The following is a 48,941-nucleotide window of genomic DNA, read 5'->3' on the forward strand; positions in this document are numbered from 1 at the left end:
TTCTCTTGAATCAGCGTTTATCGCCTTCTCAGTTGGCTGGCGAGAAGGGTTATCAGTTGTGGAAGTCCTATATGAAGACCTGGGCTGATCTTGGATTGGATCATGTTCAGTTTAACATGGTTGATGACGCCACACTCAGGGCAGCGCAGCAGGATCCTGAGCAGTATCAGGAGGTAATTGTACGTGTGGCTGGATACAGTGCTCACTTTGTGGATATCAGCCGCAAGACACAGGATAATATTATACAGAGAACTATTCAAGGATTAGGGTAGTATTTACTACAGATTGCAAGGGTTACATCGATTATTATTGAACCTACTTTAGTAGATGTTCGTAAATGATTACAGATTTGAAATATTCGAGACTGATTATGCTCTTGAAGCAGTAACATCATTATTTAAAAAAATCAATATAGATGCTAATGAGATAAGATAATGATGTGAGTCATATCAATTTCACTATTCTTCATTTTTATTGATGGATCTGTGAGATTGATATTATTAATCCAGATACTCTGAGGGATTATTATACGATTATTAATCATCATAATTAGGATGATATGGTAAAGGGTGAAGCAGTAAATAGGATACAGCTTTATCTAGGGATGGCAAAAAGATTCAAGCGATTTAAAGGGAAAAAGCTATGAACTCAAAGGAGGTGAAATATTGAAGCTTTATGTTTAAATTATTTTCTTTTTGTCTGAATGTCTACAATAATAAACTACAATTTAGGAGGTATTAAAGATGTCCCAAGGGATAGAGAAGGTTAGCGATGCTTCGCAAAAGAAGAGTATTGAAGAACTTGAAAAGGATAGAGAGTGGTGGTGGGTAGCTGAAAAAAATAGATCAAAGAGACTGGATTATTTGAGGAAGTCAGTCTGGAAAAAGGGCAGAAAGGGTGGCATGTATGAGCCAGGGCTTAAGGTCGATCTTGAAAGACCTTTATTATTTACTGAGTCTTGGAAAGAGAATGAGAATGATCCCTTAATGATGAGAAGAGCCAAGGCTTTGTCTCATGTTTTAGAGAACATTACTATTTATATTACAGATTATGCTCAGATTGTTGGCTATTTGGGGAGTTTGCCCAATACATTTATGTGGTATCCTGATGTGGCGAGTTTCATGAATGAAGAGATATACAATGATCCAATGGTGATACCTGAGCCTGAAGATGAGTCCTTGAAAACAATGGCTGAGTTAAATAATTATTGGGGCACAAGGGATAATTTAGGGAAGGTGCTCAGGGAGTTCTCCAGTGAAGAGGCAGTAAAAGCTATGAGTACTGTTATCATGTGGGGACTACCAGTCGGAGGAAGCTTTGGCTATTCGGGCAAGGATTATGAGTACTGCATGACAGGTGAGAGAGGGTTTGATGATATAATAAATGAGATACAGGAAAGGATAGATGATGCTGAAGAGAGAATAGATGGCGATCCTGGACCGGATATTCTTCCCTTATATGATAAGCTATCGAATTGGGAGGCTATGCAGATAATTCTTGAAGCCTGTATCAATAGTGCTAAGAGATATGCAAGGTTGGCAAAAATAATAGCTGAGAATTTTGAATCAGATCCTAAGCGAAAGGAAGAGTTATTACGTGTTGCAGAGGTCTGTGAGCAAGTGCCTGGCAAACCTCCTAGAAGCTTTCATGAGACATTACAGTATGATCATTTTATTCAAATATGGTCAAGATTTGAAGATTTAGAGGGGGCATGGGCATTGCGTCCTGATTACTATCATTGGCCATACTATGAAAGGGATGTAAATATTGAAAAGAATATTACAAAAGAGGAAGCAATTGATCTCATAGGCGAGTACATGATTCGAGCTTATGAGGTTGGTCATTATCTCCCTAGAGCTGGGGCTGAGGCAGTGCAGGGAATACAGGCAAGTTGGGTATGGACAATAGGTGGAGTCAACAAGGATGGTTCTGATGCATGCAATGATCTGACGGTTGCCTTTCTTCAAGCAGCAAGGCAAGTGCGAGTAGCCAATCCCACTTTCGGATTCAGGTGGCATCCTAAGGTAACGGATGAGGTTTGGCGAGAGGTGTTTGAATGTATTAGACATGGACTAGGGTATCCGAGCATAAGGAATGATCCTATATTGATTGCTAATGAGATGAATTGGTATGGCCATCCCTTAGAGGAAGCGAGGACATGGGTTCATCAGGCCTGTATGTCTCCCTGTCCAACGACAAAGCATGGCTTTCAACCATGTCGAATGGCATCAGCCACTATGAATACCTCTAAGATGGTTGAGTACGCCCTGCATAATGGTTTTGATCATATCATAAAATTACAGATGGGTCCTAAGACAGGAGATGCGAGGAATTTTCAAAATTTTGAAGAGCTTTTCCAGGCATGGGTAAAACAGATGGAGTGGCTGATGAATTTTGGAGTTAGGATAATGAATCGCGGAAGAGTGAAAAGTCCGGATTATTTTGGTCGACCATTCTTATCAGCTATATCAGAGAGGTCAGTTGAGAGTGGTCTTGATGTTCTTGAGCCTGAAGGAGAGCGTGGCAATGCATGGATTACCTTCTTTACATGGGTAGAGAATGCTGACAGCCTTGCAGCGGTGAAAAAATTGGTCTTTGACGAGAAGAAATATACTATATCGGAACTGATAGATGCCTTGGAGTCCAATTGGGATGGCAAGGAGGAGATGAGGCTCGATTTTGTGAGGAATGGTCCAAAGTGGGGCAATGATGATGATTATGTAGATGAGATAATGGTCCGTTGTGTTAAAGAGGTTGCAAGACACTCAAGAGAGATAAGGTGCCCATCCGGGAATCCATGGCCGTCATTACCGGAGAATGTGAGCGGTAACATACATTTTTCGGGTATGGTACATGCCTTACCTAATGGGAGAAGACTAGGTGATGCTTTATATGACGGAGGGATATCTCCAGGTCCTGGCCTTGACAAAAAGGGGCCGACTGCAGTGTTGAAGTCATGCGGAAAAATAGATCACATAAGCGATGGCAAGGCATTCTTATTGAACCAGAGACTATCTCCTACTCAGCTTTCCGGTGAGAAGGGTTATCAGTTGTGGAAGTCCTACATGAAGACCTGGGCCGATCTTGGGCTAGATCATGTGCAGTTCAACATGATTGATGATGCTACACTACGTGCAGCGCAGAAAGATCCTGAGCAATATCAGGAGGTGATTGTACGGGTTGCTGGATACAGCGCTCACTTTGTGGATATCAGCCGTAAGACACAGGACAATATCATACAGAGGACAATCCAAGGTATAGGTTAATAAAAAATTGGAACCCCTGAAATATGGGGTTCCAGTAAAAAAGGGGGTGATGGAATAGTCTAATATATAGTTTATTTATCATTAAAATATAATATAAATAAATAGAGGGAGGTATTTCATCATGGCACAAGAAGCAGAAAAGGTTAGCAGCGCAGTTCAGAAAAAGAGTATTGAGGAGCTTGAGGAGGGTAGGGAATGGTGGTGGGTAGCTGAAAAAAAGAGATCCTCAAGGTTGGATTATTTACGAAAGGCTGTCTGGAAGAAGGGGAAAAAGGGCGGCATGTATGAGCCTGGTATTAAAATGGATCTTGAGAGGCCGATGCTATTCACAGAGTCATGGAAGGAGAATGAGAATGATCCTATTATGATGAGAAGGGCAAAGGCTGTTTCGCATGTACTTGATAACATTACAATTCACATTACAGATCAGGCTCAGCTTGTAGGATATCTGGGAAGTCTACCCAACACGCTTTTATGGTATCCAGACATAGCGAGTTTCATCAATGAGGAGATTTACAACGATCCAGTTGTAATACCTGAACCCCAGGAAGAATCCCTTAAGGTTATGGCTGATATCAATAATTACTGGGGGCCAAGGGATAATTTAGGCAAGGTCTTCCGTGAGTTCTCCAGTGAGGAGGCCGTAAAGCTCATGAGTACTGTTCTGATGTGGGGCCTTCCTGTTGGTGGCAGCTTTGGGTATGCAGGGAAGGATTATGAATACTTGATGACTGGTAAGAGGGGGTTTGAGGATATCATTGATGAAATTCAGGAGAAGATAGATGACGCAGAAGATAGAATTGATGGAAATCCTGGGCCTGAGATTCTGCCATTATATGATAAGCTATCAAATTGGGAGGCTATGCAGATTGTATTGGAGGCATGCCTAGGAATAGCAAGGAGGTATACTAGATTAGCTAAGATAATAGCCGAAAATTACGAATCAGATCCCAAGCGTAAAGAAGAACTTTTACGTATTGCGGAGACTTGTGAGAGAGTGCCGGCGAAGCCGCCAAGAAGCCTTCGGGAATCATTTCAGTATGATCACTTCATACAAATTTTTACTAGATTTGAGGATGGTGAGGGTGCATGGCCTTCACGCCCTGATTACTATCATTGGCCCTACTACAATAAGGATGTAAATATTGAAAAGAATATTACAGAAGAGGAAGCGCTTGATCTTGTTGGGGAGTTTATGATTCGCTGTAATGAGGTTGGGATGTATGCCCCGAGATTTGGATCTGATGGAGTACAGGGAATATCAGGCACCTGGGTATGGACTATTGGGGGTGTTAATCCTGATGGCACTGATGCATGCAATGATCTTACGATGGCCCTGTTAAAGGTATCAAGGCTTGTAAGAGTATCCAATCCAACCTTCGGATTCAGATGGCATCCTCAGGTAAAGGATGAGGTGATGAGGGAGGTGTTTGAGTGTATACGTCATGGACTGGGGTATCCAAGTATACGGAATGATCCGATTTTGATTGCGAATGGGATGAACTGGCATGGACATCCACTGGAGGAGATGAGAACCTGGGTGCATCAGGCCTGTATGTCGCCATGTCCTGCCACAAAGCATGGTTCACAGCCAGCGCGAATGGCTTCGGCTACTCTTAATACATCCAAGATGGTTGAGTATGCGTTACATGATGGGTATGACCATTGTATCAAGTTGCAGATGGGACCAAAAACAGGTAACGCGAGGGGATTTACTGATTTTGAGCAATTATTTAAGGCCTGGGTTAAGCAGATGGAATGGCTTATGAATTTTGGAACCCGTATAGTAAATCGAGGTAGAATGAAGAGTCCTGAATTTTATGGTCGTCCCTTCCTGTCCGCCATTTCTGAAAAATCGGTAGAGAGTGGCCTTGATGCGCTTGAACCATCGATAGAGCGGGGAAATGCATGGGTAACATTCTTTACTTGGGTGGAGAATGCAGACAGCCTAGCGGCAATAAAAAAAATAATCTTTGATGATAAGAAATACACAATGAAAGAGCTCATTGATGCCTTGGAGTCCAACTGGGAAGGGGCGGAGGAGATGAGGCTTGACTTTGTGAAGAATGCTCCCAAATGGGGTAATGATGTTGATTATGTTGATGAGATAATGGTTCGCTGTATGAGGGAAGTAGCTCGACATTCAAAGGAGATCAGATGCCCTTCAGGAAACACATGGCCTGCTCTACCTGAAAACGTAAGCGGGAACATACACTTTTCAACAATGGTGCATGCTCTCCCTAATGGCAGAAAATTGGGAGATGCTCTATACGATGGCGGCATTTCTCCTGGACCAGGACTGGACAAGAAGGGGCCTACAGCAGTATTAAAGTCATGCGGGAAGATAAACCACATAAGCGATGGAAGGGCTTTTCTGTTGAATCAGCGGTTATCGCCAACCCAACTTTCTGGAGAGAAGGGTTATCAATTATGGAAGGCATATTTGAAGACCTGGGCTGATTTGGGATTGGATCACGTTCAGTTTAATATGGTGGATGACGCTACGCTTAGGGCAGCGCAAAAGGATCCTGAGCAGTATCAGGAGGTGATTGTTCGTGTTGCTGGATATAGTGCTCACTTTGTTGATATCAGCCGTAAGACACAGGACAATATCATACAGCGGACGATACAGGGTTTAGGATAGTAGCATGAGATATGGGAGTCGTAAATTATTTGATTCTTAATGATCAATTATAGATGGAAGTGGGATTATATATTTAATTTTCATAGCTATCACCACCGCTCTTGGCGGTGGTGATAGCCTCTAAAATGATTTAATTTAGTTGGTGCTACATAATAATGACATATTTAGGAGGTGAAGTATTATGCCTAGGAGGAAGGGAGGTGAATGGGATAGGGTAAGGGGCGCCATGTTGGGCATTATTGAGAAGGGTGGAAGCATGGAGGAGCAGGATATGCCTGAGAAGGCCTGTGGAAGATGCAGGAATTACATTCAGGGAGGATGCGGTTTAGGGGCTGTAAGCGGAATGTGTAATGTTCTTAAGGAAGGTTCTGATATAACACTTCATGAACCACTCTTCCAGACAAAAGGCGACTCTTGTTATCTCGTTATCTCCAATATGGATGCAAGTAGGTGTAAATATTATTCATAAGATATTTGTAGATTTTACTGGTTATAATTTTTGACTAAGGGGGTGATAAAAAAAAGAGAATGTTGTTTTTGGTTTTGATATATTAAACATGAAAGGAGGATTAAAATGACACCAGAATTACATAAAAATACAGAGCTTTCGCAAAAGAAGAGTATGAAAGAACTTGAAGAGAGTAGAGAGTGGTGGTGGGTTGCCGAGAAGAAGAGGTCAAAGCGACTGGATTATCTTAGGAAGGCTGTCTGGAAAAAGGGCAGAAAGGGAGGAATGTATGAACCAGGCCTTAAGGTAGATATTGAAAGACCACTATTATTCACAGAGGGTTGGAAGGATAACGAGAATGAACACATAATAATGAGAAGAGCCAAGGCCTTAGCCTATGTGTTTGACAACATTCCGATCTTTATTACAGACCAAGCACAGCTTGTGGGATATTTGGGGAGTCAACCAAATACCCTCTTCTGGTATTGTGAATTAGCTAGTTTCGGAAATGATGAGATATACAATGATCCAGTTGTAGTCCCTGAACCTCAGGAGGATTCTCTCAAGGTTATGGCGGATATCAACAATTATTGGAGTACAAGGGATTGTATGGGGAAGATGTTGAGGGACCTCTCAGGTGAGGAAGTTGTAAAAATGATGACTTTTGTACTCTTGTGGAGTTTCCCTGTTGGCGGCAGCTTCGGTTATGCGGGTAAGGATTACGAGTACTTTATGACTGGCGAGAAAGCATTTGAAGATATTATTGATGAGATACAGATGAAGATAGATGAGGCAGAGGATAAAATTGATGGCAATCCAGGCCCTGATATTCTGCCACTATATGATAAGCTAACCAATTGGGAGGCAATGCAGATTGTTCTAGAGGCTTGTATAAGAAATGCCAAGAGGTATTCAAGGTTGGCGCGTATAATAGCGGAGAATTTTGAATCGGATCCCAAGAGAAAGGAAGAGCTACTAAGGATTGCAGAGACATGTGAAAGAGTGCCCGGGAAGACACCGAGGAATCTGCAGGAATCACTTCAATATGATCACTTCATTCAAGTGTGGACTAGATTTGAGGATATTGAGGGTGCATGGCCAGCTCGTCCGGATTATTATCATTGGCCATATTATGAAAAAGATGTCATTGTAGATAAGAGTATTACGAGAGAGGAAGCGATTGATCTTCTTGGAGAGTATATGATTCGTGCCAATGAGACCGGTTATTATCTAGCAAGGGTTGGCGCTGAAGGAATTCAGGGTATAACAGGTACATGGGTATGGACTTTAGGCGGAGTCAACAAAGACGGCACTGATGCGTGCAATGATTTGACTATAGCCCTTTTGCAGGCAGCAAGGCTAGTGCGGGTCTCAAATCCTACATTTGGATTCAGGTGGCATCCACAAGTATCGGATGAGGTGATGCGGGAGGTATTCGAGTGTATACGACATGGTTTAGGTTATCCCAGCATTCGAAATGATCCGATTTTAATTGCAAATGGTATGAATTGGCATGGACATCCTTTGGAAGAGATGCGGACATGGGTTCACCAGGCATGCATGTCGCCTTGCCCAACAACTAAGCACGGCGCACAACCAGCAAGAATGGCAGCAACCCTGAATTGTTCGAAAATGGTAGAGTATGCGCTACATAATGGATTTGATCATATAGTCAATATGCAGATGGGTCCGGAAACAGGGGATGCTACTAAGTTTACTGACTTTGAACAGCTTTTCCAGGCTTGGGTTGCGCAGATGGAATGGTTGATGAACTTTGGAACTCGGATAATGAACCGTGGCAGACAGAAGAGCCCAGAAAATCATGGGCGTCCCTTTTTATCATCTATATCAGAGAAGTGTGTAGAGAGTGGTTTAGATGCTCTTGATCCCACGATAGAGCGTGGAAATTGTTGGGTTACATTTTTTACCTGGGCTGAGAATGCTGATAGTTTGGCTGCTGTGAAAAAACTAATTTTTGATGAAAAGAAATACTCTATGGAAGAATTAGTTGAGGCGTTAAGGTGCAACTGGGAGGGTAGAGAGGAGATGAGATTGGATTTTGTGAAGAATGCGCCTAAATGGGGAAATGACAATGATTATGTTGATGAGATAATGGTTCGCTGTTTGAGAGAGGTTGCAAGGCATTCACGGGAGATAAAGTGTCCGTCTGGGAATAATTGGCCTGCTTTGCCTGAGAATGTGAGTGGAAATATTCTATTTTCGAGTCTAGTTCATGCATTGCCAAATGGTAGGAAATTGGGGGATGCCCTTTATGATGGCGGAATTTCGCCAGGCCCGGGATTAGATAAGAAGGGACCTACGGCAGTGTTGAAATCATGTGGGAAGATAAATCATATAAGCGATGGCAGAGCCTTTCTGCTTAATCAGCGCCTTTCTCCTACACAATTATCAGGTGAAAAGGGATATCAGTTATGGAAATCCTATATGAAGACCTGGGCTGATTTGGGGTTAGATCATGTGCAGTTTAATATGGTTGATGACGCTACACTTCGTGCTGCTCAGAGTGATCCTGAGCAGTATCAGGAGGTGATTGTTCGTGTGGCAGGATACAGCGCTCACTTTGTGGATATCAGCCGCAAGACGCAGGATAATATTATACAGCGGACGATACAGGGTTTAGGATAGTAGCATGAGATATGGGAGTCGTAAATTATTTGATTCTTAATGATCAATTATAGATGGAAGTGGGATTATATATTTAATTTTCATAGCTATCACCACCGCTCTTGGCGGTGGTGTTTGCCTTTAAAATATTTAATAAAGTTGGTGCTACATAATAATGATTTATTTAGGAGGTAAAGTATTATGCCTAGTGAGGAAGGGAAGTGAATGGGATAGAGTAAGGGGCGCCATGTTGGGCATTACAAAAGAATCTGGATCGTTCGTTGATCAACTGCCTATTCCAACAGGGCTGCCCCAAAAGTCAATGACTCTTTGAACAACCCTGTGAATAAACTATTACGCTTTTCCTAAATAACTAACGCTCGTAGTGGTATCCCATGTCTACCGTACCAGCGTCATATAAACCGTTAGTGAGTGTAGTCTTATCGTTCAGGCCAAGAAATAGCGCGGTGTCGCTTCCAATGTCAAAGCATGGGCTAACAGTATAAGGTTGATGGGGATGGAGAGACAGATAGTAACCGCCTCTGGAACCAGTGCAAAACTCCGGATCGCTGTTTATGTTGCCTTCTCCAGGGTAACCGCCATCTATGTCCGAGTAGGTGACAGTTGGATCACTTGATGCATTCCAGTTATATATCTCATCTCCGCTTCCTGCATCATCATTCCACATTATGCAATCTGTGATAGTAGGCGAGCTGCTGTTTATGTTGAATATCCCGCCGCCAGCGTAGACTGCGCTGTTCTCGCTGAAAGTACTGTTTAACACTTTTGGCGAACTATTATTGTTATACACTCCACCACCTTGTGATGCGGCAGAGTTATTTATAAGGAGGCAATTCTTTATGGTTACAATATTCGAGTTGTCTTCACAATAGATACCCCCGCCATTAGTGCTCGTATTGGAATCAAAGGTGCAATTTTCAATAGTTATAGAAGATAAACCGATGTACATACCGCCACCCCAGTATGCATTGTTTTCCTCAAATTTGCAGTTAGCAATTGTAATATCAACCTTCAAGCTGCTGAAAATGCCACCACCCCGGATATTTGAATCTCCGCCTGTTGCATTACCTCCGGTTATAGTAAATCCGTCGAGGCGCGCATTATGACTGCCAACCACAACATGATAGACCTCATCATGCCCATTCAGTATGGTCTCATTATCCTCTGGATAATCTCGATCATTGAGGCTTTCCTCAGTTCCGTCAAATCCTCCGTAAATATCCACATTACTTTTCATGGTGAGCAGTACAGTGTCGGTGCCTGATCTTCGCCAGTATGTGCCCTCTGCAATCCATATCTGATCGTCATCAGAGGCAACGTCAATGGCATCCTGTGGATGATCAAAGGCATTAGCCCAGGAGCTTCCATCCTCACTTCCTGCGCCACCTACAACTACGTATAGGATATCAGCCACTTCCTCTATATCAATGTTCACCGTGGCTGTATTGCTATTCTCAATTCCATCATCCACATAGAAGGTAAAGCTATCATCACCACTGTAGTTGGGATCAGGAGTATATGTCAGATTTGGCGTGGTCCCGCTGAGGTCGCCGTGTTGAGGATTGCCGTAATGCCATCCAAGCGGATCATTATTGGCGTCGCTTGCTGTAAGGGTAATCTCAACTGAGGTGTCCTCGGAGGTAGTCACAGACTGCGAGTCAGCAACCGGAGGTACATTCTCCCAGACAAGGGGGGTAGGATCAACGCTGTCGGACCTGCTGTCGCGGTCTGTATCCCAGTTGTTGGGGTCGGTTAAGGCGCTAATCTCATCAGGATCAAGCAGACTATCGTCATCTATATCCGCGCTTAATGGATTAGAATAGACCGCATAGGCATGCTCTTCATCATCTTTCCCGGTATATGAAACCCCCCAGCTTTCATATATTTCCTGAAAATCTGTTAAACCATCATCGTCAGTATCCTCATCATCATCCCTTGTTCCTAGGGCATGCTCTACTATGTCCATCACTCCATCGCTGTCTTCGTCCTTGCCGTAAACAAGATATATCTTGTCCTTATACTCAAGAACAATATCATCAAAATTGCCGTCATCAACCATCTCTGCTCTGCCATCTCTTTCCGAGTCAAGTATAACAACCCAAAAACCCTCTTCCATGTTTTTCGCTTCAACATTGCCGATTCTATACAATACGTCATTTCCAAGTTCCCGGGTCTCATAATCCTTTTGCAGAGCATTCTCCATAACCTCTTTCATGGTTATGCCCATCGGTTTTCCATTGGCATTACGGCGAACATTCGTAGCCACTAAATATCGCTCAGGGACCATTCCTGAAACATGCCCATAATTGATCTCCACTAACGCAGTTTTAACAACAGTCTCTTCATTTATAAACACAAAGTCCCTGTCATCTTCATCCACAAGATCAAAATTGCTAAGCTCAACAAATAGACCATTAGGATTAGCCATAAGTGATTCAATCTCAGTGACAGAAACGTCGTTATTCTCAATCACATAAGGTCCCTTTGTGCCGCCATTCGGCTCCATGCCCATCCCATCCTGATCTATCCCATCTATCTTAAGTGTTGTGATGACCTTATATTGAGAGGGATTTTCAGCGTCACGCTTTCCAATTGTAATATATGGATTTTTTAGCGTAAATGCTTTATCACCAGGATTAGTTACCATTAAACCAAGTTTGATGAATCCTGATATAGTTTCCACCTCGCGGCTCTGGTAGTATTTCCGCGCCTCGCTGTATTCGTGTTGAGAATGTTGATATGATGATTTATCAACCACTAATGTATGCCCCTTTGACATTGTATTATGTGTGGAGTATCCCGTCTTTACAGTAAGCGAGGCGGATGGGAATAACCCCCATGTGCCTGTTGACGCCTTTAGCTTTGTGTCAATATAGAAATTATTTTCTGAAAATCGATGCGTGACAGTTGTGTCGCTTGTTGAATAAGTGCTAGATTCTTCTGTCAATTCTGACTCAAATGTCTCTGTCTCTCCGCCGGTTTCATCTGTTACTTTTATATTGAGTCCAATATTGGGGACGCCCCATATTGAAAGCTCAACCTGCGGGATTTCCGCAATAAGAGGATTATATCCGCCTGTTGATATCTCATCAGAGTCGCTCATGCCATCGCCGTCAGTATCAGCCATTGCCGGCGATGTATGATGGATTACCACCTCATCACCGTCATTTACGCCGTCTTCGTCAGTGTCGGTCTTTTCAGGATCGCTTGAATACTCCATGCACTCGCAGTAGTCTGTAAGACCGTCGCCGTCGGTATCGGTTGTGTCTGAAGGATCTGGGTCTTCAAATATTAGCGCACAAATTGCTGAACTGTCGCTGTTATCGCCACTATCAGGGATGAAGGGGAAGTCGCTGCCACCATCATCTCCGCAATTAATCACAACACCAAATGCAGCAATTAATGCAATAACCAAGAGTTTTTTTAATAAACCATGCTTCCTCATTTTTTGTTCCTCCTTAATTTTTTTTACTTCAAAAGATCTAATAATTTGAAATAGACGTAAGCTTTTCATAACCATGCCTCCTGAATATATTTAGTGTTAAATTTGCAAACAATGATATAACCCAATCTATCCTGTTTGCTATAGATAAGCGATCTTTCAGCCCGATTCGTCACAAAAAAAATATAAAAAAGTTGTTTATTATTTCTTGTGAGGCAAATAGGTTGTAATGTCTCGCATCAATGAAATGTGTCTTGCTTCCACATTCAAAGACTCGGGTGGGATTACTTCCATCTTTTCCTGTTAAGCTTATATCTGTGATTGTGGTTATAGATAAGGATGATCTCTATCATTCCAATCGAATGATGAATATCCGCCATATGGATATGCATTCTTTTATATTCCCTTGCTATCTATGGGATAGAGGAACAATTATTACACCAATTGAGACAAAATTAGGGTCGTTGGAAGATAGAGACAATATGTTAATAGAATTATTGTGACATCTTTCACGGGACGATAGGAAATTAGCAAAATTTTTGAGCAGTTTTGGACTGCTGTTATTATGGGATATTCTGGCCCTTCAGCATTCATTATCAATGAGTGCATACAAATTATACTCGGTGCTGTGAATTTGGACTTATTAGTACCTTAACCATAATGTCTTTGTTTCCCTACGGCTTCGCTAAGGATATATTTTTGGCAAGACTTTTTAAGAATTAGAAGGATAACAGGATAAACCGCAGACTTGGTTGTCGAAGATGTTCTTATGGTAGGATTGAAATCGGTAAAACGAATAGTTAGGGCTCATGAAATGCAGTTGGTGAATTATCTCACATCAATAGGAAAACCTGTTGGGTTGATTATAAATTGTGGAGAGCTAATTGGTTGACGCTGAATTATGGCCCATAGTCCAATATATTGTTCTCCCACACGACTATCTCGCCGTTATCGGATGCTGTGGCGATTATATCCATATCGCCGTCATCATCAATATCCGTAATAAATACCGATGACGCGCCATCAAAATCGGCTGCAATGGTGTGTTCAATCCATTCAGTGTTATTGCCAATCATAGGATTCTTCCACCATGCTATTTTATCTCCATCTCTGGCCGTTGCCGCTATATCCATATCGCCATCGCCATCAAGATCAGCGGCATATACCGAAGATGCTCCATCGAATGAAGAGCTGACTGTCTGCCTACTTCCAAACGTGCCGTCACCATTATTTTCCCACCATGCAATCTCGTCAATATCGCCACCTGCGGCGCCCAATACATCTATGTCTCCATCTTTGTCCATATCCAAGGCATAGGCATAATAAGATGGGAAGAAGCTATCATCGATGGTATGAAGTGAACCTACAGGGTATTCAACACCTCCATTAGGGAAACTGCCACAGCCATCCATGTTTTCCCACCACCTTATACCACCATTAGCGCTAAGGACATCCATATCATCATCCCCATCAATATCAGCAGCCATAACCGAACGAGGTCCTCCCCAAGACATTGGTGATATGTTATGGTAGTCCCATTGTGTGCCATCGTCAGGCAAAGTGCCGTCGTTCTCCCACCAGATTATCCATGCTGAGCCCCACATAGATTCAATCACGTCCAGATCGCCGTCATTATCCATATCCGCGGCATACACAGATTCATCGCCCCCACCAACGTATCCCATTTCATGCCTATCCCAATAAAGACCGTTGCCCTCTGTATTTTCCCACCATATCACACCGTCTCCGTCTCCTGCGCCAATCACATCTATGTCTCCATCTAAATCCATATCTAATGCATAACATGAACAGGCGCCTGTGAAATTGGTGTCAATAGGATGGCTGATTGTTACAAAGCTTTCATTATCAATGTTCTCCCACCATGTAATGGAGCCTAAAGAGCCGCTAGCTGTATTTAGTATATCCATATCGCCATCACCGTCTATATCAGCCGAATTGACCGAATTAGCTCCGTTGAGGGTTTCACTAATTGTGTGCCTGTACCAGCCATCCAATCTAATATTATACCAGGATATGCTATCCCCTGCGGCAAGCACATCCATATCACCATTACCATCCATATCTGCTGCATAAACTGAGCAAGCATCTAATAATTGATAGTTGATGATTTTTTTGGTGAAGCCTTCATTGCCATTGTTATTCCACATTGCGATCAAAGAATCGCCGGTTCCCAAAACATCGGTTTTTCCATCTCCATCAATATCGGTTGTAAATAGTGAGGAGGGCCGTGAATAATCGCTGTCGAGGGTAATTCTTGGCCCAAAGGTACCATTGCCGTCTGTGTTCTCCCACCAGATTATTTCGTAGATATCTTTTGGCTCACCAAAGTTGACTATCCCCAATCCAAGCGTATCTAAATCGTTATCATCATCTATATCTATTGTTGTTAAGGATGTACAGTTGTGGAAACTATCGTCAAATATATGCTTTGTCCAGGATGTGCCATCTCCACTGGTGTTTTCGTGCCATTGTAATCTGCCTGGAGAACCTGAGGTGGAAGCCAACACATCCAGATCATTATCATTGTCAATATCAGTCAGATAAGCATATCCTAAATACCAATCGTCAATTATTATGCCATCGCCGGTGAAGTTTCCGCTTCCATCGTTTGCCCACCAAGCGCTATTGCGGCCTACCGCCAAAACGTCGAGGCCATTAACTCCATCAATATCGGCTGCGCATACCATGCGCGCATAAGGGAAACTGACGATGCTCTGCTTTTCACCAAATGTGTCATCGCCGTTGTTCCTCCACCAAGCTATCTCGGCAATATAATAGGGTGACTTCCCACCTGATGCGGCCAGCACATCAATATTTTCATCGTCATCTAAATCTACCGCAACAACATGGTTGTAATATGAGTTATCGAGGATGCTGGCTATGATTTGCTTATCTCCAAATGAACCGTTTCCATTGTTCTTCCACCAGGCTATCTCGCCAATATAATCGGGTGACTTCCCACCTGATGCGGCCAGCACATCCATCTCACCATCGCCATTTAAATCTGCCGCAACAACATTACGGATATTATCGACATTACTATCGATTGAATGTTCAATTGGCATAATAACAGTGATATAATTATCTCTTATCTTGTAGTGAGAACCGCCCGGTCCTGACAGGGTTAGCATAACAGAGTAGGAGCCAGGGCTGTTATATGTATAGCTTGGATTCTGCTCATTTGAATCGATAACACCATCTCCATTGAAATCCCATTCCCATAATGTAATATCACCAAGAGATTTATCCTCAAAATCTACAGTAAGTGAGATGATGCCCTTCCTTAACCTTGTGTTAAAATCGCAAACAGGATTTGTATTCCCTGAAACCGTAAATGTATATAGGCCTTCATCGAGGTCATTATTCATAATGGATATTGTTGCCGAGTTATTGCCTGGTAATTCAGGATTGTATGTTACAGAAAAAGTTACATTTCTGCCTGCAGGAATAATGGAGGATGAGGGCTGCTCGATTTGAAAAATATCATCGCTTTCACAGTCTGCACAGCTAATTGTTATAATTGGCTCACCTGTCAGCATCAAATCGGCTAATCCGAGGTTTTCAATTAAAAATGTAATATTCGGACTTGAATCATTTACCTTAACTCCAACAATATCGTATCTGCCGCTGGGGGATAGAATATTATCAGCTCCCTGTTTCACATTGATCTCCGGGATTCGTGGATCTTTTGTGGAGTCTATTCCCTCCTGGATCATATTGCTGCAATAAAGAAGTGATAGAGATAGCAGAATATTCAAAATTGCTATTGCATTTTTCATAAGATCGCCTTCTTCGAATAATATAGAATAAAAAATGCTAATAAAACATCTTTACACCGGCATCAGCGCCCAAAATTTGACCGGTATTGCTTTTTTCAAAAAAATATGTATAGTTTGGCGAAAGAAAGATGTGCAGATTTAAAGACATAATGTATTCCAGATCACACCTTGCTGAGGCAACGGGATCATAAAAATTCTCTCTCGAATATTCATAATCACCAAATTGATCCACACCGTCTTTGTCGTAGGTCATCATATTTATAAAATATCCACAACCCAAATAGGGGACTATTCTTATTTTTCTCGATAGTTTGTAGATGTAACCAAGATTAAGCATTATCGGCGCTGTTATAATTGACTCAATGGAATCATCGGCCCCATCAAAGGAATAAATGCCCGTTGATATGGTTAAAACAGCGTTTTTATAGATAAAATTGTTGACATTGAGATTTAGATTGAAGCCGTATCCATCGTCACCAACCTTTGAGTAATCTCCAATTGCATATTGAAAACCAAATGAAATGGAATAGCTCAAATAGGTTTCTGTCTTAAAATCGTATTCCAACATCTCAACAATCTCAATGCACGCCTCTTCCAGACGGGACTCTTCATCCGCCTTCACCTTGTAGTTGCCTTCCACTTTGCCGATTGCGACATTTACGATCCTCAGGAGAATATAGTATGTATCAATCTTATGAATCGCTCCTATTATAATCTTGTTTGCGGAGAGTAGCCTCCCGACCTTAACAGCGCATTCAGAATCTGTACACCAACTCTTCTGCAGTTCCATCTCTTCGAATACCTTATCAATCTGATTTCTCTCCACTATGGTAAAGATATGAGTCTCAAATATCCTTGCGCTAACTATGTCAGTTACAGCTTTAGCTATGGACTGGGGGCAATTATGCGCCTTAAAATCCAAAATCGCTGCCCTTTCTTTATCATTATCATTTTTATTCTTCATGGAATATGCTTGAGTAACCATAAGAAGTGATAAAACAATGGCTAAAATAGGCCATCTTTGAGTTATTATGACGCATATATATATTAATTTCATATAATTACATTCTTGTAATTGTATAAAATTCCAATGCCGTAAGAATAACAAACCAAGTCTTTTGTTCATTATACACCTCACTCATAAATTACAAAAAAAATGATAAATGTCCAAACCCAGAGTACATTAAAGCAGTACAGCAATAAATAGTATATATCTAACAGATTAATATGATTGTATCAGCGCTTATTACTCGCTTCTATTCCATATATCGCTGACACTAATAATCTGTTCAGCAATCTGTTCTAACTTGCTATCCAAGTTATCCACTTGCTTATAATTTATTGTCTTACCAAATAACTGCTTTCCGCTCTCCCCATCTACAACCCTAACAGCAAGTATATATGAGTCTCTAAGTCTGCTGACTCTTCCAACCAACTGCCTGTTTACGCTTTTCTCAATCCCTTCAATTCTCTTATATACTACAAGGTTTCTACCCTTCAGCAAGCGAAGCTTTTGATATAATTTATCGGTTATATCAGATGCAATCCTTTTATCAACTCCGCTTGCTTCAAATCTGTTTATCCCAAGCCTTGCGTTTATGGCTATAGGTTTTTTCCCTTTTAATCTTTCGAATGTTTGCGCGTTTCTCTTTTTTATTCCAACTGATTCTCTTGGCTGCTTCCATTTCTCGTTTAACTTTTTGATGATCGATTTTTCAGGCATAATATTATCTTTGTATAATTCGATTACTTCTTTGTTATCTAAGAATTCAGATTTGGTTTCCTTTAGGAAATCCGCCACTATTACAACTCCTGTAGATAATGAGGCTCCTAATAATAATGATATTATACCTAAAACAATTTTACTCTGAACGACTGAAATGGTTAATCCAAGCTTTCCGGAAAGAAAGTATATTCTGAGAACAAGATCGTATACTAAATTGTATTCACCAACCGCCCTTAAAGTTTCCAAAAGGGCCCGCGCTCTATTATCGAGAATGTATTCCTTTACATCCTGAGGGATGGATTGCCTAAGCTTAAGTTTATCCAGTGCCCTCTCGAATATATTGAATCTATCGTTCATAGAAGGTCCTCAATGTCCTTTATGCCCTTCTTATTCAAATAATCGATTATTCGATCAACTATACGTCTATATCTATATTCTGCTTTTCTTTTAGTTAATCCCATTTGTTTTGCGGCTTCGCTGTAACTGTAATTATACACTGCAATAAGATCAAAGAGGGTCTTTTCCCCTTCATCTCCAAAATTGTCCATATTATCAATGGCCTCGCTTATGATTACTCTGCTGTCTTTAAATCCATTCACAAATGTAAGGCCTACATCTCCAAATACATCATCAATATTGACTTCTTCAGCCCTTGTCCTTCTAAAAAACTCCAGAATGGCAATCCGTAATGCTCCATAAAGCCATTTTCTGCTGTTTTGTATCTCCTCATATTTTTCAAAGAATTTGATAAATATTTCCTGACAGATGTCACTTGCATCATCAATATTGCCTATTTTTGTATAAACTGTGCTGAATACAACAGGATAATATCTTTTATGATCTTCAGTAAATTTATCCTTCTTTGTGGCCATCTATTGTGATGCCTTCTATAATTATAAGCGTTTTTTTGTGAGCAAACGTCACAAAAAATAATTGAAACGATATGTTAAATGTTATTATATATAGATTTAGTGCAAAAACTACTTCTAACCGAATTTTATGTTCCATATTTGGCGATAATCGCTTGTAATTGATTGTGATCAGTATCAGTATTAGAGAAATCGACTTTTTGCAGGAGCGCCATTTATATATTATGAAAGAGTTAAAATATTCGTCCTGAAGAAAAATATGCTACAGGAGGAAAAATAAATGAGTTTGATCAAGTTACAACCTGTAGTCTGGGATTGCAAGTATCATATTGAAATAATCCCCAAATATCGTTACAAGGTTTTTAATAGAGAGATAAGGGAAGCGGTAATAGATGAAATATGAAAAGTTTGTTTATGGATGAGTGTAGAGATTATTGAAGGGAACGAATGCAAAGATCATATTCATATGTGTATAGCAATACCGTCGAAGTATTCTAATTCAGAAATAATTGGAAAGTTGAAAGGTAAGACAGCGATAAGGATGTTTAATAAGTTTCCTGAATTAAGGCAGCATCCCGTTTTATGAATACATTATCAGTAACACCTGAAAAGTTACTATCGAATTTATTGATTATAATTTGAAAGAAATAAGGGGTAGTTGTTGACTATTAAAATATCGTCCCTCTTTTGTAGAGAGGGACGATATTTAAGAGATTCATGCATGATAATGAGGGTTGTTGCCTAAAGAAGTGGCAACAACCTCTAACTGTTCAAAATTTTCTTGGCAAATTCATCCTGAACATCAGTTATGAAAGGAATACAAGTCTCCTTCTCTGTCTCCCTGTTTGCAGAGTAGATTTCGTTTCTTGTAATCTCGTTAATTGAAAATTTTCTGGCTCCGGACATCAATTGTTGTAATCCAGCAGCTAACTTATCAGCAAGAGTCCATACTGCAATTGCGCCATAGGGGATATTTTTCATCTCATCTGCACCGACCTTCTTCTGTACATCAAAATACCCTGCAAATATATCCTCAGCCTTAGCGCCATTATCAAGTACAGATTTTGGCAATTTATCCCAATTTCCGTTTAATCTCTCTTTTCTATCCGGATATAATACACCTTCAATGTTCGAACCAAGGTATCCAGGGATCATTAGGCTTCTTCCCATACAGACAAGTTTGCTATAAGGCGCGCCCAGGGCAAGGGCCTTAAAGATATGATCCTCCCTAACTAGCCCGCCAGCAAATGATAAATCTACAACATCTTTGCCTCTCGCTGCAAGGATGGATGCATACTCATATGCCTTGGAATGCAGTAGAATTGACGGAACCCCCCAGGTCTCCATCATATTCCATGGGCTCATGCCTGTTCCGCCGCCGGATCCATCAATAGTAAGAAGATCCATCTCAGCATCTGTTGCCAATTTAATTGAATGTGCCAGGGCTTCCATACCATAGGAGCCTGTCTTAAGGGTAAGTCGTTTATATCCCAATCCCCTTAGATGTTTTACAGCATTCATGAATTCTTCAGTAACTTCATCCGTGTTGTAGAGATTTGTATATCCCAAGCGGCTATGCCTTGCGAAGGACTTAATTGCGCCATTTTTATAGCCTTCCTGTACCTCCGGTTTTGTTGGATCAGGATCTACTATGTAACCCCTGTTCTTCAGGAATAGGGCATAATCCAGATCAGTAACCTGAATCTCACCGCCAATAACCTTGGCCCCCTGTCCCCATTTTAATTCTATAATCACCTTATCGCCATATTTATCAATAATATACTCTGCTACGCGATTTCTGGTGTCCTCAACGTTCGTCTGAACTATGATTGCTCCATATCCATCAAAGTACTTAAGATAGGTGTTTATTCTTCTCTCCAGTTCTGGAGCCTTTTCAATTTTTCCATTCTTGAGAATTGATAGTTTATCCACACCAACAACATTCTCTCCAACTACAATTGGATAACCTACCAATGCAGCACCAATGGAAAAGGAATCCCAATATTTTGCCGCTATAAAGGTTGATCCTAAAGCTCCTGTCATTATGGGAACTCGATATTTGGTCTTTTCTTTTTTTCCAAATTCTCCATCTAAAGTAACATTAGGGAAGACACAGTCATCAGGATCATTTGAAAGACCCTTGGCTAATCCATGAGAACCATAGACGTAGCCATTAATCCTTATTGAATTATACGACACGCCAACATGACATGTATTGGCGCTTCCTGATGTTATTGCTCCAAAATCTCTTGGATAGAGTAATTTCCTACCCTGCATACATGACAACCATGTCTCACATCTACCCTGGCAATCAGCCCTGCATAATGTGCATAAGCCTGATTCGGCAGGATTTCCACGGTTTACTGTACCTAACGCATCATTATTTTTTGGCCACTGAATCATGATTTATTTTCTCCTTATATATTTTAATATTATAGCATTATGCTCAATCCTTTGTCATTGCAGGGTGTATACCTCATCTCAACATTGAAAAGATGATGTCTTTAAAATAATTTTAACTAAGTATTGTTGTTACAGTTATCAGATACACCCTATCATTAGTGGATGATGTATGTTTGTATTTTGAGTTACAAGGCTCCGGTTGTTAATAAATATGTGGCAACTAATTGCCAAAAATATATTTCAGAAATGTAAAATCAAGCCTTTTTTATAAGAATTTTTATTCAGGAGGGTTGACATTGAATATTTTATGGCAATAATTGCCATAAAATGCTTGATTATATTAAGTAATATTCACTAGTGTATTCTCTAATACTTAACCGCCTATATTATTTGATTTTTTATTGAAATTGTGCATTACAGTGAACACTATAATTGATCATGAGCAAGTCTTCCGAACAAAAAATCATAAATATACTTAAAATTCTGCAGAATAATAACAAGCCTGCATGTAGCATTATTATATCTCGGCAAATGCTGGAATTGGGCTTTGATCTCAGTGAGCGTACAATACGTTACTATCTTCAAAAAATGGATTATCAGGGTCTCACAGAGAATCTTGGCAAAAGGGGTAGGATAATTACCCCAAAAGGAATCAATGAACTAAAATCTGCCTTTGTTTTTGAAAAAGTTGGTTTTATTGCATCAAAAATTGATTTTCTGACATACCAGATGGATTTTTCTTTGCAGAAACTGAAAGGAACAATTATCATCAACCTTACAACGTTTAATAAGCAATTCTTTAACAAAGCATTTAAACAGATAGAGTCAGTTTTTCAAGCGGGTCTGGGGATGGGTAAATTTTTAACAATTAGTCACCCAGGCGACACTATAGGTAATATTATAATTGATGAAGATAGGGTTGCGATTGGCACAGTATGTAGTGTTACTATCAACGGAATTTTTTTAAAAGAGGGCATTAATATTTCTTCTAGATTTGGCGGTGTGCTTGAGATATCAAAGGGACATCCTCTGAGATTCACGGACATTATCAATTATAATGGCACTTCCATAGACCCTCTTGAAATATTTATTAAAGGTGGAATGACAAGCATTAGAGAGATCATTTCCACTGGCAGTGGAAAAATAGGTGCCAGCTTTCGCGAATTTCCATCCATTGCTATGCCTAAGGTAGAGAAGATAAAGAAGAGATTGGATGACATTGGATTGGGTGGGATATTATTGATTGGGAAACCCGGACAGCCATTATTGGATATTCCTGTTCCAGATGGTAGAGTCGGGATGATTGTTGCAGGTGGATTGAATCCCATTGCGGCTGTAGAGGAGTCTGGCATTCCAACTGAGAATGAAGCCTTGAAAACAATATATGATTTTAATGAGATGAAGTTATACACAAAGGTCGATTTATTTAACACCCCCTTTAGAATGATCAGACGTGATTGAGCTGTAATCACATTGAATAGTAGTGACATGGAAATATAGAATATGGAGAGGGATGATGAAATACCGGAAATTTGGAAAGCTTGATTGGAATGCGTCAGTGTTGGGATTCGGCGCTATGAGGTTGCCTATTATCGATAATCAACCATCGAAAATAGATGTGCCTGAAGCAGAGAGGATGATACGGTATGCAATTGATCAGGGAGTCAATTATATTGACACAGCCTATCCTTATCATGAGGGTCAGAGTGAGCGCTGTGTTGGACGTATTCTTGGTGATGGGTATCGTGAACGGGTAAGGATTGCTACCAAACAGCCCACCTGGTTTATAAGTAGTTCAAGTGATTTTGACCGTTATCTCGATGAACAACTTAAGCATCTACAGACAGACTACATAGATTTTTACCTATTGCATGGATTGAATAAAGAGTATTGGACTAAATTGCATAATATGGGAGTGCTACCTTGGGCAGAGGGCGCGATTGCCGATGGTCGCATTCAACATCTTGGATTTTCATTTCATGACAATTATGAGGCATTCATTGAGATAGTTGATTCTTATGATAACTGGACATTCTGTCAGATCCAATACAACTTTATGGATATAAATTATCAGGCTGGGACAAAGGGGTTGGAATATGCTGCTCAAAAGGGTTTGGCAATTGTAATTATGGAGCCCTTGCGAGGGGGACAATTGACCAAAAAACCACCAGAGGTGATAACTAAACTGTGGGCTAACGATCCAAATCCACACACTCAAGCCGATATAGCCCTGCAATGGGTGTGGAACCATTCTGAAGTGTCTGTGGTGCTTAGCGGCATGACCACAATGCAGCAGGTAGAGGAAAATATTATTAGCGCGGATCGCTCCGGACCGGATACACTCACAAAAGGGGAATTGATGCTTATTGATAAGATGCGTGATGCATATCTGGATCTTTGTCCCATTCCCTGCACGAATTGCAGATATTGTATGCCATGTCCAAATTCTGTAAATATACCTAGAATATTTGAAATCTATAACGAAGCAGTAATGTACAATGATCCTAGAACTGGACGCTTCTTTTATCGGGGTGCAATGGGGCTGAGTGAAGGGGAGCGGGCGAATAATTGCGTTGAGTGTGGGGAATGTGAAGAGAAATGTCCTCAAGATATTCCCATCATGGAGTGGCTTGTAAAAGCGCACGCTCTCTTAGGCCCTAAGAAAAAGGAATAAATTTATGTTGATATGAAATCCTGCTCAAAGTGAAAAAATGAGGATAGAATATCATAATTCCTCATAAATTTCTTTTTTATCTAAGAATGGATCAATTACATAGCGTAATGTGCATTTTTCTTTCATCTTTTTCAGTAATTTCGGTAGTTGTTCAGAATTGATATCATATATGCGCATATAGGCATTTCGAAATCCTATTGGCGCTCTGGCATCAGAATGCAGCACATAACCGATACGACCACCATAATTGCTTACCAATTCAATGATTTCACCAATGAGACCAGGTATATACTTCACCAGAAAAGCGATCTGATAACCGGGTTTATCAACACCAGTGATTGACATATAGGTTTTCAAAATATCGCTTCTTGTAATAATTCCTACAATTCGTCTTTCTTCATCTACTACAGGTAACCCTGATATATCATTATTTACTATAATGCTGGCGGCTTCATCTATAGTAGAATCAGGTGAAATTGTAAAAACATAAGGGGTCATGACCTGATGTATCTTAATTTTTGAGGTAATGTACATAGCCTCACTTATGTCTAATGGTATAGACTCTGGAAGAGAGGCTTTTTTCAAATCCCTGTCCGTCACGATACCTACAAGTTTACCATCATCAATTACCGGTAAAATTTTCACATTGCCTTCTTTTTGAAGCTTTAGGGCATGTTGTACGGAATCACTTGCTCTGATAGACATAACACCTGTACTCATCCAATTCTTGACTAACATTATTTAATCTCCTTTAGGTAAGTAATTATTTATGTAGCTGGAATAATAAATTCCAGAACATGAATCCTATAAAGTCATTATATAATAGTCTAAAGAATATAATTATTAGTTAAATGAACTTATCAAGATAACTTATTTTAGTGATCAATATACAACTTACCATTTAATTTATTGTGTTATTGAATTAAAATGATTAAGTTTATCATTTATTTATCTTTAATCATCGAACTCGCCCTTTGGCCCTTTGTCCGAATCGATCTTAGAAGCCTTTTCCTTTATTTTATTATCTGTCCATTCATCCGGATTTTCTAAGCGGCTTGACTTGGGCCCAAGATTATATGAGTCGGCCTGAAGAATGGCATCAATAGCAAGCGGCGCAGTATCTTTAGCATTGAAAACTTCAGTTAGAAGATTGTAAACAAAATCCTCAACCCCCTTTGCCATTCTCAATCGAATATCTTTGGGGAGTCCAAGAAGTTTGTTCTCGAAGGGGAGATTAAGCTTTTTATAATTACCACCCTTGATTTCTTTAGATTTCGCATATTCTACCATTTCAGTCCACATATTATCGCTAACACCATCTTCATTGACCTTAATGAATTCGCCATTGTCATCCAGAATGGCATTCCCATAATCGTTGACCTGAACCCCCCAGGAGATCATTTGTAGTGCAGTGGCCACATTGGCCTTTGTCGTATTGGTATTGTTGGCTATATTTCGAAGTCTCTCAGAACTGTTCCCTGAGGTTCCATGCTGAGCGCCGGAAATATTATACCTGGACAGCGCATTATGAATTGTTGCCGTAAGTTCCACTTGAATTCCCTGATCGCTTGCCTCAATGCCATGTGTGGTGCCATTATTCAGGGCTATCCAGTCTGGAAAGATATCATGGGCATTCAATCCTTGAATCAGAAAGAGAGCCTCTTCCTCAGTTGAAAGGCCAGCTTTGCCTTTTATCTCTCCAACCTCTGTCTCCAGGCCTGCCCACTTGGGTATAAAGGGATTAAGGGTGATATTAGCGAATAGATTTTCGTGATCTGGCATATGTGAAGCATCGATTGCAATTGATGTCATCCCAGCTTCGAACATGGTAGGTATTTCGATCTTGGCCTTTTCTACATCTTTCTCATTTTTTATTCCATAATGATCAGCGTGAATTGCTACTGGTACAGTTATGTTCAACTCATTACAGATAGAATCAACTATTCTAGCCATATTCCAGTAATTGACAGCGCAATACGCATTTGCACCGCCCTCGGATTTAGCAATTTCAATGATAATGGCGGCATTTGCTCTTTGAGCTGCCTGAAGTGCGCCTCTGATTACGAAATAGCTTCTACCATTTGCAGCAATAGTCATAGCCTTGCCTTTCGCAATCATGGCTCTATCAATGGCCTTGCCACTAACAATTAGCGCTCTTGAATTAGGAAATAGATCTACAATGTTAGGGGGTCGTCCTATCATTAGAGCTTTTTCAAATTGTGAGTCTGATTTACCTTTTGATGAAAACATGTTTATCCTCCATAATCATGATAAAGTGGGCATCTCATCCCTTTTCAATTTCATAAGGAATGAATGGGGCATCTCTCTAATTAATTACTATTTTTAATCGTTTCAAAGAGTTCCTGGGCCTGCTTTGGTGTGGCCTTCTCATGAATGATTGCTTTTAGCGATCTCATTACAGCTATCGGATTAGGATTCTGCCATACATTCCTACCCAGATTGACTCCAATAGCGCCCTTTTGCATGCCATCATACACAAACTCAAAGACCTCCAGTTCTGTTTCACATTTCGGTCCTCCAGCCATAACGATAGGCACTGGACATCCATTGGTTATTTTTTCAAAATCCTCTGAGCAGTAATAGGTCTTTACAACTTTTGCTCCAAGTTCTGCAGCAATGCGGCATGAAAGCGCCAAGAAACGCGCGGTTCTCTTCTCCATTTCCTTTCCCACAGCAGTTACTGCCATGACAGGGATACCGTAATCCTCACATTCATTGACTAGACTGGCAAGATTTTCCAAAGTTTCCTTTTCATAATCGCTTCCAACGAATATGGAAAGACCTACAGCAGCGACATTCAACCGGATTATATCTTCAATGGAAGTTGTAATAACCTCGTTAGCAAGGTCCTTCCCAATAACACTGGTAGCTCCTGAGACTCTAAGGATAATGGGGGTATCAATACCTGGATCAATACAACTTCTCAATACGCCCCTTGTTAAAAAAAGACCATCAGCAAAGGGCAGAATATCTCTTATAGTATCCCCAGGTCTCTCAAGACACCTTGTGGGTCCTTGAAAGTAGCCATGATCAATAGGGAGAAAGAAACAGTGACCATCAGGTTTGATAAGGCGTGAAAGCCTGTTTTTAATTCCCCAATCAAGGTTGTCATATCCCTTTACCCATTTCCTGCTTTCATCTACTCCTTCAGCCTCCATTTCATTTTTATTCCTGGCCTCTAAGATTCCAGCTGCATCAGGCATAGTTTTCTCCTTTATCATTTATTATACTATATATAACAATAAATCAAACATGCTTTTTTGAAGGATGAAATTGTTAAGAATATTTCTACTTGCCTTTATAGGAACATCATATTCTTACACAAATGGATTATTAAAATTTGAGCAGTTTAATAAACGTGCATTAACATCAAATTAGAATGAATAATAATCAAAGTATTGAGAAAAAACGCTGTAAATAATTTATGTTTGTCTTAATTTGGAATGTCAAATAGTTTTTAATATATATTCTAAAATTGACTTGATTTATCAAATGCAATGCTTCACCCTTTTCCGTGAGACGATATTGGGAATATGAAAATATTTATACTATATCTGTTTATATTAGTCAATAATTCACAACAAAAGGATTTTCATATTAGTATACGTTATTACTCAAAACCCATAATAAGTCATGAGTGGTCTATCTCAATCTTCAGAGTTGGAGGTAACATTTATATAAATGCTCTTGATTATATGGATAGAACTATAAATAAAAAAGAGATACCAAGAAGATACTACCCTCAATTGATAGATAGGCTCAATAAATGTGGTATATGGATACTTAAGGACTACTATAGAAAGGGTAGTCATAACGGGTATTATCTTATTAGGGTAGAGAAGGGTAGACATCATAACAGCATTAGGGTTGAGGCAGGAGTCCCCCTGTTGGGTCAAAATGCGAGGTATCTTGAAATAATAAGATCAGTTGAAAATGTTGTAAGGGTTGGCCTATATGATTGATAATTCGTCCTTTGTCTCATGTATATTGAAGAAATCCTATTTGAACTATAAATACTTGACTAATGACTTCACTTGACAGGAGTAGAGGGCTTTGCCTTTGGAATCATCTTCATGAGATGTTCATAAAGGAATTCATCAACACCCTTAGTATAAAATACATATATGATAACGAGTACCCATAATATAAGCGTTAGTATACACATAAATATCAATAGCTTTTCAGCTCCAATATCATTTGCCTTATAAAAGATAAGAACAAGGGCTAATGGCCAAAAAAAGAATAGAGTAATAAATGTTAATGAGATGAACTCCTTCAAAAAATTAATTGTTACTGGATACCATCCAGATGAGAATTCTCTATAACCGGTAGATATCTCTTCAAAGAAGAACCAGAAATAAAAGACAAATATCAGGGTGGCAATTATTTTCCAAAATATTTCAATCCTTTGCCTGAACCATAGAAATATTATTCCCAATCCCCAAAGGGCTATGAACATTAGTACTGATTTAACTAATATAATATTCTCCACTGTTATTTATTCCTTAATTACTAAATGCAGTATCTTTATTATGAAATTCTAATTATGTAGCAATGAATAAGCATTCTGTCAATGCAAAAACGATTTCCTGTTGAATACAAGTGGAGGCATCAATGAGACAACCTGTTATTTTGAATGCATTGATCTTCGTTATAATTCTATTGACTTCATGCAAGCATAATATTCGATTGGATAATTATACCCTAGGAGTATTCGTCCCCCTAAAGACACATAAGAAGATTGGGAAAAAGGAAATTGAGGATATTTTTCATACCCAATTCAAGTTCAATAGGGATGGCTCAAATCTTCTTGAGTTGGTTATTTATGGTTATTGCTCCGGCAAGGAGACATTTGTATTTTCAGGTGATACAGATAATAATATAACAAGGGATATACAGAAGGGCAGCATTGAAGCACTCTTAAAGATTAAGAGGGAGGGAAAACTAGAAAAAATATTTTTTCTCAAGGCATCAGGAAGCGATCAAGAGGAACTCATTGATAATTTGGTTTTAGAAACAAAAAAAATACTTAATTTTCAATAAAGCCTCAATGATATCATTGCGTATTTAAGATTTATTCTCATAATTTAAGGAACTGGTTGGACTCCTTCTGCAAAACAAATCATGCTATTAACGATCATTATATCGTTGATTTATTTTCTGCAAGGAGGTATGCCAAAGTAATTGCTTCGATCATGCTCTTATACTTAGCGCACCCCTTGCCAGCGATATCATATGCTGTGCCATGTGCTACGGATGTCCTTATTATAGAGAGACCCATGGTAACATTAACACCAGTATCAAAGGTGAGGGTCTTAAAGGGTATTAGCCCCTGATCGTGATATTGGGCTATAACTAAATTGTATGATCTCCATCTCTCGGGCAGGAAGAGGGTATCAGCAGCAAAGGGACCCTCAATATTTATTCCATCGCTTTTTGCCATACTAACGGCCTTTTCAGTAACATTCATATCAAAATTGCCGATAGCGCCCCTATCGCCGCAATGAGGATCTAATCCAGTGATAGCAATTCTAACCTCCTTGCCGTCGATCCTGGATATTGCCCTATGCCCAGCGATAATTGTATTGTATATCTTTTCGGAATCAATCCTCTCAGTTATCCCTGATACAGGTATATGTGTTGTTACAAGCATCACTCTATAGTCCTTTGAGTACATCATCATGTATGGATTTTTTTCCTGGATGGATTCAGCTATATATTCGGTGTGTCCTGTAAAGCGGCATCCTGATTTTTCGATTAGGCCCTTATTTACTGGTCCAGTAACAATAGAATCCAATGTACCACATCTCCATAGTTCTATTGCTTTATCAATATACTTGATAGACTCAATCCCAGTATATATGTTACCCTTGCCAGGGGTTGGTATTGGCAGGTCTAGGCAGATATTGTAAATATAATTGTGATCATCAAGAATATCCGAAGGTGTATCCCTTTTGTAGTCCCAAAGCCTGTATCCCTGAACGAGGTCAGGATAATGCCTAACTAGAACCTCGTATCGACCTATAACAATGGGAATGATATTATCAATCCCATCCAATTCTGAAACAGCCTTTAGGGCTACTTCTGGTCCAATACCAGCAGGATCGCCAATTACAATCCCAACCCTGATACTATGACTTTTCAAAAAACTCCTCTGGGATTAGTCTATTCTTATCATATTCCTTCTCAATTAGATTCTTGGCGGATGATTTTAGATCATTGGAGATGGTGCATCTACCCTCAAGAATCACGCCGTTTTGAATAATAAGCTCTGGGGTTTTTATATCACCAAGGATTCTTGCGGTGGGCATTAGGAGAACCCTGTTCGAAGCATTTATATTTCCAATTACAAGACCTTCCACTATTACAGATATAGCATTTATATTAGTCTTTATTTTACCATCTGGACCGATGTATAACTGTTCTGCTTGAAGGTATTTCCCCTCAAATCGACCATCAATTCTTAGTGATCCATTTATATGAAAGGCTCCTGCAAAATAAGAATTTTCACCTATGACATTATTAGCTAAATCACCACCACTCTTTGTTAATGCCATGTTAACCTCTGTATATCAATAATATTTTTTTGAATAGATTGTATCATCTCTATAATTACAATTGTCAACAGCATTAATATTATTACTCTTAAAAAAAAACAACTTTTTGGAGACTCCCTCACTTTTATGAGTAAGAAATCAATTTATTAAAATTTTTATTATAGGGGATAAATATTAAATAACAATTCAGGGAGAGATGGTTGATGCTGATTGAGGAAACGAAGGGGGGGGGGGCACTCTCTTTATATTATAATAGATTACTTTATCTCAGGTACATTAATAACCTGGAGCGCTTCACAGAGAAATTGTTTTATTGATTTTAGTGTGTTTAATATATTCCAACCCTCATAGGATTTAAATTTTTCGTATTCTGCATATTCTAATATATCATCAGGATTAAGCACCATATTCCCGCCATTCTCAATATTTGAAATTAGGTTGGAGATAAAGTGCTTTGATATCTTAAAGAAATCATAAATCTCGAAAAGGAATAGTCTTCCTTGTCTAATACGCATCATCTGTAGCTGTGAGATGTATTCCTGTGATATCGCTTTTTCAATATCATCCAATGTCTGACAAAATGATTTAAAGGCTCTGTTACATTCATCTAACTTTCTATAAAGTGAATCCCTTTCACCAGAATTAGAAAAATCAAGCTTTGTATGTTGGTCAGATAATACACCCCATATCCTCTCCTCGAAATATCTCATAATGCTTGAAGCCTCATTTATCTCTCTATCCTCTCTGTATGGTGATGTATTATCTATTTTAATATCTTGTAGGGATTCATAATCTTTAAGGGATTTATCCTTATCAGATAAGTTATCTGATGACAAAGTCATTATATTAGTAAAAATTGCATTTTCAAGTTCCCTTAAATCAGCATCCGGGTATAATTTCTGTAAATTATTTCTAAGCTTATTGATATCTTCCTTGACCCTCTGTTTCTGAGCTTTATTTGGGGTTGTCTTCAGTACACCTTCAAGAAGCTTTATTGACCTTACAATCTTCTCTGATTTATCATTCTTATAATCCATATCTAATTCCAATTATCCTATCATTTATAGATGATTAGTAGAAGGAAAACAGGTACAGCTTTACACTTTTTATTAAATTATTGAATAAATCCTCAAATATACTATTATATCGCTGATTTGGTTTTATCTCATCAATATTATCACTCTCATTGTTTGTTAATCGATGCTACCCTTGACATAGAAATACATAAAAACATTAGGATTTTCTTTATCAAATTCGTAAATGTATTTAGTCTAAAAATAAAATAGAAAGGAAATAAATCAATCATATTACAGTAGAAACTTCCATCTTAACTTATTGCCCATAGATTGATATACGACTATAGCATTTTATGTGGAAATTTCAATAAAAATGTTATTTTTATTACATTATTAGACCATTATTATTGTTAATATTTCAATTTATATTATATAATATAATTAGATAAATAATTGTGTCCTTGCGGTTATGGATATCCCTTTGATTTCATAAAATCTTTAGATATATAAAGGAAGCAATTATTTGTTATACAAAAAAATGTTGATATTGGAAAAAATCATTGTAATTTAACATCCTTTATCGTGATTAAGGTAATATATTGGATTAATAATGAGTATTTCCGTATTTAGAAATATTAGTAAGAGTTAGTAATTCATCAGTCATTTCCATTGAGAGGATAATTATTCAGGTTTATCCTGTTTAAAAAGTATTTTTCATGAGAGAGATATAAATATTATGAAGCTTCTTGATAAGGATGTTCATAGAAAGGATGTCATAAAGGCTGATATTGAGCATTTGAGGAAATTATTTATTATGCCGGATTCTCCGGATAAATTTTTGGAATTCGGTTATGAATTATTGAATCTTATTCATAATTTTTTTACTGAAAAGGGTGGAATACATAGCGAGATATCACTTCCTGAATTGTCAAAGCTATTCTCAAATATTCAGATTCCTAAATCCCCACAATTATTGAAGGATATTTTATCCGAAATAAAAGACAAGATAATAGCTCATTCCGTGAAGGTAGGCAGCCCCTATTATATTGGTCACATGACAAGCGCAATACCATATTTTATGATACTCCTTGAGATGATAATAGCCGCGCTTAATCAGAATCAAGTTAAGATAGAAACAGCAAAGGCATCCACCTTTGTTGAACGTGAACTTGTAGCGTGGATACATAAATTGATCTTTAATCGCTCTTCAAATTTTTATCAGAGACACATCCAGAATCCTGATGTGGCCCTGGGAAATGTTACACTTGACGGGACTATAGCGAATCTTACAGCGATGCTTGTGGCAAGGAATAAGGCCTTTCCCCCAAAGGGCAGATTCCCAGGCATTAGGAAGGCTGGCGTATATGAGGCATTACGACATTATAATTACAATAGGGCTGTGATAATTGTTTCTAACAGGGGTCACTATTCATTTGATAAGATTTCTCGGATCATAGGGATAGGTGAGAATAATATTATTAAGATTCCGGTTAATTCAGATAATAAGATTGATATTCATAAGTTAAGACAGACCTGCTATGAGATCAAAGAGATGAATAAAGACGGAGAGGATAGGACAAAGATCATCTCACTCATTGGCATTGCCGGCACCACAGAAACCGGAAATATTGATAACCTTGTTGAGATTAGGAAAATAGCCGATGAATATAATACCTTTTTTCATGTAGATGCTGCTTGGGGTGGGGCTGTCCTTCTTGTTGATCAATATCGTTTCCTGCTAAATGGAATAGAATCAGCTGATTCAGTAACCTTTGATGCTCATAAACTTCTCTATACTCCCCTATCTATGGGATTGATACTATTTAAAGAGGAGACGGCGCTCGATTATTTAAAGCACACTTCAGAGTATATTATTAGAGCGGATTCAGTTGATCAGGGAAGATTTACTGTCGAAGGTTCCAGACCATTCTCCTGCCTTAAACCCTGGTCTACCCTAAAGATATTTGGCACAGAAGGATTCAAGCTACTCTTGGAGCAGGCATTTGACAATATCAATTATTTGAGGAGAATTATTGAAGAGAATAGCAACCTTGAACCTATAAACCAACCTGAATTATTTATCTACAATTATAGGTTTGTCCCAGAGGAAATTCAGAAGGAACTGGATTCCCTCCTTCAGGAGATAGCGGTACAAGGGAAACAAGGAAGGAATAAACTTCAAAAAAGGGTGGATAAAATAAATACGACACTAAATGAACTCAATATTGAGTTGCATAGAAAGATTAGGCAGGAGGATAATAGCTTTGTATCAAGGACTGTTCTTGAATCAACGAAATATTCTCCCCAAAGGATAGTGGTTCTTCGTGCAATTACAATAAATCCCCTACTGACGCCTGAGATTATGGAGGAGATAATAAACGAGCACAATCAGTTGGGATTAAAGATATACAAATCATACACATCTAGTCGTTTTTAATGAATTAGTTTTGATGAGGATCGAGTCAAAATTAAGAACTAGCACCTTAGAAGAATATAGATTAACACAAGGATATTCCTCTTACTGAAAATCATTCAGTCTCTCAGTTCTCTTCTCATCCCTTTCAACTATCTCTTGCAGATGTTTATACTGAACAGAATCTACGCCATATTTTAGTTCCGCTGCCTGAAGGAGATATCTGTTTTTTTTCTGTTTGTATTGAGTAATCTTCTCCTCAGATGCATGTCTGTACTTATTGAGTACCGCTTCCATAAATGCATAACAGCTTGAAAGATATTTATAAGCCCATGGATCTTTTCTGTTTTCATCCCTGATAGCGATGTATCTTTCGAGAATTGGTATACAGGGTAAAAAGTTATGCAGATCATATTGAGTAGATACGTATACCTGATACAACCGTGATTGAAAGTTGACAAACTCGGGCCTCTTCCTAACCTCTCCTGACTGAATATCATCCAGATGATTGATTGCCTTGACGAAGTAGGTTATTGATTTCATCTTGGCTTCTGTTTTCATCAATGATATCTGCCTTCTTTCACGATTCTTTCTATCTATCTCCTGCCAATACCATCTTTCATTGAGCATATTTTTTTCTTTATTGGTTTGTTTAAATTTCAAAACCTCAAATTCCATATCTTCGAGTATGTCTATACCTGTGGAGAATTCATCAATGGAGATCCTTAACACATTTTCAGCATATTCAAGAGTAAGCTTTTCAAGATCCTTCATAGCCTTAATATAGGGCTTGAAATCCTTTATCCTCCATCCTGTTACTTCTCTTTCCCAGGGTTTTCCCTCCTCCTTCTTTTCCTCTACTGCTACCGCTTTCTTCTCTTCCTTTTGGGCATATAAATTATATGCTAATATACTGATAACGATTGACAGCAGGATCAGTGTGGCAATTAGTATATTATTTATAGTGTTCTTATTTTTCATCTGGCATATCCCATTAAATTTAATGTAATTCTCTAATATTTATCGGAATCTACAGGCAGAAAATTGATTCTTTTTTAGCTGTAGCTCCCTTAATTTAGAGGAGAATCTAAACCTATTTGATAATTCAATATAATAGATCTATCCAAAAAGATCAAGCCACATTCTTGTGTGCCTCAGATGTTGAGAGAATAAATGTTCTTTAGGATCACCAAAAGTGGAATAAAACTAATACCTGTAGGGTATTGAAATACTTATTATATTATCGCCTTCATTACCCTCTTCAAATCGAAGATCCAGTGATACCCTTTGGAACTCCCTTTCCATCTCAATGTTATAGAATCGATAGGATGGTTTGATATAATAAGCGCTTATAAATTCAAAAAGCTTTATTACCCCTAAGGCTATCAGGGTGGTTGAACCCTTTTTCTTGGAATCCTTATAATATAGGCTGTATCCACCCAAAAACATCTCAGAGAAGTAAAAACCCCAGCCAAGGGCCCTATGACCCTTATAGAACAAACCCCCACCCGGAATAAATGCTGAGAAGAGGAGAGCTGTAGCATTGTTATTCCCAAAGTAGGGCGGAAGCAACTCATTCTTTTTAAATTGGTAGGCCAGTTGGTCCATGTAGGCTACTGAGAATATTACAGGGAGTGTAGCCCATAAGAATATATGAATATTCTTCATGTTTTGATCCCTATCGCTGTCATCCTCCCATGGGAGGGGATTGATCTTAAAACCTGTAATGATCCAGGGTAGAGAGATATGGGTTAATATTGCTCCAGTTGAAACAACTATTCCGCCTATATCTGATGAATGATTATTGAAACCCAGATAATTGGTTGATAGGAATGCCCCATATCCAGGGATGCAAATATTGCTGCCCATATTCACTATACATATCCCTTCAATCATCCTCTTCCCAGGATTCCTACTCAATAATAGGGTATTCTCCAGTCCATATTTATCTATGGTTAATCTGGATATATTGCTTTCCCTCTCGCAAATGATCCTTTTGATGTCTGGAAATACTTCAATCGATATTAGTTCGCCTGCCTTTCTCCTCCTTCCCTTTATCCTTACAATTGATTCCAACCTGCCCAATTGAATCACCTCAATCAAATCGCCTTGGATTGTAGGGTATTCAGATTTATCAATCCCGTGCCATTGACCAACATTGATAAGTGATAGACCATTATCATAATTTTTTATGATCCCTGCCCTTATGGGTAGATTTTTATGCATATAGGCGATCTCTCTTCCAAGCTTCATGGGGATATTCATCATTATCCTGCTTCTTACTCGAATTCTTTTCTCTAAAAGCTTGTAATCCGGATTCCTTGGGATAACCCTGGCCTCGGCAAGGCATAGGTCCATTATCTGTGTGACTGAAACTATCATATAGATATCTGCCCTCAATATCTTTGCAAGGCTGTCATAATCCCCTTCTGCGATATCCTCTAGTTTACTCTTTTCTATGGCTTCTTGAATATGCGTGTCATCAATAGGTAAAAATCTGCCAAGTTCGTTAAAAACATTTTTTATGCTTTCAACCGACTTATCTGTAAGGGCGTTTATGGTTATATTCTTCTGCCTTTTACTGAATACAACAACCCTGGGGGGTGTGTATCTATTATTGAGGTTAGCTAAGGCGGCCCTGGAATGTATCCCAATAAGGGTGATAACCAAAAGGGATAACAAACATTTCTGTACTTTATTGTTATTGTATAGCATATAGGTTGATGCAGATTAAAATCTATAGGTATATTTTGCGTTAATATTGATATTCATCTCCCTATCAAGATATATTTCAGGTTCAAGATTGAGACACTCCTCCAATATACCCCTATTCCGAATATTATCTTTTAGATAGAGAACATGTATTATCTCCATTATCTTTACACAACCGAATAGTCCAAGCAAGGTATACCCCTTCTCCTCATTTATCTCTTCTTTATTATAAGAATTAGTCGATATGTCATATCGCTCCCCTCTGGAGAATTCCCTTATTGTAAAATATAATAGAATATTATTAAGATGAAAATATAGATATCCCCATGACCTGTATCCCCTATAGAAATGCCCCCCACCACCTGATACTAATGAAAGATATGCAGCTGAGAGCTTATTCCCCATGTATGGGTGTCTGCCATAATAATCTGACGAAAGGGCAAGGTGGCGATGCGAAAATAGATCCGCAACAAGGGAAATCCCACCACAAAAGAGCATATAGATAGCGAAGCGATTACAGGCAAGTGTATTCTTTGAAATGTTCCTTTTGTCGTCACGAAAATCCTCTGGTCGGTTGGCAAGGCCGTAGTATTCAATATATAGATAGGGAAGGGTATTCGCAATCCATAGGGATAACCCCCTAAAATCTCCGTATGTATAATAACCGATAGGCGCTATAACGGGCATCAATGCGCTTGCTATTGGTGTGAAGAGAATCTCAAGAAATGTGTCAGCGCCAGAGGACTCCTCAAAAACGATCTCTTTTTTTCTTCCATAGTAAAAATCCTTAAGAAACCTAGACTGGTTATTATAGGAAATAAGGATAAAATCCCTTGAGGATATCGCTTCAGCATTCAATTCCCTTTTGACTACAATATTCTCCTTCACCCATAATTTACCAATGGGTTTAAATATCCCAAGTGGATCCTCCTTAATAGCGGCGTTATCGTATCTATAGAGGGTAAAGGCCCCTGTGATGAACTCATGAACATCTAATGCTAGCACCCCATTTTTCTCTCTTTTGATAAAGATCTGAGCTGTATATTTCTGCAGTAACCTTGAGAAAAAATGTGAGACATGCTCCTCAAGAATATGGCTCAGCCGAGTTGATATCCCTGACAGGGATAGGGGTATCATTATTCTATATTTATAGATTATTCTACCAAAGTAGGGGGCGCAAATACCATATGATTTTAATTCAATTATGAGATCCTCTCCGCAATCCTCAATATGCCATCTGATTATCATATGCAATCCAGCCTCCATTGCAAATCGGAGTATACAGCCCTCATCCAGACACTTAAATTTGTTGAGTTCATGTTTCAGAAGGGATGTATTGATCACATCGAAGATGCCTGTTGAATTAACAATATCAATTACGTGCCTCTCCAGGATATTTGATGCATTCGATATTCCAGGCGTTTTGCTATCGAATCCAATAATACCTAAAAGAGGTTTTGATGCGTATAGGGGATTCTCAATAATAAATACAAGTAGTATTATAAATAAATATCTCTTCATTATATTCAATATATTCAATGCATTCAATCTTGATCAGTACAGTAATAGGAGAGAACAACAATCCCAACTATTGGTGTATAGAAAAGATCCATGTGAAGTATTTCCGTATATCCTTTATATTCATCCCATATCCCAAGTATTGTCCATCTACCCATATTTCAAAGTGTAGGTGGATGCCATAATCTTTACCTTCAGCCTCACCCAGGAGGCCGGAATTCCCAGCCCAGCCAATCCTTTGACCCTTCTTAACATTAGCGCCCCTTACTATCTTCTTATCTATTCGGGAAAGGTGGTTATAGGTACTAATAACTCCATTCCTATGGTCGATCCATATCTGTCTTCCCCCAAAGGACCTCTTGACAAAGGTACAGGGATGTCTTTTATAATACTCAGACTGATTCTTCCATTCTTCAACGGACATGGGTATATAGTTCCAATCCGCCCTTAAAATTATGCCATTGTCCGCCGCAATCACAGGCGTCTCTTTATCAACTCCAATCGGATCATAAGAATCTTCTGAGTGATAATAATAAATATCCAAACCAACATGTTTCCCGCCTCTATACTCACGCGGGGCATTAGGATAACTGGAATCCATGGTAGGAAGGAAACCATTATTTATTGGGAACCTCAGGCCCATGAGTCGTTCGTCATAGCATTTCAGATTATTCATCCCGATGTAGGTCTCAATCTCAGCTATAGCGGCATAACCATCATAGGTGGCGCTGGCCGGTATAAATATTCTGAAGGCGCTTGCATCCACACCGCAGAGATCGAATTCAACCCTCTCCTTATAGACCCTTCGATTTGGAAAGAAGAATCCGAGTATGCAATTTTTATTGTTCTCTTCGAAATTGAGGGTGGCATAATCGAACCATTCATCATTATGAATGAATTGGAGTATACAATATTTTACTGCCCTGTAGTTATCCTTCCTTCCAGAATATACAACTATTCTACTCATGAGTCTTTTGGTAGCGAAATCAATTTCGATCCAATGATCTCCATCCCTTTGGGAGAGCCAGGAAGACTTCCTGTCATTGTCAAAGGCCTTGTTCCCGCTATGATTAAGACTATAGTTTGAGCTTGTGGAATAATAGATCTTCTGCAGGGTGTTGTTGCCGATTATAAAACACTGCTTGTCGCTATTCCCCCTTTGAGGAATTTTATAATCGATATTGAATAATAACAGGAAAAGAAGAATCGTTTTTATCATCATTAGAAATAAATACAATTATTATAGATATCTCAAAGGGCGCTTTAATTCATAATCATTGAGCATCAGTTACACTTATTATGTTTGATTATTAAAAGTCAATACCATCTTATCAAATAATTCAGTTAGTATCTCTATTACTCACCTATATTGAAGTTTAGGGTAAACTTCTTTTATAATTTTACGAGTATAAATGTTATCAACAATATTTTGCTTGATGAAATTATAATATCCCTTCAAACCTGAAGGGATTGTTACATATGAGTATATGTCCGGACTCATCCCAGTACAAGTAAATGAGGAGAATCCGGGATATCATAAGTCTGAATAAATGAGAGGAGGAAAGAGTTGAGTAAATTTATAGTTATTCTATGCACTGTGCCCTCAAAGGATGATGGTATAGCCATTGCTAAAAGACTTGTTGAGGAAGGTCTTGCCGCCTGTGTGAATATCAATAGCGGTGTATCATCGATATATAAATGGAAGGGAGATATCTGTGATGATGAAGAATATCTCCTATTCATCAAGAGCAGAAAGGCGCTCTTTGATAAAGTAAGCGCTGAGATTGTTTCTCTTCACCCATATGATCTTCCAGAGATAATCTCTCTGCCTATAACTGTAGCATTAAAACCCTATCTCAACTGGATCGAGGAGAATACGCAGAATTAGTTGCATTGAGGACGGATCGCTCATCTGCCTTAACCAATGACTTTATTGGTCCTCCACCTCAGCATCATCCTTACAAGTATCCTCACATTTATTGATATTCAGTATCTCGTATAGTATGGAATATCTGCTAAGGGAACTATAGATCATGACTAATCCAAGGGTCAGAAGTATTATAAAGCCGATGACCCCTGGATTGAGAATAATGATGTTGAGTAGAAATGACATTCCTACTAGAAATCTTATATAGCTGTCTTCTGGACTCACATTTTTCTTCATGATTTATCCTTAATAGTAGAGCATCATCATGAGAGTTCCTTAAGGAGGTTTATCTTCCCGATCTCTCCAGCAATCACGAGGGAATCATTAAAGGAGATGATATAATCAGGGCTTGGAATCGCCTTTATCTTGGAACCCTGATCCGTGTTATTCCTGATCAATAGAACATCAACACCATACTTAGCTCGTATATTGATCTCCTTAATCGATTTTCCAATGAATTTCCTTGGGGGCGGGATCTCGGCTAATGAATATCCCTCCATGAAATGAACATTCCCATTTATATTCTTCATTGTTATTCTGCTAGCAAATGTCGAGGTAATATCTCGACGTTCAATTTCTTTATTGTAGGCGTCGAGTATATCCCTACGCCAAATCATGCCGAGTATCCTGTGAGGATTAGAGGGGGACACCACCGGTAATCCCTCTAAATTCAATGCTGTCATCCTCTCCAACGCTGTTTGGCAGTTATCATTCAGGAATACCGTTTCTACATCTTTAACAGCAATATCCCTTGCAATGAGAACATCCTTAAGGGTATCCCTCTCGAAAAGTAGATCCTTAATGTCATGGAGTGAGATAATACCTGAGATCATACCCTTTTTATCTATAACAATAAAATAGGGAAGTTTGCCAGATATTGCTCTGTTGACTACGTCATTAAAATTATTCTTCTCTGGAATTGTCTCAATATGATTTGAATAGATATCCTTAATAAAGATCGATTTCATTATATTGATCTCAGCACCATCCTTAATGTTAATATTCCGTTTCAAGAGCTTCAGGGTATATATGGATTCCCTCGATAGTTTTGAGGAGAGTATTGTGCTGATTATGCAGGTTATCATCAGTGGCAGAATAATCTGATAGTCATTAGTCAGTTCGAAAACGATAATAATAGCGGTAATCGGGGCATGCGTTGTGCCGGCCACAAGTCCTCCCATCGCTACAAGGGCATAGGCCCCTACCTCCGCAGTGATTGAAGGAAAGTGTGCGTGGACAAAGGAACCGAAAGCGCATCCAGCCATAGCCCCAAGGAAGAGGGAGGGCGCGAATATGCCGCCTGAACCTCCTGAAGCGAGTGTTAATGATGTTGCTGATAGTTTTATAAATATTAATATCAATGCCAGATGCCAGATCGTTTTGCCATGCAAGGCATCATTTATTGATTCATATCCAACTCCCATTATTTGAGGAAAGTATATCGCTATAATACCGATTGAAATTCCGCCAATCATAGGTTTCAGATATTCCGGAAATCGTAAATGGTTGTCAAAGAAGTCCTCTGAGAAATATAGGATCTTAATAAATGAGTATGAAATAAGAGCGCAAATAACCCCGAGAATAAGATAGAATAATAGCTCATAAGGACTTGTCAGATGATAGGAAGGCACCTGAAAGGCGGCGAAGTCGCCCTCAAAGTAATGGGATACAACCGTTGCCATTGCGGAAGATATTACAATTGGGGATAGATGAGAAAACCCAAAATCCCGTAATAATATTTCAATAGCAAAAAAGGCGCCTGCAATGGGAGCATTAAAGGCCGCGGCAATACCTGCTGCAGCGCCACAGGCAGTGAGGGTCTTCATTCTTTGACTGGATACTCGAAACAGTTGTGCAACAGCTGATCCGATACTGGATCCTATCTGGACAATTGGTCCCTCCCTTCCAACAGACCCCCCTGTGCCAATTGTGATTGATGAAGCCACTGCCTTGACCAAAGCGACCCTTGCCCTTATTGTTCCACCTCTCATCAGGATTGACTGCATAACCTCTGGAACCCCGTGTCCTTTTGCTTCTTTCGCAAAGAAGTGTATAATAGGCCCTACCGCAAGTCCTCCAATCATTGGAATTAGTATTTTCATATACCATGGCGTAAGGGTTATGCTCTCCAATAGATTTGCACCTCCGACAAAAGAGATGTCAGATATTAACTTAATCATGGCACGAACAAGTATCGCTCCAAATCCGGAAAAGATGCCAATTATTGTGGCAATGATTAACATAAATGTATGTTCAGTCATCCTTATTCGCTCTATTAATGAAGAGACTCTGGGAAAGAGGCTGAGATATACACTTCTAAGTTGATTTTTCATTTTTATTGAAATAGTGGAATCTGTAGATTAATGAATAATCTTTCTTTAATAAATATTTCTTGCTTTATTGAGCAGTTACAATCTATAAATATATATTCAGTTAAATAGTATATTCAAGAAATAAATGTCAATGATAAATACTTTTATTATAAATTCCAATATACTCATAAAATCAATATATTAGAGAGAGTAACAGCCCAAAAAGTGTATCTTCTATTGGAAAGAGGGTTTGAATAGTCTTCATGCAAAGAACAGGATTCAAAACACACAATACACCCCTTGAATTGTTACCTTGGTTACTATCACAGGCCTTTGCCCAAGGTGGGGCAACCCTTCCAACCAATTGGCATGGAGTCCATAAACTGGAGGCTAAAGGGACTATTGGTTAGCATTGACAGATGAACATTTCCTCAAGAAGTGGAATCTCCATATTCGCAGAAAAGACAGCGCGCACAAACACTATTAGCAACCATGAGTAATCGCAGTCAAAATTAGGTATAACAGTGTTTTATTGTTGACATGTTCTTAAAGAAAAAGATTTGGTGAGTAGCATATTATTTGCGGCTCAAATATAGATGGTAATAATAGTTATAGATTTTAAGCAGGCAGGCATATGATATGAAACCTATTGTAAAATTTACAGATCAAAAGTATATTAAGAGAATTAAATCCAGAGACAAATACAAGGCAATTGCAGAACTCGCTCATGTCTTTAGTGATTCCAACATTTGTAGTAACATCGATGAGCTGATAAGGGCGCTGCATGAGAGAGAGGAGATCATGAGTACTGGGATTGGCTTTGGAATAGCTATACCTCACGCTAAGATTAAATCCGTAAACGAGATAACCTTTGCGATTGGGATTTCAAAGCATGGAATCGATTTTGATTCCATTGATAAAAAGCCTGTTCATCTGCTGGTTTTGGTCGCTGCTGGGGAAAGACAGCATAAGGATTATTTGAAATTATTGTCGAATATTATGGCAAAATTAAAGAATCAAAGGATTAAGCAGAGAATAATAAATTCTAATTCTAACAAGGAGATTATAAATATACTTTCAGAAGAAGATTAGGTTTGTGAGAATGATATTCAAATATCCACACTATTTACAGGGATTTACACATGAATGAAACAGAATATAGATTTAAAGAGATTGAGAAAAAATGGCAAAAGAGATGGAGCGATGAAGGGACATTCCTAACTGATGTGGATGATAATAGAAGAAAGTACTATCTCTTGGAGATGTTCCCATATCCTTCAGGAAGACTCCATATGGGCCACATGAGAAATTATTCCATAGGGGATCTGATAGCGCGATACTGGAGGATGAAGGGTTATAATGTGCTCCATCCCATGGGGTGGGATTCCTTCGGACTGCCTGCTGAAAATGCCGCAATTAAGAATAATATTCCTCCGCTAACATGGACTGAAGAGAATATCGCCTATATGAAAAAACAATTCGGCAGTATTGGCTTTTCCTATGATTGGAGAAGGGAGATCGCCACGCACAGGAAGGAATATTATAAGTGGAATCAGTGGCTTTTTTGCAGGATGTTCGAAAAGGGCTTGGCCTATAAGAATAAGGCTTCAGTAAACTGGTGCCCAACATGTAACACTGTGCTGGCAAATGAACAGGTGGTTAATGGCCTTTGCTGGAGGTGCTCTTCCTCAGTTACTCAAAAGGAGTTGAATCAGTGGTTTTTGAGGATAACCGATTATGCGGAAGAACTCCTGGCTGGGCACGATGAGTTGAGAGATAAATGGCCAGAGCGGGTAATTGTGATGCAGAGAAATTGGATTGGCAGATCCACCGGACTTCGAATCGATTTTAGGCTCGAGTCTGGCGAGGATTTTCCAGTTTACACTACCAGACCGGATACTGTGTATGGGGTAACCTATATGGTTATTGCCCCGGAACACCCCTATCTCGATAGGATTGAGGATAGGGGGGTAAGGGATTTTATTGATAGATTCAAATCGCAATCCCTTATAGACAGGTTGTCCGATGAGAAGGCGAAAGAGGGGATTGATACTGGCATAAAGATAATCAATCCATTTACCGGTGAAAGGGTGCCCCTGTATGTGGGGAATTTCGTTCTTATGGAATATGGAACAGGCGCCATTATGAGCGTTCCCGCGCATGATACAAGGGATTTCGCTTTTGCTAAAGAATATGACATTCCTATAAGGCTTGTAATAGATAATCCCGATTCGCCAATTGATGTTGATAAAATGAGAGATGCATACGTTGATGATGGGATATGTGTAAATTCCGGACCCTTCTCCGATATTCCGAATAGAGAAGCCATCGAGAAGATATCTGACTATGCGGAGAGGGAGGGATTCGGTAAGAGGGAGGTCAATTATCGATTAAGGGATTGGCTGATATCAAGGCAGAGGTATTGGGGGTGTCCGATTCCTATCATATATTGTGATAGTTGCGGGACAGTACCTGTGCCCGAGGATAACCTGCCGGTTATTTTGCCTACTGAGATTGATTTTAAGGGAGATTCGAGATCGCCATTATATTCTATGGAAGAATTCATCAACACGGAATGTCCAGAATGCAAAGGAAAAGCTAAACGCGATGTTGATACCATGGACACCTTTGTTGATTCCTCATGGTATTATGCGAAATATACCTCTCCTGTTTCCAGCGATATCCTTGCTAAGGATGAGAGCGCCTATTGGATGCCGGTGGATCAGTATATTGGCGGAATAGAGCATGCCTGTATGCATCTACTCTATGCTCGATTCTTTGCTATGGTGTTGAATGACCTTGGCGTATTAGATCATAGAGAGCCATTCACCAGGTTGCTTACCCAGGGAATGGTGATAAAGGATGGCTCTAAGATGAGCAAGTCCAAAGGAAATGTAGTTGATCCTGATGATATTATTAAAGAGTATGGCGCTGATACAGCGAGGCTCTTTATGCTATTCGCTTCACCGCCGGATAGGGATCTTGAATGGTCAGATAAGGGTGTTGAGGGTTGTTTCAGGTTTGTTAACAGGATTTGGAGATTTGTCAATAAATACAGCGATTTATATCTGAATGATTTTAATCTCAATGATCTTGAACTCAATAATGCCCTGAGAGACCTTCGAATAGAGCTTCATCGCACGGTAAAGATTGTGACCCAAGATATTGAGGAGCGAATGCAGTATAATACCGCCATTGCAAGGATGATGGAACTGGTTAACAGAATATATCAGATCGATGAGAAAGATCTATCTTCACAAGGGGGTAGGGTTGTCATATCTGAGGTCTTCAGCAAGTTTATTCCCATGTTGTCGCCCTTTGTCCCACATATCGCTGAGGAGATGTGGGAGGTGATTGGGAATAGGGAGATGCTTGTGGATCATAAATGGCCTGATTATATTGATGAACTTACTGTTAGGGATGAGATTGAGGTAGTATTTCAGATAAATGGCAAGATCAGGTCAAAGGCAAGGGTCTCATCTGATATCTCCAAAGAGGATATGGAGAGGATTGCTATGGGGGATGAGAGGATCAGTAAACTGATTGAAAACAGGGATATTAAAAAGGTAATTTTCGTTCCCGGGAAGCTGGTGAATATTGTGGTAAAATAGTATGATGGTCTGTAGAATACTAATATATAAAAATGAAGGATGATGAAATTAAAATTCATACTCGGAAATACTACTCTCTTCTTTTTAAAAAGGATTATAGATGCCATCTTAATGTTTCACAGGGTAAGAGGTTGGCCCTTGAGCTTGGTTACCCATCGGATTTAATCGATCGGATACCAATAGAAAGTTGGTATGCCTTTTTCCCTTGTGGAAATCCACTTTCATATCTAAAGCCATTGGCGGGTGATTCCATTCTTAATATTGGCTGTGGAATTGGGATTGATTCAATTGCGCTTAATAGGGAATATACATCCTCTGTTCAGATATATAATCTGGATGTAATTGATCATATCCTTTTAAAATCCAAGAAGCTTATCTCACATCTTGTTGAGGATATCAAGACAATGCACTGGATTTGCGCTGATGCTGATACCTTGCCCTTCCAATCCTCCTCCTTTAACTGGATAATGATGAATGGAGCCTTCAATCTCATTCCAGCCAAGAACAAGCTTTTGAGCGAGATTTATAGAATAATGAAACCCTACGGGAAACTCCTTGTGGCTGATCTGTCATGTCGGGAAAGGCTTGAGGAATATTTTTCACAAGAACCTGATGCCTGGGCCTGGTGTATGAGCGGCGCTTATACCGAAGAGGATTTAATCCCCCTCCTTCAATCTTCAGGATTTAGCAGTATCAAAATAACCCGTACAGAATTGGATAGGACCTTCAATCGAATTATATTCCTATGTCAAAAGACATAACGCTCATTACACCATAATTATGACAATCATAGTTGTTATTTCATTTATTATGGATATTTATCATTCTAAATAAGGAAAAATTTAATACCAAAGCAGAAGCTTCAATTCAAGTTCAAGGATAAAGAGTTGAGATTTATTTCCTTTACTCCGATACAAAAGTTTATTCTAAGCTTTATTGCTCTCATCATTGGAGGTATGCTTCTGCTTCTTTTGCCTTGCGCAACAATAAAAGGCATTACTATTATTGACGCTATTTTTACATCAACATCTGCTGTTTGTGTAACAGGATTGATTGTACTCGATACCGCAGCTGATTTTACACTGTTTGGTAGATTGATGATACTTATACTGATTCAGTTAGGTGGTCTGGGGATAATGACTTTTTCCTTTGGATTGTTGTCTTTTATAGGCGGAAATATATCTATCAAATGGAGGTTCGCATTTAAGGACATATTTAGTGAATTAGACAAAGTACCAATAAAAAATATATTTATAAAAGTACTTAAATATACTTTTATAATTGAAGGTATAATCTCAATTATACTTTTTTCAGTATTTATAAGAGATTTTCCAATTGGTAAAGCGGTAGAACATTCAATCTTTCATGCAGTTTCAGCATTCTGTAATGCTGGTTTTTCAACCTTTTCAAACAGCCTTGAAGGTTATAGAAACAATATTATCGTAAATTTATCAATATCAATAGCAATAATACTCGGCGGGCTGGGATTTCTCGTGCTTAATGAGCTGTTCGGAATCAGGTTAAGAGCTGCTGATATATTTTCACAGTTGTCAATTCATACACGATTGGTAATCATAGTAAGCATCCTGCTTATTAGTTTTGGAATGGCTGGGATCCTAATGTTAGAACTCAATTATTCACTTAGAGATATCAGTTTAGGTGAATCAATTCTGATTTCTTTTTTTCATTCAGTGACCTGCAGAACAGCGGGATTCAATACCATTGATATATCTGCATTGAGAGAGAGCACGCATTTTTTAATAATAATTTTAATGTTCATTGGCGGTTCACCTGGCTCAATAGCGGGCGGTATTAAAACAACTACTATTGCGGCAATCGCTTTATTGATATTTTCTAAACTGAAAGGCAGAAATCAGACAATCTTATGGGGAAGAGCGTTAGATCGTGATACAATTGATAAAAGCACAACTCTTATTATCTTATCTATTATATTTCTTTCTATAAGTATATTTTTAATGCTAATAATAAGAGATTTTGATATAGGACATTCTTTTGTCTCCGTTGTATTTGAAAGTGTATCCGCTTTTGGGACTGTCGGTCTTTCCATGGGAATTACCACAGAATTACCTCCAATGGGAAAAATAATTCTATCACTTGTAATGTTAATCGGTAGACTTGGACCACTGGCTCTGATCATGGCAATAACTTCAAACAAAAGGAATATATACATTGAATATCCAACAGAGCATATTATAATCGGATAATAATTATGAAAAAAAAATTCTTTGTAATAGGTCTTGGAAATTTTGGCTTTAGCCTTGCTAAAACACTTGAGGGAAATGGATGTGAGGTATTGGGCATTGATACTTCCAGAGAGTTAGTTGAGAGATCAATGGATTATCTCAGCCATGCAGTTATAGGCGATGCTTCAAACAAAGATACATTAAAATCGTTAATGGAAACTGATTTCGATGGCGCGATTGTAAGCATTGGCCATGATATGTCGCCCAGCATACTTGTATCCTTATATTTATTAGAATTTGGCATTGAAAGGATAATTGTAAGAGCTATGTCAGAAGAGCATGGCAAGATATTAAATTTGATAGGCATATCGGAAGTTATTTATCCTGAAACAGAGATGGCCGTAAGGCTTGCAAATAAACTATCTAAGAAAAACGCTGTTGATTACCTGCCTTTAGACGAGGATTATAGCATTATCGAAGCAATGCCTCCTAAGAGTTTCTGGAGTAAAAGCCTAAAAGAATTAAATATAACATCGAGATTTAATTGTCAGGTAATAGCGTTAAAATATTCAAGTGATAAATTAAAAAGAGAAGATGCTGAGATGGCAATAAATTCATTAAAAATTCCCCCGAAGGCAGATGACATTATCACCGAAAACTCTATTATGATTTTGATAGGCAAAAATAGTGATATAGAACGATTTCTGGCTATTAAATAAAATAATATTTTTT

Annotated in this window: 39 protein-coding genes; 20 read left to right on the top strand and 19 right to left on the bottom strand. The window is 39.0% G+C overall.

Going from position 1 to position 48,941, the window contains the following annotated elements; translation table 11 throughout:
• The 6 genes from SVZ03_13090 to SVZ03_13115 all read left to right on the top strand — a co-directional run.
• Positions 1-272 (top strand): glycine radical domain-containing protein (locus tag SVZ03_13090; protein MDY6935142.1); only part of this gene is annotated, 272 nt, incomplete at its 5' end.
• A gap of 471 nt (positions 273-743) precedes the next feature.
• Positions 744-3,266, top strand: coding sequence for a pyruvate formate lyase family protein (locus tag SVZ03_13095; protein MDY6935143.1), 2,523 nt, complete (start codon positions 744-746; stop codon positions 3,264-3,266).
• Between the two features lie 121 nt (positions 3,267-3,387).
• Positions 3,388-5,910, top strand: coding sequence for a pyruvate formate lyase family protein (locus tag SVZ03_13100; protein ID MDY6935144.1), 2,523 nt, complete (start codon positions 3,388-3,390; stop codon positions 5,908-5,910).
• A gap of 181 nt (positions 5,911-6,091) precedes the next feature.
• Positions 6,092-6,379, top strand: a complete 288-nt coding sequence (locus SVZ03_13105) for a hypothetical protein (GenBank protein ID MDY6935145.1) — start codon at positions 6,092-6,094, stop codon at positions 6,377-6,379.
• Between the two features lie 105 nt (positions 6,380-6,484).
• On the top strand, positions 6,485-9,004 hold the full coding sequence (locus tag SVZ03_13110; GenBank protein ID MDY6935146.1) for a pyruvate formate lyase family protein: 2,520 nt from the start codon (positions 6,485-6,487) through the stop codon (positions 9,002-9,004).
• A 154-nt stretch (positions 9,005-9,158) separates the two neighbouring features.
• Positions 9,159-9,317 (top strand): hypothetical protein, encoded by a 159-nt coding sequence (locus SVZ03_13115; protein MDY6935147.1) that lies wholly within the window; start codon positions 9,159-9,161, stop codon positions 9,315-9,317.
• 39 nt (positions 9,318-9,356) lie between these two features.
• Here the strand turns inward: SVZ03_13115 and SVZ03_13120 are convergent, their stop codons facing one another.
• Entirely contained in the window at positions 9,357-12,518 is a 3,162-nt protein-coding gene (locus SVZ03_13120) for an Ig-like domain-containing protein (protein ID MDY6935148.1), read from the bottom strand.
• Positions 12,519-13,194: 676 nt separating this feature from the next.
• Here SVZ03_13120 and SVZ03_13125 point away from each other — a divergent pair.
• Positions 13,195-13,338, top strand: a complete 144-nt coding sequence (locus tag SVZ03_13125; GenBank protein ID MDY6935149.1) for a GxxExxY protein — start codon at positions 13,195-13,197, stop codon at positions 13,336-13,338.
• Positions 13,339-13,345: 7 nt separating this feature from the next.
• Here SVZ03_13125 and SVZ03_13130 read toward each other — a convergent pair whose 3' ends face one another.
• From SVZ03_13130 to SVZ03_13145, 4 genes are all read right to left on the bottom strand, one after another.
• Positions 13,346-16,246, bottom strand: a complete 2,901-nt coding sequence (locus SVZ03_13130; protein ID MDY6935150.1) for an FG-GAP-like repeat-containing protein — start codon at positions 16,244-16,246, stop codon at positions 13,346-13,348.
• 37 nt (positions 16,247-16,283) lie between these two features.
• Positions 16,284-17,303: a CsgG/HfaB family protein gene (locus tag SVZ03_13135; GenBank protein MDY6935151.1), complete on the bottom strand. Its 1,020-nt coding sequence runs from the start codon at positions 17,301-17,303 to the stop codon at positions 16,284-16,286.
• Between the two features lie 189 nt (positions 17,304-17,492).
• Positions 17,493-18,329: a hypothetical protein gene (locus SVZ03_13140; protein ID MDY6935152.1), complete on the bottom strand. Its 837-nt coding sequence runs from the start codon at positions 18,327-18,329 to the stop codon at positions 17,493-17,495.
• Positions 18,326-18,844, bottom strand: a complete 519-nt coding sequence (locus SVZ03_13145) for a sigma-70 family RNA polymerase sigma factor (GenBank protein ID MDY6935153.1) — start codon at positions 18,842-18,844, stop codon at positions 18,326-18,328. Before SVZ03_13145 ends, SVZ03_13140 begins: the two co-directional genes overlap by 4 nt.
• Positions 18,845-19,121: 277 nt before the next feature.
• Between SVZ03_13145 and SVZ03_13150 the strand changes: the two genes are divergently transcribed.
• Positions 19,122-19,244: a hypothetical protein gene (locus SVZ03_13150; GenBank protein MDY6935154.1), complete on the top strand. Its 123-nt coding sequence runs from the start codon at positions 19,122-19,124 to the stop codon at positions 19,242-19,244.
• A 359-nt stretch (positions 19,245-19,603) separates the two neighbouring features.
• On the opposite strand, the gene SVZ03_13155 is transcribed toward SVZ03_13150, so the two are convergent.
• Positions 19,604-21,244, bottom strand: a complete 1,641-nt coding sequence (locus tag SVZ03_13155) for a glutamate synthase-related protein (GenBank protein ID MDY6935155.1) — start codon at positions 21,242-21,244, stop codon at positions 19,604-19,606.
• A gap of 438 nt (positions 21,245-21,682) precedes the next feature.
• Here SVZ03_13155 and SVZ03_13160 point away from each other — a divergent pair, with 438 nt between their 5' ends.
• The gene (locus tag SVZ03_13160) at positions 21,683-22,705 is read left to right on the top strand and encodes an NrpR regulatory domain-containing protein (protein MDY6935156.1); all 1,023 of its coding nucleotides are present in this window, start codon (positions 21,683-21,685) and stop codon (positions 22,703-22,705) included.
• 55 nt (positions 22,706-22,760) lie between these two features.
• Complete coding sequence (locus SVZ03_13165; protein ID MDY6935157.1) at positions 22,761-23,918, top strand: aldo/keto reductase; 1,158 nt, start codon at positions 22,761-22,763, stop codon at positions 23,916-23,918.
• Between the two features lie 51 nt (positions 23,919-23,969).
• Here SVZ03_13165 and SVZ03_13170 read toward each other — a convergent pair whose 3' ends face one another.
• The 3 genes from SVZ03_13170 to lsrF all read right to left on the bottom strand — a co-directional run bounded on the left by SVZ03_13170 (position 23,970) and on the right by lsrF (position 27,142).
• Positions 23,970-24,656 carry a CBS domain-containing protein gene (locus SVZ03_13170; protein MDY6935158.1) on the bottom strand — a complete coding sequence of 229 codons (687 nt, stop codon included), beginning with the start codon at positions 24,654-24,656 and terminating at the stop codon, positions 23,970-23,972.
• Between the two features lie 216 nt (positions 24,657-24,872).
• Positions 24,873-26,168 (bottom strand): class II fructose-bisphosphate aldolase, encoded by a 1,296-nt coding sequence (locus SVZ03_13175; GenBank protein ID MDY6935159.1) that lies wholly within the window; start codon positions 26,166-26,168, stop codon positions 24,873-24,875.
• 80 nt (positions 26,169-26,248) lie between these two features.
• Positions 26,249-27,142 (bottom strand): 3-hydroxy-5-phosphonooxypentane-2,4-dione thiolase, encoded by an 894-nt coding sequence (gene lsrF, locus SVZ03_13180; protein MDY6935160.1) that lies wholly within the window; start codon positions 27,140-27,142, stop codon positions 26,249-26,251.
• Between the two features lie 330 nt (positions 27,143-27,472).
• Between lsrF and SVZ03_13185 the strand changes: the two genes are divergently transcribed.
• On the top strand, positions 27,473-27,901 hold the full coding sequence (locus SVZ03_13185; protein MDY6935161.1) for a hypothetical protein: 429 nt from the start codon (positions 27,473-27,475) through the stop codon (positions 27,899-27,901).
• Between the two features lie 68 nt (positions 27,902-27,969).
• Here the strand turns inward: SVZ03_13185 and SVZ03_13190 are convergent, their stop codons facing one another.
• The gene (locus tag SVZ03_13190) at positions 27,970-28,431 is read right to left on the bottom strand and encodes a hypothetical protein (GenBank protein ID MDY6935162.1); all 462 of its coding nucleotides are present in this window, start codon (positions 28,429-28,431) and stop codon (positions 27,970-27,972) included.
• Positions 28,432-28,553: 122 nt separating this feature from the next.
• Here SVZ03_13190 and SVZ03_13195 point away from each other — a divergent pair, with 122 nt between their 5' ends.
• The gene (locus tag SVZ03_13195) at positions 28,554-28,982 is read left to right on the top strand and encodes a hypothetical protein (protein MDY6935163.1); all 429 of its coding nucleotides are present in this window, start codon (positions 28,554-28,556) and stop codon (positions 28,980-28,982) included.
• A gap of 97 nt (positions 28,983-29,079) precedes the next feature.
• Here SVZ03_13195 and pdxA read toward each other — a convergent pair whose 3' ends face one another.
• The 3 genes from pdxA to SVZ03_13210 all read right to left on the bottom strand — a co-directional run bounded on the left by pdxA (position 29,080) and on the right by SVZ03_13210 (position 31,533).
• On the bottom strand, positions 29,080-30,084 hold the full coding sequence (gene pdxA / locus SVZ03_13200) for a 4-hydroxythreonine-4-phosphate dehydrogenase PdxA (protein ID MDY6935164.1): 1,005 nt from the start codon (positions 30,082-30,084) through the stop codon (positions 29,080-29,082).
• Positions 30,071-30,496: a polymer-forming cytoskeletal protein gene (locus SVZ03_13205; protein ID MDY6935165.1), complete on the bottom strand. Its 426-nt coding sequence runs from the start codon at positions 30,494-30,496 to the stop codon at positions 30,071-30,073. The genes pdxA and SVZ03_13205 overlap by 14 nt, the downstream gene beginning before the upstream one ends.
• A gap of 257 nt (positions 30,497-30,753) precedes the next feature.
• Positions 30,754-31,533, bottom strand: a complete 780-nt coding sequence (locus SVZ03_13210) for a hypothetical protein (GenBank protein ID MDY6935166.1) — start codon at positions 31,531-31,533, stop codon at positions 30,754-30,756.
• A gap of 715 nt (positions 31,534-32,248) precedes the next feature.
• Between SVZ03_13210 and SVZ03_13215 the strand changes: the two genes are divergently transcribed.
• Complete coding sequence (locus tag SVZ03_13215; GenBank protein ID MDY6935167.1) at positions 32,249-33,949, top strand: pyridoxal-dependent decarboxylase; 1,701 nt, start codon at positions 32,249-32,251, stop codon at positions 33,947-33,949.
• Positions 33,950-34,030: 81 nt separating this feature from the next.
• On the opposite strand, the gene SVZ03_13220 is transcribed toward SVZ03_13215, so the two are convergent.
• From SVZ03_13220 to SVZ03_13235, 4 genes are all read right to left on the bottom strand, one after another.
• Positions 34,031-34,906, bottom strand: coding sequence for a hypothetical protein (locus SVZ03_13220; GenBank protein MDY6935168.1), 876 nt, complete (start codon positions 34,904-34,906; stop codon positions 34,031-34,033).
• Positions 34,907-35,131: 225 nt separating this feature from the next.
• A complete protein-coding gene (locus tag SVZ03_13225) occupies positions 35,132-36,640 on the bottom strand; it encodes a hypothetical protein (protein ID MDY6935169.1) in 1,509 nt (502 codons plus the stop codon).
• A 15-nt stretch (positions 36,641-36,655) separates the two neighbouring features.
• Positions 36,656-38,158, bottom strand: a complete 1,503-nt coding sequence (locus SVZ03_13230; GenBank protein ID MDY6935170.1) for a hypothetical protein — start codon at positions 38,156-38,158, stop codon at positions 36,656-36,658.
• Positions 38,159-38,225: 67 nt separating this feature from the next.
• Positions 38,226-39,377, bottom strand: coding sequence for a peptidoglycan DD-metalloendopeptidase family protein (locus tag SVZ03_13235; protein ID MDY6935171.1), 1,152 nt, complete (start codon positions 39,375-39,377; stop codon positions 38,226-38,228).
• 345 nt (positions 39,378-39,722) lie between these two features.
• Here SVZ03_13235 and cutA point away from each other — a divergent pair, with 345 nt between their 5' ends.
• Positions 39,723-40,043: a divalent-cation tolerance protein CutA gene (gene cutA, locus SVZ03_13240; GenBank protein MDY6935172.1), complete on the top strand. Its 321-nt coding sequence runs from the start codon at positions 39,723-39,725 to the stop codon at positions 40,041-40,043.
• Between the two features lie 42 nt (positions 40,044-40,085).
• Here the strand turns inward: cutA and SVZ03_13245 are convergent, their stop codons facing one another.
• Positions 40,086-40,319, bottom strand: a complete 234-nt coding sequence (locus SVZ03_13245) for a DUF2892 domain-containing protein (GenBank protein MDY6935173.1) — start codon at positions 40,317-40,319, stop codon at positions 40,086-40,088.
• Between the two features lie 26 nt (positions 40,320-40,345).
• Positions 40,346-42,343, bottom strand: coding sequence for a chloride channel protein (locus SVZ03_13250; protein ID MDY6935174.1), 1,998 nt, complete (start codon positions 42,341-42,343; stop codon positions 40,346-40,348).
• 314 nt (positions 42,344-42,657) lie between these two features.
• Between SVZ03_13250 and SVZ03_13255 the strand changes: the two genes are divergently transcribed.
• The 6 genes from SVZ03_13255 to SVZ03_13280 all read left to right on the top strand — a co-directional run bounded on the left by SVZ03_13255 (position 42,658) and on the right by SVZ03_13280 (position 48,928).
• Positions 42,658-42,804: a hypothetical protein gene (locus tag SVZ03_13255; protein MDY6935175.1), complete on the top strand. Its 147-nt coding sequence runs from the start codon at positions 42,658-42,660 to the stop codon at positions 42,802-42,804.
• A gap of 229 nt (positions 42,805-43,033) precedes the next feature.
• Positions 43,034-43,486 carry a PTS sugar transporter subunit IIA gene (locus tag SVZ03_13260; protein ID MDY6935176.1) on the top strand — a complete coding sequence of 151 codons (453 nt, stop codon included), beginning with the start codon at positions 43,034-43,036 and terminating at the stop codon, positions 43,484-43,486.
• Between the two features lie 50 nt (positions 43,487-43,536).
• Positions 43,537-46,005, top strand: coding sequence for a leucine--tRNA ligase (leuS, locus tag SVZ03_13265; protein MDY6935177.1), 2,469 nt, complete (start codon positions 43,537-43,539; stop codon positions 46,003-46,005).
• A 32-nt stretch (positions 46,006-46,037) separates the two neighbouring features.
• Positions 46,038-46,766: a methyltransferase domain-containing protein gene (locus tag SVZ03_13270; GenBank protein MDY6935178.1), complete on the top strand. Its 729-nt coding sequence runs from the start codon at positions 46,038-46,040 to the stop codon at positions 46,764-46,766.
• Between the two features lie 84 nt (positions 46,767-46,850).
• Positions 46,851-48,230 (top strand): TrkH family potassium uptake protein, encoded by a 1,380-nt coding sequence (locus SVZ03_13275; GenBank protein MDY6935179.1) that lies wholly within the window; start codon positions 46,851-46,853, stop codon positions 48,228-48,230.
• A 5-nt stretch (positions 48,231-48,235) separates the two neighbouring features.
• Positions 48,236-48,928, top strand: coding sequence for a TrkA family potassium uptake protein (locus SVZ03_13280; protein ID MDY6935180.1), 693 nt, complete (start codon positions 48,236-48,238; stop codon positions 48,926-48,928).
• The last annotated feature ends 13 nt before the right edge of the window (positions 48,929-48,941 follow it).

The organism is Spirochaetota bacterium (assembly GCA_034190085.1).
GTDB lineage: Bacteria > Spirochaetota > UBA4802 > UBA4802 > JAFGDQ01 > JAXHTS01.

Excerpts from the sequence above, each read along its gene's own strand:
- SVZ03_13115 (MDY6935147.1), top strand. The coding sequence starts at position 9,159 with ATGATTTATTTAGGAGGTAAAGTATTATGCCTAGTGAGGAAGGGAAGT.
- SVZ03_13155 (MDY6935155.1), bottom strand. The coding sequence starts at position 21,244 with ATGATTCAGTGGCCAAAAAATAATGATGCGTTAGGTACAGTAAACCGT.
- SVZ03_13105 (MDY6935145.1), top strand. The coding sequence starts at position 6,092 with ATGCCTAGGAGGAAGGGAGGTGAATGGGATAGGGTAAGGGGCGCCATG.
- SVZ03_13170 (MDY6935158.1), bottom strand. The coding sequence starts at position 24,656 with ATGTTAGTCAAGAATTGGATGAGTACAGGTGTTATGTCTATCAGAGCA.
- SVZ03_13130 (MDY6935150.1), bottom strand. The coding sequence starts at position 16,246 with ATGAAAAATGCAATAGCAATTTTGAATATTCTGCTATCTCTATCACTT.
- SVZ03_13135 (MDY6935151.1), bottom strand. The coding sequence starts at position 17,303 with ATGAAATTAATATATATATGCGTCATAATAACTCAAAGATGGCCTATT.
- SVZ03_13140 (MDY6935152.1), bottom strand. The coding sequence starts at position 18,329 with ATGAACGATAGATTCAATATATTCGAGAGGGCACTGGATAAACTTAAG.
- SVZ03_13100 (MDY6935144.1), top strand. The coding sequence starts at position 3,388 with ATGGCACAAGAAGCAGAAAAGGTTAGCAGCGCAGTTCAGAAAAAGAGT.
- SVZ03_13215 (MDY6935167.1), top strand. The coding sequence starts at position 32,249 with ATGAAGCTTCTTGATAAGGATGTTCATAGAAAGGATGTCATAAAGGCT.
- SVZ03_13245 (MDY6935173.1), bottom strand. The coding sequence starts at position 40,319 with ATGAAGAAAAATGTGAGTCCAGAAGACAGCTATATAAGATTTCTAGTA.
- SVZ03_13145 (MDY6935153.1), bottom strand. The coding sequence starts at position 18,844 with ATGGCCACAAAGAAGGATAAATTTACTGAAGATCATAAAAGATATTAT.
- SVZ03_13165 (MDY6935157.1), top strand. The coding sequence starts at position 22,761 with ATGAAATACCGGAAATTTGGAAAGCTTGATTGGAATGCGTCAGTGTTG.
- leuS (MDY6935177.1), top strand. The coding sequence starts at position 43,537 with ATGAATGAAACAGAATATAGATTTAAAGAGATTGAGAAAAAATGGCAA.
- SVZ03_13205 (MDY6935165.1), bottom strand. The coding sequence starts at position 30,496 with ATGGCATTAACAAAGAGTGGTGGTGATTTAGCTAATAATGTCATAGGT.
- SVZ03_13095 (MDY6935143.1), top strand. The coding sequence starts at position 744 with ATGTCCCAAGGGATAGAGAAGGTTAGCGATGCTTCGCAAAAGAAGAGT.
- SVZ03_13185 (MDY6935161.1), top strand. The coding sequence starts at position 27,473 with ATGAAAATATTTATACTATATCTGTTTATATTAGTCAATAATTCACAA.
- SVZ03_13220 (MDY6935168.1), bottom strand. The coding sequence starts at position 34,906 with ATGAAAAATAAGAACACTATAAATAATATACTAATTGCCACACTGATC.
- SVZ03_13230 (MDY6935170.1), bottom strand. The coding sequence starts at position 38,158 with ATGAAGAGATATTTATTTATAATACTACTTGTATTTATTATTGAGAAT.
- SVZ03_13110 (MDY6935146.1), top strand. The coding sequence starts at position 6,485 with ATGACACCAGAATTACATAAAAATACAGAGCTTTCGCAAAAGAAGAGT.
- lsrF (MDY6935160.1), bottom strand. The coding sequence starts at position 27,142 with ATGCCTGATGCAGCTGGAATCTTAGAGGCCAGGAATAAAAATGAAATG.
- SVZ03_13175 (MDY6935159.1), bottom strand. The coding sequence starts at position 26,168 with ATGTTTTCATCAAAAGGTAAATCAGACTCACAATTTGAAAAAGCTCTA.
- SVZ03_13120 (MDY6935148.1), bottom strand. The coding sequence starts at position 12,518 with ATGAAAAGCTTACGTCTATTTCAAATTATTAGATCTTTTGAAGTAAAA.
- SVZ03_13270 (MDY6935178.1), top strand. The coding sequence starts at position 46,038 with ATGAAGGATGATGAAATTAAAATTCATACTCGGAAATACTACTCTCTT.
- SVZ03_13210 (MDY6935166.1), bottom strand. The coding sequence starts at position 31,533 with ATGGATTATAAGAATGATAAATCAGAGAAGATTGTAAGGTCAATAAAG.
- SVZ03_13280 (MDY6935180.1), top strand. The coding sequence starts at position 48,236 with ATGAAAAAAAAATTCTTTGTAATAGGTCTTGGAAATTTTGGCTTTAGC.
- SVZ03_13260 (MDY6935176.1), top strand. The coding sequence starts at position 43,034 with ATGAAACCTATTGTAAAATTTACAGATCAAAAGTATATTAAGAGAATT.
- SVZ03_13195 (MDY6935163.1), top strand. The coding sequence starts at position 28,554 with ATGAGACAACCTGTTATTTTGAATGCATTGATCTTCGTTATAATTCTA.
- SVZ03_13225 (MDY6935169.1), bottom strand. The coding sequence starts at position 36,640 with ATGCTATACAATAACAATAAAGTACAGAAATGTTTGTTATCCCTTTTG.
- SVZ03_13255 (MDY6935175.1), top strand. The coding sequence starts at position 42,658 with ATGCAAAGAACAGGATTCAAAACACACAATACACCCCTTGAATTGTTA.
- SVZ03_13235 (MDY6935171.1), bottom strand. The coding sequence starts at position 39,377 with ATGATGATAAAAACGATTCTTCTTTTCCTGTTATTATTCAATATCGAT.
- SVZ03_13250 (MDY6935174.1), bottom strand. The coding sequence starts at position 42,343 with ATGACTGAACATACATTTATGTTAATCATTGCCACAATAATTGGCATC.
- SVZ03_13160 (MDY6935156.1), top strand. The coding sequence starts at position 21,683 with ATGAGCAAGTCTTCCGAACAAAAAATCATAAATATACTTAAAATTCTG.
- SVZ03_13150 (MDY6935154.1), top strand. The coding sequence starts at position 19,122 with ATGAGTTTGATCAAGTTACAACCTGTAGTCTGGGATTGCAAGTATCAT.